The following is a 56,181-nucleotide window of genomic DNA, read 5'->3' as shown; positions in this document are numbered from 1 at the left end:
TGACCGTCGAGGCGGTCAGTCGCGTGGTAACGAAGATCAATTTACGCCCGCGAAAACGCCTGGGCTGGAAGACGCCGTACGAAGTTTATGCAGGGGTGAGCGTTGCACTTATGTGTTGAATTCAGGCGATATACACCCTGACAGACAAGCCACCATGGTTCCATTTCCTTGAGAGGTGACCCATGAATAAACACACCCTACCCCGCTTGGTTGCTCTTTCTGCACTCTTTATCAAAGAGCAACTAAAAGAACCGATTGCGCTATTCTGGGTCATGCTCTCTCCCACGGCGGTATTTTATCTGGTGGCCTATTCCAGGGCCGGCAGCGCGTTTTTCGATACCCCCTACCGTGAAAGCACTTCTTGGTTTTACGCCTACATTGCCTCCAGCGTTTCTCTTTTTGGCTTTGCGCTGTACATCATCGGCAGAAGAGAAAGTGGATTCATGAGGTCATTCATCTATACCCATCGAGCCAAATGCTTGTTTTTATTTGCGCATTTTCTGGCGTACTCCTGCATTGCATTAGTTTACTGTGCAGTATTCTATGCGGGCACATTCTTTTCTTTCGGGGCGTTCAACCTTTATCAATTTTTTGAAATTCTACTGCGTTTTTATATCTGCTTCATAATATTCGGCACCCCGGCTTTATTGCTAACGCTACTACCGATAAATTTCCAGACTGCCAACACGTTATTTTCAATTGCCTCACTGAGCTTATTGGTTCTGGGCATACTAAGCACCCACCAAACTGCCCCACTTATAGAGCGGATCAACCTTGCAAACCCACTAACCCTAAGTAATCGGATAATGCTCAACGGCGTCGATAGCAACCTACTGCTGATAACGGCAGGTATCGTACTATTTTTCTGCACGCTGTTGTTGACCTTGCGTTTCTTACGCATCAATCCCGTCTGGAGTCGCTACTGATGAATGCATTAGAAGCCCACAATATCCACTTCAAGTATGCACACAGGGTCTTGTTTCGCGATGCATCGCTTCAAGTCAAGCCAGGTTCTATTACCGGGCTGCTGGGGCCCAACGGGTCGGGAAAGACCACCTTTTTCGATATCATTTGCAAGCTGAAGAAAATACATGCGGGTTCCCTTACCAACAGTTTTCGCACGCAACTTTACTTATCCCAAACCCTCATGACGCCCCCGGTACTGCGCATGTTTGATATTTTCAAAATGACCACGCTGCTCTGCTCCGTGGCCCCTGTTAACCAACAACATGTATTAACAAAGCTGAATGAGTGGTGCCCCCATATCTTTGATCGCTACCAGCAAATCTGGAAGAAGAAATCCTCCATCTGCAGCTACGGGGAAAAACGCTGGTTCTTCACCCTGTCCCTGCTGGCCCTGGAAGCCGACCTGGTCATTCTCGATGAACCGACGGCCGGGGTAGACCCCGAGTTCAGGCACTACATCTGGCAATGCCTGCACGGCGCGGCATTGGAGGGCCGCGCCATCCTAGTTTCATCCCACAACATCGAAGAGATCGCCCAACACTGCGGCTGTTTTTACATGATTAGCCAACGTGCGTTCACCCCCTTCAGCAACGGTCAGAGTTTTATGAACCAGTACCAGGCAAGCACACTGGACGAGGCCTTCATCCGTGCAGCCGCCGCTCACTGATCCTTCTCCCACAACCGCACCACCCGTGGCATCACGCTGAACACCGCCAGGGCCAGCAAGGTGCTGAGCACGGCGGTGGCTTCACGGCCCAGGCCCGCCGAGACGCCGATGGCGGCGGTCATCCAGAGGCCGGCGGCGGTGGTCAGGCCCTTGACGTGGCCTTCGTCGCCTTCGGTGTTTTTCAGGATGGTGCCCGCGCCGAGAAAGCCGATGCCGGCGATCACGCCTTGCACCACCCGGCTCAGGGCGTCGGCTTCGGCGCCGGCCATTTGCGGCACCAGCACGAACAGCGCCGCGCCCAGGGCCACGAGCATGTGGGTGCGCACGCCCGCGGCCTTGCCTTTTTGCTCGCGCTCAAACCCGAGGATGCCGCCCAGCACGGCGGCAATCAGCAGGCGTACGGTGATTTGGGTCAGTTGTTTGGCGTCGCCGATATCAGCGAATTCAGCTTGCAAGGTCATCCAGACCTCATGCCACCAGGCGTTCATGGTTGTTGTCCTGTTCCGTGGGTGTGCAGCGGTGGACAGCGGCGCACGCTAGAGGTGCACCGCGACCGCCAGTCGGTTGCGCAGAACCCTGGCCCCGGGCGGCTGCCTACCCCTTTACACACCATCACAAAGGGCCACGGCCATGAGCGTACGCATCGAAAACCAAACCTGTTTTTTTGACACCCAAGAGGTGCGTGAACAGCGCCCTGCCGCCGAGGTGACGATCGGCACCGATGAGGAAAAATCCATGTCCTTCGTCGACCTCAACGGCGCTCGCGTGTACATCACCGAAGCAGAAGCCGACGCCTTGACCGTCGCAGGCGCCGTGGACGGGCGCAAGCACTTGAAAGCGGCGGACAGTGATTCGGTGATTTGACTGACCCAGATCACAGACAGCCGCCAGCGCTTGCGTTAGCGCGCGGCGGCTCGCTGTAGCGGCGCGTACCGGGGTACGGCAAGTTGTCGCAGGGGCGCCGCCCCGGGCCATCTGATCCGCTTTTTAATGCAATAGCTGAGTCTGTTATGCAAACAGATGAGTGGTCATAGTGCATCCGCCTGATGGAGGCTGATGAGCGAAAGACCATGAGCGAAAAAATCCCCGTCCGATTAGTAGAAACATTCGAGCCTTCACGCCCAAAGATGAAGGCCAAAACCAGCGACAACCAGATTCACACCCGCAGTTTCACCGGTTTGTTCCGCACCTTGCGCTTGAGCGGTGCCGGTTTTCTGTTCCTGGCCTTTTTCGGCACTGTGTGGCTGAACTGGGGCGGCCGCCAGGCCGTTTTGTGGGACCTGTCGGAAAGTAAGTTCCACATCTTTGGCGCCACGTTCTGGCCCCAGGATTTCATCCTGTTGTCAGCGCTGCTGATTATCTGTGCCTTCGGCCTGTTCGCGATCACCGTGTTCGCCGGCCGCGTGTGGTGCGGCTACACCTGCCCGCAAAGCTCGTTTACCTGGCTGTTCATGTGGTGCGAGAAGGTCACCGAGGGCGAACGCAACCAACGCATCAAGCTGCAAGCGGCGCCCTGGAACCTGAATAAACTGCTGCGCCGCAGCGCCAAGCACACGATGTGGCTGGCCATCAGCCTGCTGACCGGGCTGACCTTCGTCGGTTACTTCACCCCCGTGCGGCCCCTGGCCGAAGAGCTGCTGACCCTGCAAATCGGCGGTGTGAGCCTGTTTTGGGTGCTGTTTTTCACCGGCGCCACCTACATCAACGCCGGTTGGCTGCGCGAGGCGGTGTGCATGCACATGTGCCCCTATGCGCGCTTTCAGAGCGTGATGTTCGACAAAGACACCCTGACCATCTCCTACGATGCCGCCCGTGGCGAAACCCGCGGCCCGCGCAAACGCGGGGTGGCCCCGGCCGAAACCGGGCTGGGGGATTGCATCGACTGCTACCTGTGCGTGCAGGTGTGCCCTACCGGCATCGACATCCGCGATGGCCTGCAAATGGAGTGCATCGGTTGCGCGGCCTGTATCGACGCCTGTGATTCGGTGATGGACAAGATGGGCTACGCCCGCGGCTTGGTCAGCTACACCTCCGAGCACCAGTTGCAGGGCGGCAAGACCCACCTGCTGCGGCCACGCCTGATCGGTTACTGTGCGGTGCTGGTCATCATGATGGGCGCCCTGGTGCTGGCGCTGGTGGAGCGGCCGATGATCTCCCTGGACGTGAGCAAGGACCGTGGCCTGTTCCGCGAGAACAGCCAGGGCCAGATCGAGAACATCTACAGCCTCAAAGTCATCAACAAGACCCAGGAACGCCAGCAATACACCGTGTCGCTGGTCGATGGCGAAGGCTTCGAGCTGCACGGCAAGACCGAGCTGAGCCTGGCGCCGGGGGAGATCGTTGACGTGCCGGTGTCGGTGGCGATGATCGCCGACCGCCCGAGCAGCAGCTCCCAGCAGATCAGCTTCAAGGTCAGCGACAGCGACGAGCCGCACATCCACAGCGTGGCCCATAGCCGCTTCGTGGCGCCGTTGAACCGTTAGACTGCGCCAGCGAACGTGTGTAGGAGCGGGCCTGCCCGCGATGGCGGCAGTACAGACGATAGAGATGTATCGGCTGTACCGGCCCTATCGCGGGCAGGCCCGCTCCCACAGGGATCTGTTCTCATACTGGCTTTTCCCCTCCACCGCCCACCGTCAATGCTGAGTCCCCGATGAAACGCTACGAAAAATTCGCCGACGACATTGCCGAACTGATCCGCTCCGGGGTCCTGGGCCCCGGCCAGCGTGTGCCCTCAGTGCGCTACGCCAGCCAGACCTACGGCGTGAGCCCCTCGACGGTGTTCCAGGCCTACTACCTGCTTGAGCGCCGGGGCCTGATCCGCGCCCGGCCGCGCTCGGGCTATTTCGTCAACACCCATGCGCCGAGCCCGTTCTGCGAGCCGGTCATCAGCAGCCAGGTGAACGAGTCCACCGAGGTGGATGTGAGTGAACTGGTGTTCTCGGTTCTCGATTCCATCAAGGACCCCACCACCGTGCCCTTTGGCTCGGCGTTCCCCAGCCCCACCCTGTTCCCGTTGCCACGCCTGGCCCGCTCCATGGCCAGCGCCAGCCGTGAGATGGACCCGCGCATGGTGGTCACCGACATGTCCCCGGGCAACCCGCAACTGCGCCGCCAGATCGCCCTGCGCTACATGGTCGGCGGGCTGATGTTGCCCATGGAGGAGTTGCTGATTACCAACGGCGCCCTGGAGGCGCTGAACCTGTGCCTGCAAGCCGTCACCGAACCGGGCGACCTGGTGGCCATAGAGGCCCCGGCCTTTTACGCCAGCCTGCAAGTGCTGGAGCGGCTCAAGCTCAAGGCCGTGGAAATCCCCGTGCACCCGCGTGACGGCATCGACCTGGGAGTGCTGGCGCAAACCCTGGAACGCCACCCGATCAAGGCCTGCTGGTGCATGACCAGTTTCCAGAACCCCATGGGCGCAACCATGCCCGAAGCCAAGAAGCAGGAACTGGTGGAGCTGCTGCGGGTGCACCAGGTGCCGTTGATCGAAGACGACGTTTACGCCGAACTGTACTACGGCCAGCAGGCACCCAAGCCCGCCAAGGCGTTCGACACCGAAGGGTTGGTGATGCACTGCGGCTCGTTCGCCAAGAGCCTGGCCCCCGGCTACCGCATCGGCTGGGTCGCCGCTGGGCGCTACGCGCAGAGAATCGAACGGCTGAAGTTGATGACGTCGCTGTGCGCCTCGATGCCGGCCCAAGCCGCCATCGCTGACTACCTGCAACACGGCGGCTACGACCGCCACCTACGCAAGTTGCGCTACGCCCTGGAAGAACAGCAAAGCGCCATGCTCGCCGCCATCGCCCGCTACTTCCCGGCGCAGACCCGGGTCAGCCAACCGGCCGGTGGCTATTTCCTGTGGCTGGAGTTGCCGCAGCAGACCGACTCGCTGAAGTTGTTCCAGATGGCCCTGGCCCAAGGCATCAGCATCGCGCCGGGGCCGATCTTTTCGCCGACCCAGCGCTTTGGCAACTGCATCCGCCTGAACTACGGCAGCCCCTGGGACGAAGCGGCGGAACAGGCCATGGAAACCCTAGGGCGGATCGTGCGTTCGTTCTGAACAGGGGTGGTTGTAGCCAGCGGGCGAGCCCGCTGCTACAAGGCATGGCGCGCAGAGGGGGTCAGCGGCCGCCGCCCAGATCGACGAAGGTACCGGTGGCGTAGGAAGCCTTGTCCGACAACAGCCAGATAATCGCCTCGGCCACTTCTTCGGGGCGCCCGCCGCGCGCCATGGGGATGCCCGATTCCAACTTGCTGACCCGGTCCGGGTCGCCGCTCAGGGCGTGGAAGTCGGTGAAGATGTAGCCCGGGCGCACGCCGTTGACGCGAATGCCCTCGCCCGCCACTTCCTTGGACAACCCGATGGTGAACGTGTCCAGCGCGCCCTTGGAGGCGGCGTAGTCAACGTACTCCCCCGGCGAACCGAGGCGCGCCGCCACCGACGAGACGTTGACGATGCTGCCGCCCTGCCCGCCGTGCTTGGGTGACATGCGCAGCAACGCGTGCTTGGCGCACAAAATCGGCCCCAGCACGTTGGTCTTGAGGGTGCTCAGGATGCGGAACTCGGACATCTGCTCGACCCGCGCTTTGTGCCCCACGGTGCCGGCATTGTTGACCAGGGCGGTGACGCGGCCCAGTTCATGGTCAACGCGCTGGAACAGCGTGATGACCTCATCCTCGATGCTCACATCGGCGCGCACCGTGATGGCCTGGGCACCCAAGGCGCGCACCTGTTCAAGGACGCGGTGGGCGGCCTCGTCGTCGGCCTGGTAGTTGATGCAGATCCGGTAGCCCTGCTGCGCGGCCAGCAGCGCGGTGGCGGCGCCTATACCGCGGCTGGCGCCGGTGATGACGATAACTTTGTCCATGCGGGTCCTCTCCCCTCTAACCTCAAGCGTTGCGCGGCAAGGATACCTGCCGGCGCTGGCTTTTGCATGGCGCCGGGCCAGTATCTCACTGTTCGGCGCGGACAATCTCGGCCATAAAACCCTCGGCCGGCAGCGGACGGCCCAGCAGGTAGCCTTGCAGCGAGTCGCAGCCCAATTGGGTGAGAAAGTCCTGCTGCAGGTTGGTTTCCACCCCTTCGGCGACGATGCGCAGGCCCAGGGCCCGGCCCAGGGCGACAATGGCCGAGACGATGGCGGCATCGTCGCTGTCGTGTTCCAGGTCGCGGACAAAGCCGCGGTCGATCTTCAACTCGTTGGCCGGCAGGCGCTTTAAGTACATCAGGCTCGAATAGCCGGTGCCGAAGTCGTCGATGGACAGGTCCACGCCCATCTGCGACAGCTCGTTGAGCACCGTCATGCTCGCGTCGGCGTCGCTCATGGCGGTGGTTTCGGTGATTTCCAGGGTCAGGCTGTTGGCCGGCAACTGATGGCGAAGCAGCGCACTGGCAACGCTCTTGACCAGCCCGGCGTGGCAGAACTGCAACGCCGAGAGGTTCACCGCGATGCGCCAATCGGTGTAGCCCAGCAGGTACCACTGGCGCATCTGCCGGCAGGCCTCGTTCAGCACCCAGTCGCCGATGGCGATAATCAGGCCGGTTTTTTCCGCCAGTTCGATAAAGGTGTCCGGCGGCATCAGGCCATGTACGGGGTGCTCCCAGCGCAGCAGCGCCTCGGCGCCCACCGGGCGGCCGTTGCTGGCATCGAACTTGGGCTGGTAGTGCAGGCGCAACTGGTTGAGCTCGACGGCGGCGCGCAGGTCTTGGAGCAATTGCAGCTGCTTGCGCGCGTTGGAGTTCATCGACGCGTCGAAAAAGCGGTAGCCGTTCTTGCCGGTGCCCTTGGCGTTGTACATCGCCGCGTCGGCGTTCATCAGCAGTTCCTGGGGCGTCTGGCCGTTGCCGGGGTAGACCGCGATGCCAACACTGGCGGAGATGTGCAGGTCATGCTCGGCCACCCGGAACGCGCGGGAGATCAGCCCCACTTGGCGCGCAGCCAGGCGCAGGGCATCGTCCGGGGCACCGAGGTGCACCAGCAGCACGAACTCATCGCCGCCGATGCGCGCCAGGGTGTCCTGGCTGCGCAGGTCTTCGCGCAGGCGCAGGCCCACCTCGCGCAGCAACTGGTCGCCCATGTGGTGGCCGAAGGCGTCGTTGACCGGTTTGAAGCCATCCAGGTCGATGAACATCAGGGCAAAACAGCCGCCCTGCTCCTGCACCACGTGCATGGCCTGGTCGATGCGGTCGGCCAGCAGCACGCGGTTGGGCAGGCCGGTGAGGGTGTCGTGCAGGGCCAGTTGGATCAGTTCTTCGTTGGCCAGGGTCAGGGAACGGGCCAGGCCCGCGGTGCGTGATTCCAGGCGGGCGTCGAGGACCGAGGTCAGCAGCGCGATACACAGCACCGCCAGGGTGGTGACCAGCACCAGGTTGTCCAGGCCCTTGCCGCTCAAACCGTCCAGCGCCGCGCCGCAAAAACTGCCATCGGCGAAACGGGCGGCGGCCATGCCGGTGTAATGCATGCCAACAATGGCCATGCCCATCACCACCGAGGCCCCACCCCGGGCCAGGCGCACGTAGGGTGTGTTGCGGCGCAGGTGGAAGGCGATCCACAGCGCCGCCGCCGAGGCGCCGACCGCAATCAGCAGCGAGGCGCCGAACAGCGTTGGGTCGTAGTCGATGCCCGGTTGCATGCGCAGGGCCGCCATGCCGGTGTAGTGCATAGCGGCGATCCCGGCGCCCATCACCAACGCGCCGAACCCCCATTGCCAGGCCGGCAGGCGCGGCTGGCTGACCAACCACAGGGCAAAGCCGCTGGAGAGGATGGCGATCAACAGGGACAGCAAGGTGATGCCGATGTCATAGCCCAAATCGATGGGCAGGCGCACGGCCAACATGCCGATAAAGTGCATCGACCAGATGCCCACGCCCATGGCAAAGGCCCCGCCGCCCATCCACAGGTACACGGCGCGGCCACGGGCCGTGGCGATACGGCCGGTGAGGTCGAGGGCGGTGTAGGAAGCCAGGATCGCCACACACAGGGAGATCAGGACCAGCGCGGGGGAATAACTGCCGATGAGCATGGGACTTCTCGTAAACGATGACCCCATCGGCGTCCATGATCCGGGGCAAAGAGCACGATTGTACCGATTGCCTGGGGGAAGGTGCTGACAAATGTTATCAATAGGCCACTATTCAGATGGAAGCCTGGCACTGTATTTGCGATGCCCCCCCTGTGGGGGCCTGGCTGGCCAGCGATGGCGATCTTGCGGCCGCCGTCGCGGGCGGGCCCGCTCTCACAGAGGATGGGCCTGGCGCTGTATTTGCGGTGCCCCACCGCTGTGGGAGCCTGGCTGGCCAGCGATGGCGATCTTGCGGCCGTCATCGCGGGCGGGCCCGCTCTCACAGAGGATCGGCCTGGCGCTGTATTTGCGATGCCCCCCCCTGTGGGGGCCTGGCTGGCCAGCGTGGCGATCTTGCGGCCGCCGTCGCGGGCGGGCCCGCTCTCACCCAGGGAGTGCCCTGTGCTCAATCCGCCTCAGGTGCCTGCAACTGCCCGTCCCAGCCGCCGCCCAGGGCGGCGATCAATTGCACGCTGGCCACCAGCCGGCTTTGCAGCAGGTTGAGCACGCTGCGTTCGTTGCTCAGGGCAGTGGCCTGGACGGAGACGACGTCGAGGTAGGCAATAAGCCCGGCCTTGTACTGGTTCTGGGTCAGGCGCAGGGATTCGCGGGCCGCGTCCAGGGCTTCCTGGCGTACTGCCGCTTCGTCTTCCAGGACCTTGAGCTGCACCAGGTAGTTTTCCACTTCGCGAAAGCCGTCGAGCACGGTTTGCCGGTATTTGGCCACGGTCTGGTCGTAAGCGGCCTCGCTGCGGTCGACTTCAGCCGAGCGCTGGCCGGCGTCGAACAGGGTCATGGCCAGTTTCGGCCCCACCGACCAGAAGCGGTTGGGCAGGCTGATCCAGTCGCTGAAGGTACTGCTGCTGTAGCCGCCGGCCAGGCTCAGGGTCAGGTCCGGGAAATAGGCGGTCTTGGCCACGCCAATGTTGGCGTTGGCGGCGATCACCGCGCGTTCGGCTGAGGCGATGTCGGGACGCCGCTCCAGCAATTGCGACGGCAGGGCCAGGGGAATGGCCGGCAGGCCAGGAATGTCCGGGGTTTCGGCCAGGCTGAACTGAGCCGGGGGCACGCCGGTGAGCACGGCGATGGCGTTTTCCAGTTGCGTCCGTTGCCAGATCAGGTCGATCAGGTCGGCCTGGGTGCTTTTGAGCTGGGTTTGCGCCTGGGCCACGGCGTCCTTGCCGGAAACCCCGGCACGGTACTGGTTCTGGGTCATGGTCAGGGAACGCTGGTACGCCTGGACCGTGGCCTCCAGCAGGCGTTTTTGCTGGTCGATGACCCGCAGTTGCAGGTAGTTCTGCACCAGTTCCGACTGCTGGCTCAGGCGCATCGCGGCGAGGTCGGCGAAGCTCGCCTCGGCGCTCGCCTCGTTAGCCTCCAGCCCCCGGCGCAACTTGCCCCAGATATCGGCCTCCCAACTGACGCCCAACTGCGCGTCGTAGGTGTCGCGGATGCCGCTGCTGGAATTGCTCAGGCTGGAACTGCTGCTGCCGGTGCCCTGGCTGGAACGGGTCTTGCCGGCGCTCAGGTCGAGTTTGGGGAACAGCGAGCCACGGGCGCTGCGCACCAGGGCCTGAGCCTGGCGGTACTGGGCTTCGGACTGGGCCACGGTCTGGTTGGCGCTGTTGAGTTTTTCGATCAGTTCGTTGAGCTGGCGGTCGCCGTACAGCTCCCACCAGGCACCGCGGGCCAGGGAATCGCTGGGGTTGGCCTGGCGCCAGCCCTCGGCCTGTTTGTACTCCAGGGGCGTGTCCAGTGCCGGGCGCTGGTAGTCCGGGCCGATGGCGCAGGCGCCGAGCATCAGCGCGCACAGGCTCAGGCCCAGCAGGCGCGAACCGCGGGCCAGGGGCAGGCGTCGGGCGCCAGGCACGGCGGCGTTGGGCAGCAGGCAATCAGTCATAGCGGAGTTTCCAGAGCGGCATCGGTACGCACCCCGCGCCAGCGGTTGAAACCGTGGCGCAGGCGATCGAGATAGAGGTAGACCACCGGAGTGGTGTAAAGGGTCAGCACTTGGCTGAACACCAGCCCGCCAATGATGGTCAGGCCCAGGGGTTGGCGCATTTCCGCGCCTTCGGCGCTGCTCAGCAGCAACGGCACGGCGCCGAGGATGGCCGCCAGGGTGGTCATCAGGATCGGCCGCAAGCGCAGCAGGCAGGCGCTGCGGATCGATTCCAGCGGGCTCAGGCCCTGGTGGCGCTCCAGTTGCAGCGCCAGGTCGATCATCAAAATGGCGTTCTTCTTCACCACGCCGATGAGCAGGAACAGCCCCAACAGGGAGATCAGGCTGAACTCACCGCCCAACGCGTAGATCGACAGCAGCGCACCCACGCCGGCCGAGGGCAAGGTGGAGAGGATGGTCAGCGGGTGAATGTAGCTTTCATACAGCACCCCCAGCACCAGATACACCGCCAGCAGCGCACCGAGGATCATCAGCGGCTGGCTCTTTTGCGTTTCGGCGAAGGCGTCGGCGTTGCCGGCCATTTTCGCGGTGACGCCTTCGGGCAGGCCGATTTTCGCCACGGCCCGCTCGATAGCCGCCGAACCCTGCTCCAGGGTCACGCCTTCGGCCATGTCGAAGGAGATGTTCTCGGCGGCGAACTGTTCTTCGTGGGTGACACGGTCGTTTTCCAGGCTGCTTTCGTAGTGGGCGAAGGTGGACAGTGGCACGCGGGCGCCGTCGGCGGTAATCACCTGCACCTGGTTGAGGGTGCTGGGGTCTTGGGCGTACTTGGGGTTGACCTCCATCACCACGCGGTACTGGTTGAGGCTGTCATAGATGGTGGAGATCTGCCGCTGGCTGTAGGCGTTGTTGAGCACCGAGGTGACCATGGCCATGTCGATGCCCAGGCGCTTAGCCTGGTCACGGTCGACGATCAGGGTGATCTGCTGCGCGCCGTCGCCGTCGTGGGCATCCACCGCCGTCAGCTCGGGCAGGGCCTTGAGGGCCGCCGACACTTTCGGGTACCACTGGCGCAACGCACTGAGGTCGCCGCTCTGGACGATGTAGGTGTACTGCGAGCTGTTCTGCCCGCCTCCACCGCCACCGCCGAATTGCAAGTCCTGGTCGGCCATGAGGAACAGTTGCCCGCCCGGCACCTTGGGCATGTCCTTGCGCAGGCGCTCGATGACTTTTTGCGCGGAAATGCGCCGCTCTTCGATGGGTTTGAGGCGCACCAGCATAAAGGCGTTGTTGATGCCGTTGCTGCCGCCGATAAAGCCCGCCACGCTCTGCACCGCCGGGTCGCGCAGGACGGCACGGCGGTAGGTTTCCATCTTCGGCTGCATCACGTTGAACGACAGGCCATCGTCGCCGCGCACAAAACCGATCAGTTGCCCGGTGTCCTGCTGGGGCATGAAGGTCTTGGGCACCACCACATACAGGGCGACGTTGACGCCGATGGTCAGCAGCAGGCTCAGCAGGGTCAGGCGCCGATGGCGCAGCACCCAGTCCAGGCTGGTGGCGTAGCGGCTGACCATCCATTCGTTGGCCCGTTGGCTGGCCCGTTGCAGGCGGTTTTCGCGGCCCGGCACATGGGGTTTGAGCCAGCGCGCGCAGAGCATGGGGGTGAGGGTCAAAGACACCAGCAGCGAGACCAGGATCGCCGCCGCCAAGGTGATGGAGAATTCGCGGAACAGGCTTTCAATAATCCCGCCCATGAACAGGATCGACAGGAACACCACCACCAGCGAGACGTTCATCGACAACAGGGTAAAACCCACTTCCTTGGTGCCCAGGTACGCGGCCTTGAGCGGCGCGACGCCTTCGTCGATATGCCGGGAGATGTTCTCCAGCACCACGATGGCGTCGTCCACCACCAGGCCGGTGGCGAGGATCAGCGCCATCAGGCTCAGGTTGTTCAGGGAAAACCCGTACAGGTACATGATCGCGAACGTGCCCACCAGCGACACTGGCACCGCCAGGGTGGGGATCAGCGAGGCGCGGAAATTGCCGAGAAACAGGTACACCACCAGGATCACCAAGGCCACGGCGATCAGCAGGGTCATTTCCGCTTCGTGCAGGGTGGCCTTGATGACGGGCGAGCGGTCCATGGCCACGTTCAGTTGCACGCTGGCCGGCAGCAACGCCTGCAACGCCGGGAGCTGGTCCTTGATCTGCGCCACGGTTTCGATGATGTTGGCGCCGCTCTGGCGGTTGACTACCAGCAGCACCGCCGCGTCGTCGTTGAAAAAACCGCTGTTGTAGCGGTCCTCGACGCCGTCGCGCACGCTGGCCACGTCCCTGAGGCGCAGGGCCGAGCCGTTCTGGTAGCGGATTATCAGCGAGCTGTAGTCCTTGGCCTTTTCCAATTGGTCGTTGGCCTGGATCTGCCACATGCGCTCGGCGTCCGCCACCGAGCCCTTGGGCCGGCGCACGTTGGCGTTGGCGATGGTGTCGCGCACTTCGTCCAGGGCCACGCCGTACTGGTTGAGCAGTTGCGGCTCCAACTCAATGCGCACCGCCGGCAGGGAACTGCCGCCGATCTGCACTTCGCCCACGCCCGGCACCTGGGCCAGGCTCTGGGACAGGATGGTGGACGCCAGGTCGTAGAGCTGGCCCTTTTCCAGCACGTCGGAAGTCAGCGACAGCACCATGATCGGCGCCTGGGACGGGTTGACCTTCTTGTAGGTGGGCATGCTGCGCATGCCGCTGGGCAGCAGGTTGCGCGAGGCGTTGATGGCCGCTTGCACCTCCCGCGCCGCGCCGTTGATGTCGCGGCCCATCTCGAACTCCAGGATGACCCGGGTCGAGCCCTGGCTGGAGCGGCTGCTCATGCTGTTGATGCCGGCGATGGCACCGAAGGAACGCTCCAAAGGCGTGGCCACCGTGGACGCCATCACCTCGGGGCTGGCCCCCGGCAGGCTGGCCTGCACCACGATCACCGGGAAATCCATCTGCGGCAGCGGCGCCACCGGCAGCAGGCCGAAGCTCAAGCCGCCCAGCAGCATGATGGCCAGGCTCAGGAGCATGGTCGCCACGGGGCGCTTGATGAAGGGGCCGGACAGGTTCATGGCTCAACCGGCTCCAGGCGATCCGGCGCGGGGCGCCAGCGGCGGCCCAAACGGTCGAAATACAGGTAGATCACCGGTGTGGTGAACAGGGTCAGCACCTGGCTCACCAGCAGCCCGCCCACCATCACCAGGCCCAGAGGTTGGCGCAGTTCGGCGCCGGAACCGGTGGCGAGCATCAGCGGCACGGCGCCGAACAACGCCGCCAGGGTGGTCATCAGGATGGGCCGGAACCGCAGCAGCGCGGCCTGGTAGATCGCCGTTTGCGGGTCCAGGCCCTGGTGGCGTTCGGCGTCGAGGGCGAAGTCGATCATCATGATCGCGTTCTTCTTGACGATGCCGATCAGCAGGATGATGCCGATGATGGCGATCATCCCCAGGTCATTGCCGCTGAGCAGCAAAGCCAGCAAGGCGCCCACCGCCGCCGAGGGCAAGGTGGAGAGAATGGTGATCGGGTGGATGTAGCTCTCGTAGAGCACGCCGAGCACGATGTACATGGTCACCACCGCCGCCAGGATCAGCAGCAAGGTACTCGACAGCGACGCCTCGAACGCCTGGGCCGCGCCCTGGAACTGGGTTTGCACACCCAGGGGCATGCCGATGTCGCGCTGCACCTGGTTAATCAGCTCCACGGCTTGGCCCAGCGCCACGCCGGGGGCCAGGTTGAACGACATCATCACCGCCGGGAACTGGCCGATGTGAGTAATGGCCAGTTGCGCCTGGCGTTCTTCGACGCGGGCCAGGCTGGAGAGGCGCACCTGGGCGCCGTCGGTGGTTTTGACGTGAACCTGGTCCAGGGCCTGGGGCCCGATTTTTTCCCCGGCCTGGGCCTGGAGCACCACACGGTACTGGCTGGCTTGGGTGTAGATGGTGGAAATCTGCCGCTGGCCGAAGGCGTCGTACAACGCGTCGGTGATGTTGGCCACCGACACCCCCACGCGCGAGGCGGCATCGCGGTCGATCACCAGGTACACCTGCAAGCCTTTGTCCTGCAGGTCGCTGGCCACATCGGTGAGTTCCGGGCGGTCCACCAGGGCCTGCACCAGCCGTGCGCTCCACAGGCTAAGCAGGTCGGCGTCCGGCGACGACATGCTGAACTGGTACTGGGTGCGGCTGACCCGGTCTTCGATGGTCAAGTCCTGCACCGGTTGCATGAACAAGCGAATGCCCACCAATTGGTTGACCTTGGGTTGCAACCGCGCGATCACCTCGGCGGCGCTCAGGTCGCGCTCGCCGTGGGGCTTGAGGTTAATCAGCAGGCGCCCGCTGTTGAGGGTGGCGTTGTCGCCGTCCACACCGATGTAGGACGACAGGCTCTGCACCGCCGGGTCTTGCAGGACAATGGCGGCCAACGCTTGCTGGCGCTGGCTCATGGCGGTGAAGGACACCGATTGCGGCGCCTCGGAAATGCCCTGGATCACCCCAGTGTCCTGCACCGGGAAAAAGCCCTTGGGCACCATCAGGTACAGCACCACGGTCAGCCCCAGGGTGGCGACGGCCACCAGCAGGGTCAGCGGTTGATGCTTGAGCACCCACTGCAATTTGCGCCCGTAGGCGGCCACCATCCACTCCAGGCAAGCCCCGCTGGCGCGGTAGAAGCGGCCCTGCTCCTCGGCCTTGGGCTCGCGCTTGAGCAGGCGCGCGCACATCATCGGCGTGAGGGTCAGGGACACCACCAGGGAAATCAGGATCGCCACCGCCAGGGTGATGGCGAACTCGCGAAACAGCCGCCCCACCACGTCGGCCATGAACAGCAGCGGGATCAGCACCGCGATCAGCGACAGGGTCAGCGACACCAAGGTGAAACCGATCTGCTTGGCCCCCTTGAGCGCGGCCTGCATCGGGCTTTCGCCCTCCTCGATGTAGCGCGAGATGTTCTCCAGCATGACGATGGCGTCGTCCACCACAAACCCGGTGGCGATGGTCAGGGCCATCAGCGTCAGGTTGTTGATGGAGAACCCGGCCAGGTACATCACGCCGAAGGTGCCGATCAGCGACAACGGCACGGCGATCGAAGGAATCAGGGTGGCGCTGGCGCGGCGCAGGAACAGGAACGTGACCATCACCACCAGGGCAATGGCGATCAGCAATTCATGCTGCACATCGGTGACCGAGGCGCGGATGGTCTGGGTGCGGTCGGTGAGCACTGCCACCTCGAGGCCGGCGGGCAGGTTGTCGGTGATGCCCGGCAGCATGGCCTTGATCCGGTCCACCACCTCGATCACGTTGGCCCCGGGTTGGCGCTGGATATTGAGCAACACCGCTTGGTTCTGGTTGGCCCAGGCCGCCAGGCGTTCGTTCTCGGCGCCATCGACGATCTCGGCAACATCCTTCAAGCGCAGGGGCGCGCCGTCCTTGTAGGCGAGGATCAGTTCGGCGTAGTCCTTGGGCGAGGTCAACTGGTCGTTGGCATCGAGCATCGACACCCGGGTCGGGCCGTCGAAGTTGCCCTTGGGCTGGTTGACGTTGGAGGCGCCGATGAGGCTGCGCACATCCGCCAGGTTCAGGCCATTGGCGGCCAGGGCCTGGGGGTTGACCTTGATCCGCACAGCCTGGCGCTGGCCACCGGCGATGCTGACCATGCCCACGCCGCTGATCTGCGCAATGCGCTGGGCCATGCGGGTGTCGACCAGGTCATTGAGCTTGGGCAGCGGCAGGGTCTTGGACGTGATGGCCAGGGTCAGCACCGGGGTGTCCGCCGGGTTGACCTTGTTGTACACCGGCGGCGCCGGCAGGTCATTGGGCAGCAGGTTGCTGGCGGCGTTGATCGCGGCCTGCACCTCTTGCTCGGCCACGTCCATATTGATGTCGAGGTTAAAGCGCAGGGTCAGCACCGAAGCGCCGCCGCTGCTGGTGGAGGCCATCTGGGTCAGGCCCGGCATCTGCCCGAACTGGCGTTCCAGCGGCGCGGTGACCGCGCTGGTCATCACGTCCGGGCTGGCGCCGGGGTACAGGGTCATGACGCGGATGGTCGGGTAATCCACCTGGGGCAAGGCCGAAACCGGCAGCATGCGGTAGGCGATCAAGCCGGCCAGGACAATGGCCAGCATGCTCAGCGTGGTGGCGACCGGGCGAAGGATAAACAGCCGCGAGAGGTTCATGCGCCGCCCTTTTGCGCCTTGGCCGGATCAACCACCGCACTGCCCGGCGCGCCCTTGAGCTGCTCGCTGGGGCCGGCCGGCACCTGCTGTGGGTCGTTGACCACTTCCACCAGGGTGTCGGCCTTGAGGCGGTCGGTGCCTTCGAGCACCACCCGCTCGCCCGGCGCCAGGCCTTCGCTGACCACGGTGTGCTCGCCGTCGCTGATACCGACCTTGAGCACCCGTACCTGAACCTTGTTCTCGGCACCGACCACATAGACAAAAGTGCCGTCGTTGCCGAATTGAATCGCCGCCGCCGGGGCCAGCACCACCTCTTTAAGGGTGTCGGCCAGCAGGCGCACATTGACGAACTGGTTGGGGAACAGCGCGCTGTCGCGGTTCTCGTAGCGGGCCTTGAATTTCAGGGTGCCGGTGGCGACGTCGATCTGGTTGTCCAGGCTTTGCAGCACGCCGCTGGCCTGCAACTTGAGGTCGCCGCGGTCCCACGCCTCCACTGGCAACTTGGCGCCGGCGCGATAACGCTCCAGCACGGTGCTCAAGCTGTTTTCCGGCAGGGTGAAGGCGACATTGATCGGCTGGGTCTGGGTGATGACCACCAGCGCCGTGGTGTCGTTGGCCGCCACCAGGTTACCCACGTCCAGTTGGCGCAGGCCCAGGCGCCCGGCGATCGGGGCGCGGATGCGGGTGAAGTCCAGGTTCAACTGGGCGTCATTGACCGCTGCCTGGTTGGTTTTGACCGTGCCCTGGTACTGGCCCACCAGCGCGGCGGCGGTGTCCAGGGTCTGCTTGGCGATGCTGTCTTCGGCATACAGGCCGCGATAGCGCTCCAGGTCCACTTGGGCGTTCTTCAATTGCGCCTGGTTTTGCAGCAACGTGCCCTGGGCCTGGAGCAAGGCGTTCTGGTACGGGCGTGGGTCGATCTCGGCCAACAGGTCACCGGCCTTGACCATCTGCCCCTCCTGGAAGTGGATCTTCACCAGCTCCCCCGCCACGCGGCTGCGCACATTAATCGTGTTCAACGCCGTGACCGTGCCCAAGGCCTTGTAGTACAGCGGGAAATCCCCACGGGTGGCGGGCGCCACGCGCACCGGCACCGCCGCCGTGGAACCACCGAAACCGGGGCGCATCATGCCGGACTTGCCCATTTTCCCGGCCGGTTTCTGCCCGGCGCTGTCGCCCTGCTCGGCACCGGCCGGCCAGAACTTCCAGCACAACAGCGCGACAACCAACATGATGAGCAGGCCAAACAGCCAGCGGCGGGAATTACGGGAAGCAAAGGATTGCATGGAGAGATCAACCATTGGGCGCGTAGGCATCTTTACGGGAGGCTGAAAGATAAGCACTGGCGGGGAATTAGCAAAGCGCCTTTACCGGCAATTTACCTTGGGCGCTCGTTTACGGTGTTTGCTAAACCATTGAGCACAAATGAAAACGGCCTGGACAGAGCCAGGCCGCGCAAAAGTTTAATGCCTGTTACTTCAATACGGCCAGGGCCGCGTCGTAATTAGGCTCCTCGGCGATTTCACCCACCAGTTCGCTGTGCAGCACACGGTCGTTTTCATCCAGCACCACCACCGCACGGGCAGTCAGGCCGGCCAACGGGCCGTCGGCGATGGCTACGCCGTAGTTTTCGATGAACTCGCGGCCGCGCAGGGTCGACAGGTTCTGCACGTTTTCCAGGCCTTCGGCGCCGCAGAAACGGGCTTGGGCGAACGGCAGGTCAGCCGAGATGCACAGCACCACGGTGTTTTCCAGTTGGCTTGCCTGTTCGTTGAACTTACGCACAGAGGTGGCGCAGGTTGGCGTATCGACGCTTGGGAAAATGTTCAGCACTTTGCGCTTGCCGGCGAAGCTGGCCAGGGGGGTGTCGGCCAGGTTGCCCGCCACCAGGGAAAACGCAGGTGCCTGGGTGCCGACTTGTGGCAACTGGCCGTTGACCTGGACAGGGTTGCCTTTGAGGGTGACTTGAGCCATGCACGCATTCCTTATATGGATGATTTTGGGTGTGTCAGGGAGGCCGAAGTTAACCACGAAACCCTCTGCTCGGCCTATCCCAACCTGTCGACAGACATTTCTTCAATTGCCTGAGGCAAGTGCCTTAAGCCATGGAGGAGCTTTGCCCTGATGCCGCGATGGAAAACTCGTGGCGATCCCTCAGCATCACGTACAACGTCGCCACACCTGAATCGGCAGGAAAAACCACCACGTAATCATCAAACGCCACCTGCGCCTCACCGCCCAGGGCTTCCAATAACGGTACCGAGGGCGTTTCGACGAAGCCCAACCTACGCTCGGTGCGCGGCGCCTGCCCGGTGGCGTCCCCCTGTGTTGTCGCCTCTGCCCAACTGAGGGTGTCGCCGCCTACACCATCGGCGGTGAAACGCAATGGGTTGCGCGGCGCGTCCCAATGGGCCGCCCGCACCCCGACCCTGCCGGGGGTTGCAGCAATGGCCACCTGCAACAACTCCAGCACCGGGCTCAAACCCCGCGACGGCGTGCCGTGGGCCACCGCGTAGCGGCCACTGAACAGCCTCAGGGGCAGTTCAACCTCACCCTGAGCCGTGGCCAACGCGTGCCAGTCGGCTCCCTCGACGGGCATCAGTTCAGCCAGCGGTAGGCTGACGCCATACATCTGGGTTTCAGCACGGCTGCGATAGCCAAAACGCAACACCACGGCCCACTGCCCGCCTCCTCGCTGGAGGCGACCTGCCAGGTGAGTTCCGCTACCGCCGAACGCAGGGGCGCGCCGGGACATCCCTCACAGCCGTCGACAGTTGGCAAGGCGCCTGGCCCGGCCAGCTGCCCTGCTGTATGCGTTGCGCCACCAGTTGCCGTTGCGCGCGCTCAAGCACTTGCGATAGCTGAGCCCCCCACTGCTGACGCTGGAGGTTGATCGCCGCCAACTGCGCCCGGTAGCGCTCCTCGGTGCTGCTGGCCTGCTGCACGATGCTCTGCCATTGAGCCTGGTCGGCACGGGCGTAGTGCCCTGCAAGAGGTGGGCGTGGGCTCCACTGCGGCGCTGCTGGCCACGTGGGTCACCGACCGTGCCGGCCTGGAGCGCTTCACCGCCGGGGCCCTGGCGGTGACCGATGACCAGCCGCGCATCGAGTACGCGCCCTGGGTGCGCAGCCAGGAGATCACCCGGGTGCTGCCGGCGCTGCTCGACCTGCGTCAGGCGCCGGTATTGCACAATGCCGACGCCGCGTTCGGCGCGCGCATGGACCGCCACCAGCGGCGCCTGATGCAGTTCTACCGCGCCAGCCTGCACGCCTACGCCGGTGATCGCGCAGCCTGGGCGCGGGACATCCGCGAAGTGATGGCCGGCGACAGCGCCAACCCCTATTACCGTTGGTTTATCGGGCAATGAAACGGCCGTTCAAAGAATGTGCGCCACCAGGCCGACCGGGCCGTTGACCACGTTAAAGCGCACCCAGTCGCCCTCCTTCACCTTCCTGGCGGGGCTGTATAACGGCAGCAAGGTGCCGTCGGGCTGACGCACCACCAAAAAACCCCTGACCTTGCACACCTCGCCTTCGAACACGGTTTTGCTCCTGACACTCGGGTGCGGCATCAGACACCATCGCCAGTCGATTGGCTACAACGCACCGACAGCAGCCCCAACACGGCATTGCGCCGGGCACCGTTTACGGCCGCTGCGCAGCCGAGCGCGGGTAAACCCGCTTGCTACAAAAAAGGTGGCGCGCGCCACTGGGCGCTCACCCCGCCCCCGCAGGCGCCTGGCTTGCCAGCGCCCACAGGGATGGGCGTAGCAAGGGTGGGGGGGGAAGTTACTGGGCCTTGAGCTTGAGGTAGGACTGGTGCAGATCCGCCGCCCAGCCGTCGATGACGTTTTTCACGTCAGTGGCTTTCATCACTTGGGAATCGTTTTCCAGCGGCTTGCCGGTGCCTTTGCGCACCACTTGGGCCAGTACTTTGTGGGTGCCGCCGTCGAGGAACACCGCTTCGGTGGCCAGGTCGGTTTCCTGGTCGCGGATGCCACTGGCGGTGCTTACGGCTGCGGCCACCAGGGCAATCGGGATCACTTCATAGGCCTTGAGGCCTTCGGTCTTGCTGCTGACGGCGGTGATGGCCGCGCGCACCACGATCACACCCGGGCCTGGGGCATTGGCCAGGGGCAGGGATTTACTGATTTCCCGCTTGAGGGCCTGGTCGTAGTAGCTGGTGATGCCTGACAGGGTGCTTTGAGGGATTTTCACCGTGGGCTGGGGTTGCGGGTAGAGCTGGGTCGGTTCGACGTAGACACTGGTGTACTGGCCCACCTTCAGGCTGGGGTCGACCCAGCGCATCACGTCCACGCCCGAGGGCGACTTGGCTTCCTTGAGGCGGCTGTAGTCCTTGAGGAACCCGGAGTAGTCCTCAGGCTGGGTCACCTTGCTGGAACAGCCCACCACTGCGACGCAAGCGACGCATAGCGCGCTAACCATTAGTCCAAGCTTCATGCTGTAGCTCCTGTCAGATGACCGGCAACGGTACGGGAATAAAGGAACCTTAGGTATAGCCAAGCTTCAGACTTTTAGTGAGGCGCACAGCGAATATTCATTTAGCGCTGTGGGGTATTTCACACCCCTCATTTGACAGACCGCCGCTGGGCGTCAAAGCTGCACCCAGCCTCGCCCGCCCCGACAGGTCGAAGCCTCTGGACTACGGAAGTCGCAATGCCCAAACCTAAAAATAATGCTGCTGCGCCACGTCCTGATTCGCCCGCCCCCGCCACTAACCGCTACCTGTTCCCCGTCACTGCCCCGTGCGGGTGCTGCTGATCGCGGCCATGGGCGGGTTTCTGCTCGCCAGCCAACCCGCGCCGGCAAAGCATGTCGATGAAACCCAATGCCAAACCTGCCACAGCACGCAGGCACAGGCCTGGCAAGGCTCCCACCATCGATGGCGATGCAGGTGGCCGACGCGCAAACGGTGCTGGGCAAGGTGGCTAGCGTGACGTTCAAGGGCGAAAACGAAACCACCCGGTTCTTTCGCCAGGGCCAAGCGTTGTGGGTCATGGCTATCGCGGGCGGGCCCGCTCCCACAGAGAAGGCCAGGAACGGCCCATCCATCATGGGTGACCCGCCACACAGTTGAACTGCGGTGTGGGTGGGATTTTCATTTTCCTCTGTGGGAGCGAGCCTGCTCGCGATGGCAGCACTGTGTAGCGGTGACGAAGGCTAGGGGTAAGACAGTTGCTCCCCACAATGGCCGGCCTCCCACCCCATACAGGCCATGCACGGTGCTCTTGGAGGTCAGCGCCGGCGAAACAGCGGGCGCGGTTCGATGGCGCTGCGGCCGTAGTGCACGCTCATGCCGGCCAGGCCTTTGAGGGCGTCTTCGGCGCATTTGTCTTCACGCACGGCGAAGGCGTCGAAACCGCATTGGCGCATGTGGCTGAGCTGGTCGCGCAGCACATCGCCAATGGCGCGCAGTTGCCCTTGCCAGCCCAGGCGCGTGCGCAGCAGGTAGGCCTGGCTGTAGGCGCGGCCGTCGCGAAAACTGGGGAAGTCCAGGGCAATCAGCGGCAGTTGCGCCAGCCACGGCGCCAGGCTTTGTACCTCATCGTCCGGCCCCAGCCACACGCCGTCTTCGCCGCGGTGATAGAGCAGCCACAGCGCCAGCGGCAGGATCGCCAGCCCGGCGGGCAGTGGCGCTTGGGGGTCGCGCAGCAAGGTCCAGGGGTCGTCGCCGACGATCCGCGCCTCGGCGCCATACAGGCGCAGCAGGTTGTTCATGCCGACACCTCCAGGGCCGCGCCGTACACCCGCTCCTTGAACGGCTCCAGGCCAATGCGTTGCACGGTGTCGATGAACAGTTCCTCGCTTTCGCGGTAGCGCACGAAGGTGGCGATGATGTGTTCGATCACGCTTGGCACTTCCTCGGCACTGAAGGACGGGCCGATGACTTTGCCCAGCGCACTGTTGTTGCCCTGGGCGCCGCCGAGGGTGATCTGGAACCACTCGCTGCCGTTTTTATCCACCCCCAGGATGCCGATGTTGCCGATGTGGTGGTGGCCGCAGGCGTTTATGCAGCCAGAGATGTTCAGGCTGATGTCCCCCAGGTCGTGGAGAAAATCCAACTGCTGGAAACGGCCCTGGATCGACTGGGCAATGGGGATCGAGCGGGCATTGGCCAGGGCGCAGAAATCGCCGCCCGGGCAGGCGATGATGTCGGTCAGCAGGCCGACGTTGGCGCTGCCCAAACCGTGCGCACATGCCTGCTGCCACAGGGCATGTAGGGCCGCCTTAGGCACGTCCGGGAGGATGATGTTCTGTTCGTGGGCGATGCGGATTTCGCCAAAACCAAACTGCTCGGACCAATCGGCGACGGCGTCCATCTGCGCGGCGGTGACGTCGCCCGGTGGCGCGCCCGGGCCCGGCTTGGTCGATAGCACCACGCTGGTGTAGCCCGCCACTTTGTGCGGCTGCACGTTGCGCGCCACCCAGCGGGCGAAGGCCGGGCTGTCGCTCAGGTGCGTGCCAAAGTTCAGGTCGGTGTCGGCCAGGCTCTGATAGCACGGCCTGACGAAGGCGTCGGCCACCCGCTGGTATTCGGCCTCGGTGAGTTGCGCCGGGCCGTCCTTGAGGTGCTGCCATTCCTCTTCGACTTCCCGGGCGAAGGCCTCGATGCCCAGGGCCTTGACCAGGATCTTGATGCGCGCCTTGTACTTGTTGTCGCGCCGCCCGTGGCGGTTGTACACCCGCAGCACCGCCTCGACGTACGACAGCAGGTGCTGCCACTCCAGGCCTTCGCGGATCGGCTGGCTGAGGATCGGCGTGCGCCCCAGCCCCCCGCCGACCATCACCCGCAGGCGCATTTGCGCGGCGCCGTCGCGGTAAAGGTAGAGGCCGATGTCGTGCATCATGATCGCCGCGCGGTCCTGTTCGGCCGAGCAGATGGCGATCTTGAATTTGCGCGGCAGGAACAGGAATTCCGGGTTGATGGTGGACCATTGGCGCAGGATCTCGGCCAGCGGCCGCGGGTCGATCAACTCGTCGGCGGCCACCCCGGCGAAAGCCTCGGTGGTGATGTTGCGCACGCAGTTGCCGGAGGTCTGGATGGCGTGCATGTCGACGGCGGCCAAGCGTTCGAGGATGTCCGGCACCTGGGCCAGTTCGATCCAGTTGAACTGCATGTTCTGGCGCGTGGTGAAGTGGCCGTAGCCACGGTCGAAATCCCGGGCGATGCCGGCCAGGGTACGCAACTGCGCCGCGCCCAGGGTGCCGTAGGGGATCGCCACGCGCAGCATGTAGGCGTGCTTTTGCAGGTACAGGCCGTTTTGCAGGCGCAGGGGCAGAAACTCTTCTTCGCTCAACTCGCCGGCCGCAAAACGCCGGACCTGGTCGCGAAACTGCGCCACCCGCTCCAGCACCAGGGCCCGGTCGTAATCGTCGTACTGGTACATGTGGCCACCTCATCAATCAGCACTGGCCGCGCTCTGTCGGCGGGCTTCACGGGGTTGCCACTATGGCCCAGCAGCTCAGTCGCTTAAAGATTCAGGTACAGCCATAAAAACCATATCAGCGATGCAAAACCCTTAACCAGCTTGCTCTAAATCTGATCCGTATTAATGCAGTTTTTCTGAGTCTGTTTTGTTTCGCCCACGGTTTCTACAGTAAGTCCCCCTGCCAGACCGGGTGGCCTGGCAAGACTTTGTTTGCAACCGTGGAAGAATTGACCATGAGCACAGCAGCAATCGGGCAAGCCTATAACTACAAGGTTGTCCGCCAATTTGTCGTGGCGACCGTGGTATGGGGCGTCATCGGAATGGCCATGGGCGTGTGGATCGCCTCGCAACTGGTGTGGCCGGACATGAACCTGGACCTGCCCTGGACCACGTTCGGGCGCCTGCGCCCTTTGCACACCAGCCTGGTGATTTTCGGCTTCGCTGGCAGCGCCCAGTTCGCCGCCAGTTACTACGCGGTGCAGCGCACCTGCCAGGTGCGGCTGTACTCCGACACCCTGGCGGCGTTCACCTTCTGGGGCTGGCAAGCGGTGATCGTCATCATGTTGGTGAGCCTGCCGCTGGGCTACACCACCACCAAGGAATACGCCGAGATCGAGTTCACCGGCGCGGTGTGGATGGCGGTGGTGTGGGTGGCCTATGCCGTGGTGTTCTTCACCACCGTGGTACGTCGCCAGACCAAGCACATCTACGTGGGCAACTGGTTTTTCGGCGCGTTCATCCTGGTGATCGCCATGTTGCACGTGGTCAACCACTTGGCGATCCCGGTGGACTGGTTCAAGTCCTACCCGGTGTATTCCGGCGCCACCGACGCCATGGTGCAGTGGTGGTACGGGCATAACGCGGTGGGCTTTTTCCTCACCACGGGGTTCCTGGGGATGATGTATTACTTCGTGCCCAAGCAGGTCGGGCGGCCGGTGTATTCCTATCGCCTGTCCATCGTGCACTTCTGGGCGCTGATTACCCTGTACATCTGGGCCGGCCCCCACCATTTGCACTACACCGCACTGCCGGACTGGGCGCAGTCGCTGGGCATGGCGATGTCGCTGATCCTCCTGGCGCCGAGCTGGGGCGGGATGATTAACGGCATGATGACCCTCTCCGGCGCCTGGCATAAGTTACGCACCGACCCGATCCTGCGCTTTCTGGTGCTGTCGCTGGCGTTCTACGGGATGTCGACGTTCGAGGGGCCGATGATGGCGATCAAGACGGTCAACGCCCTGTCCCACTACACCGACTGGACCATCGGCCACGTCCATGCCGGCGCGTTGGGTTGGGTGGCGATGATTACCTTCGGCTCGCTGTACCACATGATTCCCAAGGTGTTCGGCCGCGAGCAGATGTACAGCACGCCGCTTATCAACCTGCACTTCTGGCTGGCGACCATCGGCACCGTGCTGTACATCGCCTCGATGTGGGTCAACGGCATCACCCAGGGCCTGATGTGGCGCGCGATCAACGACGACGGCACCCTCACCTACTCGTTCGTCGAGGCCTTGCAGGCCAGCCACCCGGGGTTTGTGGTGCGCTTCGTCGGTGGCGCGTTCTTCCTCGCCGGCATGCTGCTGATGGCCTACAACACCTGGCGCACAGTGCGTGTGGCGGACCTCAAGGTCGCCGAAGCCGACGCCCGGATCGCCTGACCTGCGGCGCACGCCTTCGCGGCGTGCGCCTCATTTTTTTTCCAAGGAGCTGCGTGATGATCGAGCTAGCACTGAACGTGGGCGCGGTGGCGTGCCTGTACCTGGCGGTCGAGTATTGCTTGCGCAACCAGTCGGCCAAAAGCCTGGACGACGCCAGCCTGATCCCCTTCGCCGACGACCCCGAAGTCGCCCGGCGCGTGGAACTGGCCACCGGCAAGCGCATCGATGCCGTGGCGCCACCGGAAGCGAAAAAGGGTTGGGGCAACATCGAGATCTGACTTGAGAGAGCGGGTTCGCCCGCTCCCACAGGTTTTACCGGGTGGGCTACCCCCGCTCGCGCGGGATCAGCCCCTGTAATTGTTGGGCCAGGAAATTGGCATCGAAGGCGAAGGTGTCGGGGTCTTTGAGGCCGTTGGTCTTGCACCATTGCCACTCGCCGGCCGGTGGCTGGCAGACCAGGGAAATGCTGCCGTAGCGCGCGGCGGTCAGGCCCGCCACCGCCAGGGCAATGGCCCCACCGGCGCCCATCACCTGGGGCACGAACTCCACCGGTTTGCCGGCGATCAGGATGGTCAGTTTCTCGGTCTTGAACGGCGAACTTTCTACCGGCACCGCAGGCCCCGAGGCCACATAGGCTTCGCGGCTGACGCGCAGCAACTCCGGCACCTGTACCGGTGCCAGCCATTGCTCGATCTGGTCGAACAACTGGCCGATCCGCACCGCCCACTGCGCCGACTGGGTTTCAAACACCTGCTTTTTGTGCGCTTCGCTCTGTGCGTAGTGGCGCAGCATCTCGCCCAATTGCTGTACGTCATTCATCGCGGTGTTCCCTGGGTCAGCCGTGGCTGCAAAGCCTGGATCATGGCAGATGCGCGACGCCGGCGTATGACTAATACCGCCGGCGCCACCGGGCTCAGCGCGTGCGCCGCAAGCGCGCCATGCTCAGCACATCCACCAGGGCGCCATCACGCACCGCGTAATCGCACAACCGGCCTTCCTCGACAAAACCGAACTTGCGGTACAGGCCGATGGCCGCCTCGTTGTCGGCGAACACCGTGAGTTCCACTCGTTGCAGGTTCATCCAGTTGTCTGCCACCTCCAACGCCGTGGCCAGCAACAGCGAACCGATGCCCTTGCCCTGCCACGCCACCGAGACACCCATGCCAATGGCGCCGCAATGGCTGCGCCGCACCCGAGAGAACTGCTCCAGGCCACAATTGCCCACCACCGCGCCCTGATACAGCGCCACCAGGCGCAGGTGCCGCTCATCCGCCGTGGCCAGGCGCGTGCGCCACAGTTCGGGGGATTGAAACGGCATTTGCAGCACTTGGCGGGTCACCGCCGGCTCGTTGTAAAGCGCAGTGATGCCGTCGATGTGGGCGGTGGTCAGGCGTTCGATGACAACGGGGGTATCGGGCATTGCATTCTTCCTTGGCAATAGAGGGGATCGGTGGTCAAACGCCCTGAGTGTGCCACGCGATAGCCAAGGGTGAGCACACTGATAGCAATTTCCCATTGAACCCCGGGGCCGGCCTCTAGTAAGCTCGGCCCACTTCATCGGAGAAACACCATGCAACACACCCTCCCACAGCCTCGTCACACCGCCAGCGCCTCGCGCCCGGTTGCCGCTGCCTGGGTGAATACTCCGGTCAACTTTTATTTTGGGTATTGGTTTAGCCACTGGCGCGCCTGATACCCACTTCCGGCGCCCACTTTCACGGGTCGCCCACTTGAGTTTTCTCAACCCCCGGTCGGCTTCCCGACCGGGGGTTTTGTTTTTTCAAGCTGTCCATTTTTGCCTCACGCCCCATTCAATTTAAGGAAATACACATGAACCGCACCGCTTATTACCGTCACGACAATGCTTGCGCCTGGCGATTTACCAACCTCCGTTCGGGCCAGCCTGCCGCCTCCGACCGGTCACCCACAGGTGGCATCGCCGAACCCACTGCCAACCCGGCCCATTGTCGAACACCCCACTAGGGCCGACGCGCGGGCACGAACCCGCCGCCAGCCCAGGAAGCCCGAATATGAACTCGTCCATTTGCGCTGTACCACTGTTGAATTGCGCCAACCAGGCCTTGACCCAACGCCTGCCCAGCGCGCTGCAACTCAAGCAGCAACTGCCTCTGGCCGCCGCCTTGAGCCGCCAGGTCGCCGACCACCGCCAAGCGGTGCGTGCCATCCTCAATGGCCAGGACTCGCGCCTGCTGGTCGTCGTGGGGCCCTGCTCGATCCACGACCCACAATCGGCCCTCGAATACGCCGACAAACTCGCCCACCTTGCCCATCAACTCAGCGACGACCTGCTGCTGGTGATGCGCGCCTACGTCGAAAAACCCCGCACCACCGTGGGCTGGAAAGGCCTGGCGTATGACCCGCACCTCGATGGCAGCGACGACATGGCCGCCGGCCTGGAGCTGTCGCGCCACCTGATGCGCGAAATGCTCGGCATGGGCCTGCCAATCGCCACCGAGCTGCTGCAACCCATGGCCGCCGGTTACTTCGATGACCTGCTCAGCTGGGTTGCCATCGGCGCGCGCACCACTGAATCGCAGATCCACCGGGAAATGGCCAGCGGCCTGGGCCTGCCCGTGGGCTTCAAGAACGGCACTGATGGCGGCGTGGCCATTGCCTGCGACGCGATGCGCTCGGCCAGCCACCCGCACCGCCATTTCGGCGTCGACAGCCAGGGCCACCCGGCCATCATCCAGACCCCGGGCAACCCCGACACCCACCTGGTGTTGCGCGGCGGCCATCAAGGCCCCAACTACAGCCGCGAACACGTCGCCCAGGTGCAGCGCAACCTGGAACAACTGGCCATCACCCCAAGGCTGATGGTCGATTGCAGCCATGCCAACAGCGGCAAAGACCCGTTGCGCCAACCCCAGGTGTTCGCCCAAGTGCTAGAGCAACGCCTGCACGGCAACCATCAGTTGATGGGAGTGATGCTCGAAAGCCATCTGTTCGAGGGTTGCCAGCCCCTGACCGGGAACCTGCGCTACGGTGTTTCGATCACCGATGGTTGCCTCGGCTGGGCCGCCACCGAAGCGTTGCTGAGCGACGCCGCCCGCCAGTTGCGCGATGCCCGCCGCCCGCACCCGGCGATCGTGTAAAACCACTCAGGAGCCTGCACCCGCCAGGCTCCGGGTTACCTATCAGATATTTACCTTCTTCCACGAAGGTAAAACCACGAGCCCTATGAGAGCCCAAGCAGGCCATGGCCTGTAGGGCGATGCGCCATGACAGTGCATCCCAATAGGTTTAAAAAAACCACAGTTTTTTGTCCAACTTCGACGCCATACAGAGGCTCTTTCCTACACATTCCCACCCGGCGCCTGCACTAGAGTGGGGAAAACCTCGACTGCTTCCCTCACCGCAAAAAGGAAAGACCATGCAACGGAATGCAACCACCCAGCACCCCATCCTCTTGGTTCATGGGCTGTTCGGTTTCGAGAGTATCGACAACGTTCCCCTCTTCCAGGCCGTCAAACACGCCTTGCGCCAGGCCGGTGCACGGGTGTTCATCCCTTACCTGTCCGCCACCCATTGCAACGAAGCCCGTGGCGAACAATTGCTGCTGCAAATCCAACGGGTGCTGGCCGGCACCCAGGCCAGCAAAGTCAACCTCATTGGCCACAGCCAAGGGGCTCTGGCGGCGCGCTATGTGGCTGCCACCCACCCGGCGCTGGTGGCCTCGATCACCTCGGTCAGCGGCCCCAACCATGGCTCCGAACTGGCCGACTACCTACACAAGGCCCTGATTCCCGGGCGCCTACCCGAACCAGTGGCGGCAGCCGTTACCCACCTGTTCGCCGACTTCATCACCCTGCTCAGCGGCCACTCCCAACTGCCCACCGCCACCATCGCGGCACTCAATGCGCTGTCCACCGAAGGCGTCGGCGCGTTCAACGACAAATACCCCCAGGGCCTGCCCGCCACCTGGGGCGGCGCGGGCCAGGAACTAATCAACGGTGTGCGCTACTTTTCCTGGAGCGGCACCCTGCGCCCCGGTGTGCGTGGCAACGAGCCTCTGCGCCAAGTGTGCCAGGCGTTTTGCGACTACTTCACCACCGAAGCCGACCAGAACGACGGCGTGGTCGGGCGCTACAGCTCCCACCTGGGCACGGTGATCCGTTCCGACTACGCCCTGGACCACCTGCAAAGCCTCGCCCCGACGGCGAGCGGCGAACAGGACGCTATTGAGCTGTATGTCGAGCATGCGCAGCGATTGCAGGCCCTGGGCCTGTAAGCCCAACGCTCCACCCGGCACTTTGACGAGAAATCCGTCGCGCAATCCGGTAGGCTCGGCGTTTTATTGACAGTTGAACGGAGTACCTCCCCATGGCCAAAGCCACTGCCCGCCACATCCTCGTTGCCACCGAAGACAAGTGCAACGAACTCAAGACACAAATCGAAGGCGGCGCCGATTTCGCTGAAATCGCCAAAGCTAACTCCTCCTGCCCATCGAGCCGCGACGGCGGCAACCTCGGTTCCTTCGGCCCAGGCCAGATGGTCAAGGAATTCGACACCGTGGTCTTCAGCGCCCCGGTCAACGTGGTCCAGGGCCCGGTGAAAACCCAGTTCGGCTACCACCTGCTGGAAGTGACCAGCCGCCAGGACTGATCCGGCACATACGCTCCCCACAACGGCCCGCCTTTCGCGGGCCGTTGTGTTTGGGCGCGGCACCGGGGCTGGCGAGCCATGGGCCGCTCGCGTAAAAAGGCTGTTTCGACCCCAAGGCTGTAAGGCTGACCATGCGACTGGCTCTTCCCTCATTGTTGTTCGCCGCCCTGGCGATAGTGCTCGGTGCCACTGCCGCCCAGGCCACCCCCAGCCACGCCATGACGGTTTACGGTGAACCGGCCAAGTACCGCGCCGGCTTCAGCCACTTCGCCTACGCCAACCCCCAGGCCCCCAAGGGCGGCAGCATGCGCCGCTCGGCCCTGGAAATCGGCCGCTTCGACCATGTGCTGCCCTATGGCGACAAAGGCATCGGCGTGTCGCAGATCGACGGCCTGATCTACTCGCCCCTGGCCCAGCGCTCCCTCGACGAGCCCTACACCGTGTACGGCCTGGTGGCCCAGCAAATGGAGCGCGCCGACGATGGCCTGTGGCTGCGCTTCTACCTCAACCCCAAGGCCCGCTTTGCCGATGGCACGCCGATCACCGCCGAGGACGTGCGCTACAGCTACGACCTGCTGATGACCCAGGGCAGCCTGCGTTTTCGCACCCAGTTCGCCGACGTTCAAGGCGTGGCGGTGGAATCGGCGCGGGTGATCCGCTTCGACTTCAAGAGCAACGAAAACCGCACCCTGCCCCTGGACCTGGCGACCCTGCCGGTGTTTCCCCAGCACTGGTGGAAAACCCGCGACTTCGCCAACGGCGGCGGCTACGAGGCGCCGCTGGGCAGCGGCCCATACCGGGTGAGCAGCATCGATTCGGGGCGCAGCATCACCTTCGCCCGCAACCCCGACTGGTGGGGCAAGGACCTGCCCGTGAGCCGTGGCTTGTACAACTTCGACCGGTTCAGCATCGAATACTTCGGCGACACCGACGTCGCCCGCCAGGTGCTGCGCGGCGGCGCCTACGACTACAACCGCGAATTCCTCGCCTCCGCCTTCGCCGTGGGCTACAACGGCCCGGCCCTGGACGATGGGCGCCTGCAAAAGGCCCACCTGGCCAAGGACATGCCGCAACCGGCCCAGGGCTACGTGTTCAACCTGCAAAAACCGCTGTTCAAGGACCGCCGCGTGCGCCAGGCCCTGGCGCTGCTGTGGGATTTCGAGTGGAGCAACCGGCAGATGATGCGCAACCAGTACATCCGCCAGCAAAGCGTGTTTTCCAACACCGCCCTGGCGGCCCGGGCCCTGCCCGATGCCGAAGAACTGGCGATCCTCGAACCCTTGCGCGGGCAGATCCCCGACGAGGTGTTCACCCAGGTCTTCGAGGCGCCGAAAACCGATGGCAGCGGGGTGATCCGCGACAAGCAACTGCAAGCCCTGGCCCTGCTCGAAGCGGCAGGCTGGAAACCCGACGGCGATCGCCTGGTCAATGCCGCCGGCGAGCCGTTGAGCTTCACCTTCCTCAACACCCAGGGCGGCATCGAACGCCTGCTGCTGCCCTACAAGCGCACCCTGGCGCAGATCGGCATCACCCTGAACATACGGCGCATCGACGCTTCCCAGTACCTGAACCGGATCATGGCCCGGGACTACGACATGATCGTCACCGGCTACCCCGCCAGCCCTTCGCCGGGGCTGGAGCTGTACAACTACTTCGGTTCGGCGGCCGCCCTGGACCCCGGTTCCAGCAACACCATGGCCCTGCAAGACCCCGCCGTCGACAGCCTGATAACCGGCCTGGTCAAGGCCACCAGCCAAGCGCAGATGTTGCGTTACGCCCATGCCCTGGACCGGGTGCTGCAATGGAACTACTACTGGATTCCCAACTATTACCCGCCCGGCACTTCCACCGTGTGGTGGAACCGCTTCGGCATGCCCGCCACCCCCGCCAGCAATGAAGAAGCCATCGAAACCTGGTGGGAGGTGAGCCGCGTGCCCCTGACCAACCAACAGATGGCCGCCGAGCGCATCCGCCGTGGCCAGCCCGGGGGGCCACGCTGATGCTCGCCTACGTCGTGCGGCGCCTGCTGCTGATAATCCCCACGCTGCTGCTGATCCTGTTGGTCAATTTCGTCATCGTCCAAGCCGCCCCCGGCGGGCCGGTGGAACAGGCCATCGCCCACCTGCAAGGCATCGGCGGCGGCGCGGGGGCCTCCGGCGATGGCGTCAGCAGCAGTTCGCGGGCCAGCCGTGGCCTGGACCCCAAGCTGATCCAGGACATCGAAAAGCAATACGGCTTCGATAAACCGGCCCACGAACGCCTGTGGCTGATGCTCAGCCACTACGCCCGCTTCGACCTGGGCAACAGCTTCTTTCGCGGCGCCAGCGTCACCGACCTGATCCTGGAAAAAATGCCCGTGACCCTTTCCCTGGGCCTGTGGGCCACCCTCATCACCTACCTGGTGTCGATCCCCCTGGGCATCCGCAAAGCCGTGCGCCATGGCAGCGCGTTCGATATCTGGAGCAGCACCGCGATCATCCTCGGCTACGCCATGCCCGCGTTCCTCTTCGCCATGCTGCTGATCGTGCTGTTTGCCGGCGGCACGTCGTGGAACTGGTTCCCGGTGCGCGGCCTGGTGTCGGAGAACTTCGAGCAACTGAGCACCTTGGGCAAAATCGCCGATTACTTCTGGCACCTGGTGCTGCCGGTCACGGCCCTGGTGATCGGCGGGTTCGCCAGCCTGACCATCCTCACCAAAAACGCCTTCCTCAACGAAATCACCCGCCAGTACGTGGTCACCGCCCGCGCCAAGGGCCTGAGCGAACGCCGCGTGCTCTACGGCCACGTGCTGCGCAACGCGATGCTGCTGGTGGTGGCGGGCATTCCCCAGGCGTTTATCAGCGTGTTTTTTGCCGGCTCCCTGTTGATCGAAGTGATTTTCTCCCTCGATGGCCTGGGGCGCATGAGCTATGAAGCGGCCGTGTCCCGGGACTACCCGGTGGTATTCGGCTCGTTGTTCATCTTCACCCTGTTCGGCCTGCTGATAAAACTCATCGGCGACCTGTGCTACACCCTGCTCGACCCACGCATCGACTTCGCCGGGAGGAACGCCTGATGTTCAGCCTCTCTCCCGTGGGCCGCCGACGCCTGGAGCGGTTCAAGCAAAACCGCCGCGGCTGGTGGTCACTATGGCTGTTTATCGGCCTGTTCGCCCTGACCCTGGGGGGCGAGTTGATCGCCAACGACAAACCCCTGGTGGTCAGCTACCAGGGTGCCTTGCACTTCCCCGTGTTCAAGCGCTACACCGAGCAGGATTTCGGCGGCCAACTGCCGTTCCAGGCCGATTACCGCAGCAGCTACGTGCAGCACCTGATCCGCGACGGCGGCGGCTGGCTGCTGTTCCCGCCCATCCCATTCAGCCACGACACGCCCAACTACGACCTCACCCAACCGGCGCCGAGCCCGCCCAGCGCGCAAAACTGGCTGGGCACCGACGACCAAGCCCGGGACGTGCTGGCGCGGGTGATTTTCGGCGCCCGGGTGTCGATCCTCTTCGCCTTGGCGCTGACCGCCCTGAGCGCCCTGATCGGCATCGCCGCCGGCGCCTTGCAAGGCTACTACGGCGGCTGGGTCGACCTGCTGGGCCAGCGTTTGCTGGAGGTCTGGTCCGGGCTGCCGGTGTTGTACCTGCTCATCATCCTGTCGGGGTTCGTGGAGCCCAATTTCTGGTGGCTGCTGGGCATCATGGCGCTGTTTTCCTGGCTGGCCCTGGTGGACGTGGTGCGCGCCGAGTTTTTGCGCGGGCGTAACCTGGAGTACGTCAAGGCCGCCCGTGCCCTGGGCCTGAGCGACCGCAAGGTGATCGTGCGGCACATCCTGCCCAACGCCATGAACGCCACCCTGAGCTACCTGCCGTTCATCCTCACCGGGGCGATTTCCACCCTCACCGCCCTGGATTTTCTCGGCTTCGGCATGCCCGCCGGCAGCGCCTCCCTGGGCGAGTTGATTGCCCAGGGCAAACAAAACCTGCAAGCGCCGTGGCTGGGGCTGACAGCGTTTTTCACCCTGGCGCTGATCCTTTCCCTATTGGTGTTCATTGGCGAGGCCTTGCGCGATGCCTTTGACCCGCGATCCTGAGCGCAACCCATGACTGACAACCTGATTGAAATCCGCGACCTGAGCGTCGCCTTCAGCGGCCAGTGCGTGGTGCGCCACCTGAGCCTGGACATCCGCCCCGGCGAGTGCCTGGCGCTGGTGGGCGAGTCCGGCTCGGGCAAGTCGGTGACCGCCCATTCGATCCTGCAACTGCTGCCCCAAGCCGGCACCCAGACCACGGGCAGCACCCGCTACCAGGGCCAGGAACTGCTGGGCGTCGGCGCCAGCGTGCTGCGCCAAGTGCGCGGCAACCGCATCGCGATGATCTTCCAGGAGCCCATGACGTCCCTGAACCCGCTGCACAGCGTGGAAAAGCAGATCGGCGAAACCCTGCTGCTGCACAAGGGCCTGGGCGGCAAGGCCGCGCAACGGCGCACCGTGGAACTGCTGGAGCTGGTGGGCATCCGCCACCCCGAGCAGCGCCTCAAGAGCTACCCGCACCAACTCTCCGGCGGCCAGCGGCAACGGGTGATGATCGCCATGGCCCTGGCCTGCGAGCCGCAATTGCTGATCGCCGACGAACCCACCACCGCCCTGGACGTGACCGTGCAGCGCAAGATCCTGGCCCTGCTCAAGTCCCTGCAACAGCGCTTGGGCATGGCCCTGCTGCTTATCAGCCATGACCTCAACCTGGTGCGCAGCATCGCCCAACGGGTGTGCGTGATGCGCGCCGGGGAGATCGTCGAACAGGCCGACTGCGAGCAACTGTTCAGCCAGCCGCGCCACCCCTACAGCCGCGAATTGCTCAACGCCGAACCCGACGGCCAGGCCCTGCCCCGGGACGAACGCGAGGCGGTGTTGCAGGTGGATGACTTGCGCGTGGTATTCAGCAGCGGCGGCGGCTTGCTGCGGCCCAAGCAGCACCTGCACGCCGTGGACGGCATCAGCCTGAGCGTGCAGCGGGGCAAGACCTTGGGCATCGTCGGCGAATCGGGCTCGGGCAAGTCCACCCTGGGCCAGGCGATTTTGCGCCTGATCGACTCCAGCGGCGCCATCCGCTTCCAGGGCCAGGCCCTGGACCGCCTCAACCACAAACAGATGCGACCCTGGCGCAAGCAGATGCAAGTGGTCTTCCAAGACCCCTTCGGCAGCCTCAGCCCACGCATGTCGGTGGCGCAGATCATCAGCGAAGGCCTGGAGGTACATAGCCCGTGCAGCGCGGGCGAATGCGAGCGGCAAGTGATCCGCGTGCTCGAAGAGGTCGGCCTGGACCCCGCCAGCCGCCACCGCTACCCCCACGAATTTTCCGGCGGCCAGCGCCAACGCATCGCCATCGCCCGCGCCCTGGTGCTCAAACCGGCGCTGATCCTGCTGGACGAACCCACCTCGGCCCTGGACCGCACCGTGCAAAAGCAAGTGGTGGCCCTGCTGCGCGACCTCCAGGAAAAACACGGCCTCACCTATTTGTTCATCAGCCACGACCTGGCGGTGATCCGCGCCCTGGCCCACGACATGCTGGTCATCAAGAACGGCAAAGTGGTGGAAAGCGGCCCCAGCGAAACCCTGTTCACCGCGCCCCAACACCCCTACACCCAGGAATTACTGGCCGCCAGCCTGCTGCCGCGACCGGAGCGGGGGTAAACGCTGTAACCTTGGCGCCTTGAGCTGGCTTGTGTGCAAGCACACCTCTGTGGGACCCGCTTCACAGACAGGCCAGCCCCCACTCAGCTAACCGACTTTTACCTGCGGAATCCCCATGACCCCCAACGCCGAACGCTACAACCCCTCCACCGACTACGCCGACAAGCTCATCAGCCGCATCGGCCAGACGCCCAGCTGGATCGCCAAGCGCATCGGCGTGACCGACAAGCGCATCCGCTACATCCTCGACGGCTCGCGCACGGTCAAGGGTGAAACCACCGAGATCCAGATGACCTACCCCGAACAATTTGCCCTCGAATGCCTGGCGGCCGAGGCCAGCGCCAAGAAAAAAGCCTGAGCGGACCCGCACCATGCCCCACAACGAAAGCCTCAAGGATTACCAACGCGTACGCCTGCTGGCGATCCGCTCGCTGTTCGAGATCATCGAGCAGTCCAGTGAGGGCACGGTGATCGTCGACCGCGATGCCAACATCGTCTGGATGAACGAGCGCTACGCCCGCCGCTTCGGCCTGGAGTCCGCCGCCCAGGCCCTGGGCCGCGCCTGCGAGAGCGTGATCCCCGGCAGCCTGCTGCGCGAAGTGGTGCGCAGCGGGCGGCCGATCCTGCTGGACATGCAGGACACCCCCAAGGAACCGCTGGTGGTGATGCGCCTGCCGATCCACGACGACGCCGGGGCGGTGATCGGCGCCATCGGCTTTGCCCTGTTCGACGAGTTGCGCAGCCTCTCGCCCATGCTCAAGCGCTACATGAGCATGCAGGAAGAGCTGGCCTCCACCCGCTCGCTGCTGCGCGCGCGCCAGGCCAAGTACACCTTTGCCCACTTCATCGGCACCAGCGCCGCCAGCCTTGAGGTCAAGCGCCGCGCCCGGCGCGGCGCCAGCGCCGACTCGCCGGTGTTGCTGCTGGGGGAAACCGGCACCGGCAAAGAGCTGCTGGCCCAGGCCATCCACGACGCCTCGCCGCGGGCGCACAAGGCCTTCGTCAGCATCAACAGCGCGGCGATCCCGGAAAACCTGCTGGAAGCGGAATTCTTCGGCACCGCCCCCGGCGCCTTTACCGGCGCCGACCGCAAGGGCCGCACCGGCAAATTGCAGATCGCCCAGGGCGGCACGCTGTTTCTCGATGAAATCGGCGACATGCCCCTGCCCCTGCAAAGCAAGCTGCTGCGGGTGTTGCAGGAAAAGGAATTCGAGCCGCTGGGCTCCAATGAGGTGATCCACAGCGACGTGCGGGTGATCGCCGCCACTTCCACCGACCTGCAAGCGGCGATTGGCCGCGGCGAGTTTCGCGCCGACCTGTACTACCGCCTCAACGTCCTGCCGATCCAGGTGCCGCCGCTGCGCGAACGCCTGGACGACCTGCCGGCCCTGAGCGAAGCCATCCTCGAAGAGCTGCGCAGCCAGCACGAACTGGACCGCGACGCCCTGGCCCTGCTGGGCCGCCACGCCTGGCCGGGCAACATCCGCGAACTGCGCAACGTGCTGGAACGGGCGGCGCTGCTCAGCGACGACCTGCTTCTCGGCGCCCCGGCCATCGCTGCTGCCATTGGCACCCTGAGCCCCCTGCAACCCTCCCCGGCACCCGCCACCACGGTGCTGGAGGGCGAAACCTTCAGCGCCGCCCGCCAGCGCTTCGAGCGCCAATTGATCGAGGCCACCCTGGCCCAGTGCGGCGGCAAAGTCAGCGAAGCCGCCCAGCGCCTGGGGCTGGGGCGCTCGACGCTGTACAAGAAAATGCTGGCATTGGGGATCGCCGAGTCTCACTAAAGAGACTCAAATCTCCCAAAAGAGACGAAGCCGCGCTGTACGCTCCTTCGTGGGCACGCCCGCGCCCACAGCGTGTTTCACAGGCTGCGGTGGTGGCAGCGGGCCTGCCCGCGATAGCGCCCTACGTCCCACAACAGAGACAAATACCTGCCCTTCGCCACCAGACCAATAAAATATTCATATATTTCAACAACTTAAAACCTGGCATAGATCTCGCTAAGGATTTTTCCTACACCCGTTGCACCCCACAAAAATAACAATCCGATGGAGACACACCATGAGTGTGATTATTGCCCTGGCCGCGCTCGCGCTGCTGATGCTGGCGGCCTACCGTGGCTACAGCGTCATCCTCTTCGCCCCCATTGCCGCCCTCGGTGCCGTGTTGCTCACGGACCCTTCCGCCGTCGCGCCCGCGTTCACCGGGGTGTTCATGGAAAAAATGGTCGGTTTCATCAAGCTGTACTTCCCGGTGTTCCTGCTGGGCGCGGTGTTCGGCAAGCTGATTGAGCTGTCCGGGTTCTCGCGCTCCATCGTCGCCGCCGCGATCCGCCTGCTGGGCACCCGCCAGGCCATGCTGGTGATCGTGCTGGTCTGCGCCTTGCTGACCTACGGCGGCGTGTCGCTGTTCGTGGTGGTGTTCGCGGTGTACCCGTTCGCCGCAGAGATGTTCCGCCAGAGCAACATCCCCAAGCGGCTGATCCCGGCCACCATCGCCCTGGGCGCGTTTTCCTTCACCATGGACGCCCTGCCCGGCACGCCACAGATCCAGAACATCATCCCCAGCACCTTCTTCAACACCACGGCCTGGGCCGCGCCTTGGCTGGGGCTGATCGGCACGATCTTCGTGTTCTGCGCCGGCATGCTCTACCTGGCGCGCCAGCGCAACAAAGCGCAACGGGCCGGCGAAGGCTACGGCACCGAGCTGCGCAACGAGCCGGAAACCGCCGAAGACATCAAGCTGCCCAACCCCTGGGTTGCGCTGTCGCCGCTGCTGCTGGTGGGGGTGATGAACCTGCTGTTCACCCACTGGATCCCGCAGTGGTACGGCAAGACCCACAGCCTCAGCCTGCCGGGCATGAGCGTGCCGGTGCAGACCGAAATCGCCAAGCTCACCGCGATCTGGGCAGTCCAGGCCGCGTTGCTGGTGGGCATCATCATGGTCCTGGTGTTCGGCTTCAGTGCCATCCGCAGCAAACTGGCCGAGGGCAGCAAAAGCGCGGTCAGCGGCGCGCTGCTGGCGGCGATGAACACCGCGTCCGAGTACGGCTTCGGTGCGGTGATCGCCTCGTTGCCGGGGTTCCTAGTGCTGGCCGATTGGCTCAAGGGCATCCCCAACCCGCTGGTCAACGAAGCCATTACCGTGACCTTGCTGGCCGGCATCACCGGCTCGGCTTCCGGCGGCATGAGCATTGCCCTGGCGGCCATGTCCGAGAGCTTCATCGCGGCGGCCAACGCGGCCAACATCCCCTTGGAAGTGCTGCACCGCGTCGCCTCCATGGCCAGCGGCGGCATGGACACCCTGCCCCACAACGGCGCGGTGATTACCCTGCTGGCCGTGACCGGGCTGACCCACCGCGAGGCCTACAAGGACATTTTCGGCATCACGCTCATCAAGACCCTTGCGGTGTTCGTGGTGATCGCTACTTTCTATGCCACCGGCATTGTGTGAGGCACCCATGAAAACATTGAACGGCAAAACCGCCCTGGTCACCGGCTCCACCAGCGGCATCGGCCTGGGCATTGCCCTGAGCCTGGCCAAGGCCGGCGCCAACCTGATCCTCAACGGCTTCGGCGACGCCTCGGCGGTAATCGCCCAGGTCGAGCACTATGGCGGGCGGGTCGGCCACCACGGCGCCGACGTCAGCGACCCGGCGCAGATCGCCGACATGCTCGCCTATGCCGAGCGCGAGTTCGGCGGTGTCGACATCCTGGTCAACAACGCCGGCATCCAGCACGTGGCGGCGGTGGAGGCGTTCCCCGCCGAACGCTGGGACGCGATCATCGCCATCAACCTGTCCGCGGTATTCCACAGCACCCGCTTGAGCTTGCCGGGGATGAAAGCCAAGGGCTGGGGGCGGATCATCAACATCGCCTCGGTGCATGGCCAAGTCGGCTCGGTGGGCAAGGCCGCTTACGTGGCGGCCAAGCACGGGGTCATCGGCCTGACCAAAGTGGTGGGCCTGGAAACCGCCACCAGCAACGTCACCTGCAACGCCATCTGCCCCGGCTGGGTGCTCACGCCCCTGGTGCAAAAACAGATCGATGAGCGCATTGCCAGCGGCATCGACCCGCAACAGGCCCAGCACGACCTGCTGGCCGAGAAACAACCGTCCCTGGCGTTCGTCACGCCCTCGCAACTGGGGGAGCTGGTACTGTTTTTATGCAGCGACGCCGGCAGCCAAGTGCGCGGCGCGGCGTGGAACATCGATGGCGGGTGGTTGGCCCAGTAAGGCCCGTCGCTGCCGTCGTAGCCAGCGGGCTGGCCCGCTGGCTGCACACAACAATAAGAGGCCTCTATGTCCGACATCCTTTGGCAACCCAGCGCCGAGCGCATCCGCGCCTCCCGCCTGCACGCCTTTGCGCGCCTGCTCCATGACCGCCACGGCATCGCCCTGCGCGACTACCCCAGCCTGCACCAGTGGAGCATCGACCAGCGCGCCGAGTTCTGGCAGGCCATCGTCGATTTCTTCGACGTCCAGTGGCACGCCGCGCCCCACGCCGTGCTGCGCGAAGGCCCGCAGATGCCCGACGCCCAGTGGTTCCCCGGGGCCACCCTGAACTTTGCCGAACACCTGCTGCGCCGCCGCGACACCCACACGGCGGTGGTTGCCCTCGGCGAAGACGGCCAGCGCGAAACCCTGAGCTACCGCGAACTCGCCGAGCAGGTCGCCGGCCTGCAAAAAAGCCTGCGCGCAGCGGGCGTGGGCCTGGGCGACCGGGTGGCGGCGTGCATGCCCAACACCTGGCAAACCCTGGTGGCCATGCTCGCCACCACCAGCCTGGGGGCGATCTGGTCCTGCTCATCGCCCGACTTCGGCACCCAAGACGTGATCGACCGCTTCGGCCAGATCGAACCCAAGGTGCTTATCACCTGCGCCGGCTACCGCTACGCCGGTAAAAACCTCGACCAAAGCGCCAAGATCAACGAAATCCTGCAACGCCTGCCGTCCCTCGAACAGTTGCTGATCGTGCCTTACGCCCGCCCCGAGGCGCGGGTCGAGGATTACCGCACCCAGGCCCGCGTGGCGCTGTGGGCGGACTTCTACCACAGCGGCGGCGAGCCTGAGTTCGTCGCGGTGCCGTTCGCCCACCCGCTGTACATTTTGTATTCGAGCGGCACCACCGGCGTGCCCAAATGCATCATCCACAGCACCGGCGGCGTGCTGTTGCAGCACCTCAAGGAACACGGCCTGCACACCGACCTGGGCCGCGACGACGGCCTGTTCTACTACACCACCTGCGGCTGGATGATGTGGAACTGGCTGGTCTCGGCCCTGGCGGTGGGCAGCCGCGTGGTGCTGTACGACGGCTCGCCGTTCCACCCCCAGCCCGAGCGCCTGCTGGACCTGATCGATGCCGAGGCCATCAGCGTGTTCGGCACCAGCCCCAAGTACCTGGCGAGCCTGCAGGCCGAAGGCCTGCAACCGCGCCACAGCCACAACCTGGGCAGCCTGAGGACGCTCCTGTGTACCGGCTCGGCCCTGTCGCCGCACAGCTACGACTACGTTTACGAGCAGATCAAGGCCGACCTGTGCCTGGCGTCGATGTCCGGCGGCACCGATATCGTCTCCTGCTTTGTCGCCGGCAACCCCTGGCAAGCAGTGCGCCGTGGCGAGATCCAGGGCAAGAGCCTGGGCATGGCGGTGCAGGTGTGGAACGCGGCCGGGCAACCGGTGGTCGGCGAAAAGGGCGAACTGGTGTGCACCCGCCACTTCCCGGCCATGCCCATTGGCCTGTGGCACGACCCCAGCGGCGAGCAGTTGCGCGCCGCCTACTTCAGCCAGTTCCCCGGGGTCTGGGCCCAGGGCGACTACGCCGAGGAACTGGCCCACGGCGGCATGCTGATCCATGGCCGCAGCGACGCGGTACTCAACCCCGGCGGCGTGCGCATCGGCACCGCGGAAATCTACCGCCAGGTGGATAAAGTCCCCCAGGTGCTGGAAAGCATCGCCATCGGCCAGCAGTGGCAAGGCGACGTGCGGGTGGTGCTGTTTGTGCGCCTGCACGCGGGCGTGGCGCTGGACGCGGCGCTGGAGCAACACATCCGCCAGGTCATCCGCGCCAACACCACACCGCGCCACGTGCCGGCGAAAATCCTCGCGGTCAACGACATCCCCCGCACCCTCAGCGGAAAAATGGTCGAACTGGCGGTGCGCAACGCGGTCCATGGCTTGCCCGTGAAAAACACCGACGCCCTGGCCAACCCGCAAGCCCTGGACGAGTTCCGCGACCGCCCGCAGTTACGCGAGTAGCCCGGCCGGGGCTGCTGGGCGGCCCTTAGGCACCTGTGGGGGACGAGTGTGTGGGAGCGAGCCTGCTCGCGATGGCGGTCTTGGCTGTACCGGTCGCATCGCGAGCAGGCTCGCTCCCACAGGGGCCATTGCCCCGCCACCTGGTTGCCCCACCACCGCCAGGCGTTGTGCCCCACGCCCGGGCGCCGCACAATCGCGCCTCAGCCTCAGGACCTTGCCGATGACCACCGCCGCCACCAACGAAGCCCAAGCCCTGATCTCACGCCTGGACTGGGCCGCCAGCCCCCTGGGCGCCGCAGCGGCGTGGCCGCAGAGCCTGCGCACGGCGGTGGATATCGTGATCCACTCGCCCATGCCCATGCTGCTGCTCTGGGGCCCGCAACTGACCCAGCTCTACAACGACGGCTTCGCCCTGCTGGCCGGCAACAAGCACCCCCACGCCTTCGGCCAGCCCACCCACCAGGTGTGGCCCGCGATCAAGGACTTCACCGCGCCCATCTACGACGCCGTGCTGCAAGGCCAGGTACGCACTTACAGCGAGCAATACTTCAACCTGCAACACGACGACGGCCAAAGCGACCTGTGGCTGGACCTCACCTACAGCCCGATCCGCGACGAACGCGGGCACGTGGCGGGTATCCTCGTCACCGCCATCGAAACCAACGAACGCCGGCGCGTGGCCCTGGAGCTGAAAAAACGCTCCGAGGCCAACCTACAGGCCCGCCAGGAATCGGAAGAGCGCCTGCGCCTGGCCCTGGCCGCCACCGACGCCGTGGGCACCTGGGACTGGGACATCCGCGAAGACCGCTTCATCGCCGACAGCCATTTCGCCACCCTGCACGGCGTGGACCCGACCCAGGCCGGCGAGTTGCCCATCAGCGCCTACCTGAGCGGCGTGCACCCCGAAGACCGCGGCATGATTGCCCGCAGCATCAAGCACTGCATCACCCACAGCACCGAGTACGCCGAGGAATACCGCTTGCTGCTGGCCGACGGCAGCCTGCGCTGGGTGTTTGCCCGCGGGCGCTGCTACAAGGACCACCACGGTCGGCCGCTGCGTTTTCTCGGCGCGGCCCTGGACCTCACCGACCGCAAGCAGATCGAACAGGCCCTGCGCCAGAGCCAGACCGAGTTGCAGCTGATTATCAACGCCATGCCGGTGTTGATCGGCTACGTCGACCAGCAAGAGTGCTTTCGCCTGAACAACAGCGCCTACTTGGACTGGTTCGGCCTCACACCTCAAGAGTTGTACGGCAAGAGCATCCGCGAGGTGATGGGCGATGCCGACTACCAGGAACGCCACGCCCACATCGCCCAGGCCCTGGCGGGCAAGCCGTGCAGCTTCGAGGCCACCTCCCGGCACCGCGACGGGCGCCTGCGCCACGCGTTGATGAAGTACTTGCCGCGCCTGGGCGCGGACGGGGCGGTCAACGGCTTCTACATCTTTGTGATCGACGACACCGAGCGCAAACAGACCGAAGCGGCCCTGCGCAACCTCAACGAAACCCTGGAAGAACGGGTCGCCGAGCGCACCCGCGAACTGGCCGACGCCAACCAGCGCCTGCAAAACGAGATGTTCGAGCGCGAGCGCGTCGAGGATGCCCTGCGCCATGCGCAAAAAATGGAAGCGGTGGGCCAACTCACCGGCGGCATCGCCCATGACTTCAACAACATGCTCACCGGCATCATCGGCAGCCTGGACCTGATGCAGCGCTACATCGCCGACGGGCGCGCCGATGAGATCGACCGTTTCACCGAAGCCGCCGTGACCTCGGCCAAGCGCGCGGCGGCCCTGACCCATCGCCTGCTGGCGTTCTCCCGTCGCCAGTCGCTGAACCGCCAACCCCTGGACCCCAACACCCTGGTGCGCTCGCTCGAAGAGCTGTTTTTGCGCACCAAGGGCGAACACATCCGCTTCAAGGTGCAACTGAGCGACAACGTCTGGCCGGTAAACACCGACGCCGGGCAACTGGAAAACGCACTGCTCAACTTGGTCATCAACGCCCGCGACGCCATGCCCGACGGCGGCGAACTGCTGATCGAAACCGCCAACAGCTACCTCGACGGCACCGACATCAGCACCCTGGAACCGGTCAAGGCCGGGGATTACGTGATGCTCGCCGTCAGCGACAACGGCGCCGGCATGAGCCCACGGGTGCTGGCCAAGGCCTTCGACCCGTTCTTCACCACCAAACCCATCGGCCAGGGCACGGGGCTGGGGTTGTCGATGATCTACGGCTTCGCCCAGCAGTCGGGTGGCCACGTCACCCTGAGCAGCCAACCGGGCCTGGGCACCTGCGTGCGCCTGTACCTGCCGCGCCTGCACAATGCCGCGCCGCTGGAAGAAGCCCTGATGGGCAGCGCCCAGGCGCCCTGCGCCCGCGCCGGCGAGTCGGTGGTAGTGGTGGAGGACGACCCTGCGGTGCGCATGCTGGTGCTCGATGTGTTGAGCGAATTGGGCTACAGCGCCCATGAAGCGGTGGACGCCCCCGGCGCCTTGGCGCTGCTGGAGTCCGAGTTGCGGGTGGATTTGCTGGTGACCGACGTGGGCCTGCCGGGTATGAACGGCCGGCAACTGGCGGAAATCGCCCGCCAGCACCGGCCCGGGCTCAAGGTGCTATTCATGACCGGTTACGCCGAGAAAGCCGCCGAACGCCAGGGCTTTCTCGACGAAGGCATGGACCTGGTGACCAAGCCGTTTTCCATCGACCTGCTGGCCATCAAAATTCGCCGCATGATCGGCCAGCCCCAGTGATTTGCGGCATAATCGCGCCCCGCTGCCATTCCCGCGTCAAGGTCACTGCCCGATGAAAGCCCAAGCCCGCCATATCCTGGTCAAAACCGCCGAAGAAGCCGAACAACTCAAACAGCGCATCGCCAAGGGCGAAGCCTTTGACGTGCTGGCCAAAAAGTATTCCACCTGCCCCTCCGGCAAACGCGGCGGCGACCTGGGCGAAGTGCGCCCAGGGCAAATGGTCGGCGCCATCGACCAAGTGATCTTCAAAAAGCCCCTGCGCACCGTGCATGGGCCGATCAAGAGCAAATTCGGCTATCACCTGGTGCAGGTGTTCTACCGCGACTGAACCCACCGCGGGCAGGCTTATGGGGGAGCTGGCCTGTGTGGGAGCGAGCCTGCCCGCGATAGCGCCATTGCAAGCGCTAGAGGGCCATCGGCTGTACCGGCCTCATCGCGGGCAGGGCCCGCTCCCACCGTTGAGCGGTGGTGTGGGTGGGATGTGCGTTCCCTCTGTGGGAGCCCTACTCGCGATGGCAATTTCAAGACCGCCATCGCGAGCAGGCTCGCTCCCACAGTGGAAAAATGAAAATCCCACCCGCCCCGCAGTTCAACTGTGGGAGCCTGCTCGCGATGGCGGTGACGAACGAAGACCGTTGCTCCCACAAAAAGCACCCTGCACAACCGCCGAGTCGCGCGCTGAGAGTTGCCGCGAGCTAGAAACACGTCTCCAGGCACTCCACCACCCGCCACTGCTCGTCCACCAGCAACCCTACCCGCCATTTGTCGAAGCTCAGGCACGGGTGCGAGGTGCCGAAGGCGATGATGTCGCCGATGCGCAACTCAAGGCCTGGGGCCAGCGTCATGAAGGCATGCTGCTCCATCACCGCCGTAACCCGGCAACCCGCCACATCCCCCGCCACCGTTGCCCCGGCGCGATAGCCGCGCAACGGCACCGGCAGCCCGGCGTCGTAGGCCACGTCGCGCTTGCCCAGGGCCACCACGGCCAGGCCCGGCTCGGGCAGCGACTGCACATGGGCCCAGACCTCCAGGGCCGGGCGCAGGCCTTCGTGCAGGTCGGCGCGGCGCTCCAGCACCCCGCACTGGGCGTCCTTGTAGATGCCGTGGTCATGGGCCACGTAACTGCCGGGGCGTAGCACGCTGAGAAAGCGCCCGCTGGCATTGCGGCTGGCGAAGGCCTCGGCGACCAAGTCGTACCAAGCCGAACCGGACGCGGTGACGATCGGCCGGGCCAGGGCAAAGGCGCCCTCAGCCTGCAAATCCACCGCCAGGCGCACCAGGGACGCGGCGAACTCACGGATACCGCTGCTGGCATGCTCGCCGTGGATCACCCCTTCGTAGCCCTCGATGCCGGTCAAGGCCAGCGCCGGCCGGGCCCCGATGGCGCGGGCCAGGTCGAGCACCTCTTGCTCACTGCGACAGCCACAGCGCCCACCGACCACGCCGTACTCGATCATCACATTCAGGCGCAGCCCCCGCTCCCCGAAGAACGCCGCCAGATCGGCGACGTTGTCCGGGTGATCCACCAGGCAGTGGAACTCGAAGGTCGGGTCGGCGAGCAACTGGGCAATCAACGCCATATTGGCCGCGCCCACCAACTGGTTGGCCATCAACACCCGACGCACGCCATGGGCGTAGGCGGCGCGGGTCTGCACCGCGGTGGCCAGGGTGATGCCCCAGGCGCCGGCGGCCAGTTGCCGGGCAAACAGCGCCGGCATCATGGTGGTTTTGCCGTGGGGCGCCAACTCGGCGCCGCTGGCACGGGCAAAGGCTTGCATCCAGTGCAGGTTGTGCGCCAGCGCGGCGCCGTTGAGCACCAGCGCGGGCAGGCTGACATCGTGCAACAGGCTGGCACCGCACGGGGCGGCGCCTTTTTCTACGGCGGGCAGGTTCAAAGGGACGGGCATGGTCCGGCTCCAGGGGTCGAGGTGATCGGCGGCACTGAGGGTTCAGGCTTTTTTCTTGTAGGCCACGCAGTCGATCTCCACCTTGCAGTCGACCATCATGCTCGCCTGCACGCAGGCCCGGGCCGGCGCGTGCTCGCTGCTGAAATATTCGGCGAAGACTTTGTTGAAGCTCCAGAAGTCCCGCGGGTCGTCCAGCCACACGCCGGTGCGCACCACGTCTTCGAGGCCATAACCGGCCTCGTGGAGAATGGCGATCAGGTTGCGCATGGCCTGGTGGGTTTGCTCGACGATCCCGCCGTTGATGATCTCGCCATCAAGGGCCGGCACCTGGCCCGACACATACAACCAGCCATCGGCCTCCACCGCCCGGGCAAAAGGCCGGGGCTGGCCACCACCGGCGGTGCTGCCGGTGCCGTAACGGGTAATGCTCATATCGGTTGCTCCTTGGCTTAGCGGGAAAACAGCGCCAAGCCTAGCACTCGGCGCCGCCACAATAGAGGCACCCGTGCTGGCCAACCTGTGGGGCCGGGGCAGACCGGCAGCCGGAATGCCGCCATCGCGAGCAGGCTCGCTCCCACAGAGGGAACACACCCACACCACCGCTCAACGGTGGGAGCAGGCCCTGCCCTCGAAGGCGCGCGCACTCAAGCGCTACCCGGTTGCACCCTGGCCGGCGCTACGCACCTGTTCGATATAGCGCACCACCGCCGGAGCCTTTTCAAAGCGCCGGTGGATCAGCGACAGCCAGGAACTGGCCGGGCTGTCCGCGATGGGCCGGTAGACCACGTTGGGCAGGCTGACATGGCCCACCGCCGAGGCCGGCACCACGGCCACGCCCTGGCCCAATGACACCAGGGCGATCACCGCCACCAGCCCACCCGGTTGCGGCCCCAGGCGCGGGGCGAAACCGCCCTGGGCGGCGACCTGCAAGGTGCCGCTGACCTGTTCGGGAAGGATGAAGGTCTGCGCCTGCAAATGCTCGGCGTTGATCTGCGCCAGGCGGCACAGCCAGGAATCGGCGCTCAGGGCCAGGACAAAGCCTTCGCTGTCCAGCCGCACAGCCTCCAGACCTTCGGGCAGGGTCATGGGCGAACGGATGTAGCCAATATCGAAACGCCCCTCGGCCACCCGCCCCGGCAACGCCGCCATGGCGCTTTCGCGCACGCTGAGGCTGACGTCCGGGCAGGCGTGGCTGAAGGCCTGCACCTGTTTTTGCAACAGCCCCGAGTACACCGCCGACGCCACGTAGCCCAACTCGATGTGGCCGATTTCACCGCGCCCGGCACGCTGGGCGTTGCGCTGGGCCAGCTCGAACTGGCGCACCGTGGCCTCGGCCTCGATCAGCAGCGTCGCCCCGGCCTCGGTCAGGCTGACTTGGCGCTGCTGGCGCAGGAACAGGCGCGTGCCCAGGGCGTGCTCCATGTCCTGGATCTGCCGGGTCAGGGTCGGCGGCGCGATGCCCAGTTGCTCGGCGGCGCGGGTGAAATTGCGCTGGCGGGCGACAGCGAGGAAATAGCGGAAGTGGCGGATTTCCATGGGGCATTAGCTCAAAGGTAATGAAAGGCTCGCGGCCAGCTAACGAAGTGCCAGTAGCACCGCGTTAAGCTGGCCCGACCGCCACCATAGAGATCACAGGCCATGGCCGTCAAACCCGAGCAACCCGCCCCAGAGGGCATTGCCCAGCAGGCAATCAAAAAACCCGTGAGCCCGCGCCTGACCCTGCTCACCGCGTCCGGGGTGTGTTCGTTGATCGTGCTCGACACCAATATCGTTGCGGTGACATTGCCGAGTATTGCCCGGGACTTGGGGGCGAACTTCGCCGATATCGAATGGGTGGTGAGTGCCTACATGCTCGCCTTCGCCGCGCTGCTGCTGCCCGCCGGGAGCATCGCCGACCGCTTTGGCCGGCAGAAAACCCTGCTCTGGGGCCTGAGTATTTTCATCCTCGCCTCCATGGGCTGCGGCGCGGCGCCCAGCGCGCTGTTCCTAGACATCGCCCGCGCCATCAAGGGCGTTGGCGCGGCGCTGCTGCTGACCTCGGCCCTGGCCTCCATTGGCCATACCTTCCACGACGAGGTCGAGCGGGCCAAGGCCTGGGCCTTCTGGGGCGCGTGCATGGGCGTGGCGATGACCGCCGCGCCCACGGTGGGCGGGCTGGTCACCGAGTTCCTCGGCTGGCGCTGGATCTTCTACCTCAACCTGCCCGTGGGCCTGCTGCTGATGGCGATGGTCTGGCGCGCCGTGCCGGAGTCCCGCGATTCCCAGGCCGCACGCCTGGACCCCTGGGGCAGCCTGGCCTTCAGCGCCAGTTTGCTGTGTTTGATCTGGGGCCTGATCGAAGCCAACCGCATCGGCTGGGACAGCCCCTTGACCTATGCGCGCCTGCTCGGCGGCGTGGCGTTGCTGGGGCTGTTCGTGGTGATCGAACGCCTGCAACGGCGGCCCATGGTGGATTTGCAGCTGTTCAAGCACCCGCGCTTTATCGGCGCCCTGCTCGGGATGTTTGCCTACGCCGGTTGCGCCCAGGTGATGATGACCCTGCTGCCGTTTTACCTACAAAACGGCTTGGGCTTCAGCGCCATCGCTTCAGGGCTGGGCATGCTGCCGTTCGCCCTGACCATGCTGATCTGCCCGCGCATCGGCGTGCGCCTGGCCAGCCGCTACGCCCCGGCCACCCTGATGGCGGCGGGCCTGACCCTGGTGGGCCTGGGCAACTTGCTGAGCGCTTGGGCGACCCAGGCCGGCGGCTACCTGGGTTTCGCCCTGGCGATCGCGGTGACCGGCGCCGGCGCGGGGCTGCTCAATGGCGACACACAGAAAAACATCATGGCCTGCGTGCCCCGCGACCGCGCCGGCATGGCCTCAGGCATGAGCACCACCATGCGCTTTAGCGCCATCATGCTGGCCATCGGCGTGTTCGGCGCCCTGCTCGCCAGCCACACCGAGCAGTTGCTCCACGCCAGCCTCAGCGCACAGGCCGGGCAATGGCTGGGCCAGGTGCAGGAGATCGCCTCGCGGGTGGTGGCCGGCGACATGAACGCCGCCCTCAGCACCCTGCCCGACACCGCCCGCGCCAGCGTCGAGCCCCTGGCGCGTCAGGCCTTTGTCGGCGGCTTCAGCCGCGTGCTCACCGTCGCCGGCCTCCTCGCCCTGCTGGGCGCCTGGGTGGTGGGCACCTTGATGCGCCATCCCATTCCCCAGCAGCAAACCAATTGCCGCAGTGGGTGCGAGCCTGCTCGCGATGAGGCCGGCACCTTCCACAAAGGTTCTGCCTGAACCAGCGCTATCGCCGGCCAGCCGTTTTCCTACAAAGGATGCGCAATACCGTTGCAACGGCGCCACACCCTGGCGGCTGGCTACAGTTCGTGCTACCAAGTCAGGGCCGGCCGCGTATTTCCCGCGCCACAAAGGAGCGCCCATGGTTGCACCCACCGATCGTCATGCCTTGGCCTTGCAGCGTTTTCTCGCCGAGCGCCCGGCCCTGGGCCTGGAGTTGGCCCAGCTCAACCCCTTGGCGGCCCAGGCGCGCCGGGAAAGCCTGGAGCAGTTTCGCCAGGAGCACCTGCACGCTGCATTCGAGGCCGAAGCCCAGGCCCAGGGCCTGTTTGCCTGGGAATTGACCCTCAAGCTCACCGCCGCCAGCCCCGCGCAGTACCTTGCGCAACGCCTGGAGGTGCACCGCGAGTCGGCGCAGATGGCCGGCATTGAGTGGGATCAGTACCGGCGCTTGTACGGTCTGGAACAATGAGCCTTTCTGCCCTTTCGAGCGCGTGCTAATGCTGCCTTCACCCACCCCACTACGCACCCACCCCGGCCTGCTGCGCCTGCAAAAGCTGCGCGGGCGCATTGGCCTGAGCCTGGTGGCGGCCCTGAGCGTGTTGGCGGGCATGACCGATGCCATTGGTTTCATGGCCACCGGCGATTTCGTGTCGTTCATGAGCGGCAACACCACGCGCCTGGCGGTGGCCATCAGCGAAGGCGACCTGGGCCTGACCCTGCGCCTAATGATCGTGGTCGCGGCCTTCGTCGCCGGCAATGCCCTGGGCATCGTGGTCGGCCGGCTCGGCGGGCGCCGGGCGCTGCCGTTGCTGTTGTGCATCGCCACCTTGCTGTGTGGCGCGGCGGCTTGGCCGTTTGCCACGCAATTGCCAGCGTTGCTGGCGGCGATCATCGCCATGGGCATGCTCAATGCCGCCGTGGAGCAGGTCAACGGCCTGCCGGTAGGCCTGACCTACGTTACCGGCGCCCTGTCGCGCTTTGGCCGTGGCCTGGGGCGCTGGATGCTGGGCGAGCAGCGCAACGGCTGGCGCGTGCAGTTGATCCCGTGGGCCGGGATGTTTGTCGGTGCGGTGCTGGGCGCGATGCTGGAGCATCGCCTGGGGTTCCAGGCCCTGTATGTCAGCGGCTTGCTGGCCGCGGCGCTGGGGCTGGTGTGCCTGAAAATTCCGCGGCGCTGGCAACTGGGCTATATGCCGCGCTGAACGCGCTTTCGCGAGGCCGTCGAGAAAGCATTATCATGGCCGCAGTTTTGCCATCGAGTCCGTCATGAAATTCGCCATTGCTGTGTTTAGCGCCGCCCACGCGCCTTCTTCGCGCCGCGCCCTGCTGTTTGCCCGGGCCGTGATCGAGGGCGGGCACCAGATCACCCGCCTGTTTTTCTACCAGGACGGCGTGTACAACGCCGCCAGCAGCCTGGTCACGCCCCAGGACGAACCGGACCTGGCGCGGCAATGGCGCGAGTTGGTCGAAGAACACCAACTCGACGCCGTGGTGTGCATCGCCGCCGCCCTGCGCCGTGGTGCGCTCAATGCAGAAGAAGCCCTGCGCTACAACCGCACGGCCACGGTGGAGGCGCCCTGGGTGCTGTCGGGCCTGGGCCAGTTGCATGACGCGGCGCAGAGCGCCGATCGCCTGATCTGTTTTGGAGGCGCCTGAACCGTGGCCAAATCCCTGTTGATTGTCAGCCGCCAGGCGCCGTGGTCCGGCCCCGGTGCCCGTGAAGCCCTGGATATCGTCCTTGCCGGTGGCGCCTTTGGCCTGCCCATCGGCCTGCTGTTTCTCGATGACGGCGTGTTCCAGGTCGCCACCGGGCAAGAGGCCCGCGCCCTCGAACAAAAAGACCTCAGCGCCAACCTGCAAGCCCTGGAGCTGTTCGGCGTGGAAGAGGTTTACCTGTGCCGCACCAGCGCCGCCGAACGCGGCCTGCACAACTGGAGCCTGGAAGGCCTGCAAGCGCTGAACGCCGAGCAGATCCGCGGCCTCTTCGATTCCTACGACCAGGTGATAACCCTCTGATGTCGACTTTGCATGTGTTGTCTCATTCGCCCTTTACCGATGGCCGCTTCAGCAGTTGCCTGCGCCTGCTGGGCGCCGCCGATGGCGTGCTGCTGTGCGGTGACGCGGTGCACGCCCTGCAACCGGGCACCGCGCCGTGCAACGCCTTGCAGGCGCTGAACAGCCCGCGCTTCGTTCTGCTTGAAGACGCTCAGGCCCGCGCCGTGGAGTTGCCGGCGTGGATCACTGGCGTGGATTACCCAGGGTTCGTGCAGTTGTCGATCGCCCACGACAAGGTCAACACTTGGCTATGACTGACCTGATTGTCGACGCCCGCCCCATCGCCCTGGACAAGGACGGCTACCTCGCCGACCGCAACGACTGGTCGCCATCAGTGGCCAGCGCCCTGGCCACCGCCGAGGGCATCGAGCTGACGGCTGAGCATTGGGAAATCCTCGACCTGCTGCGCGATTTCTATAGCCAGTTCCAGCTCTCGCCCGCTACCCGCCCGCTCATCAAGTACGCGGCCCTGAAACTGGGCCCGGCCAAGGGCAATAGCCTGCACCTCAACCGCCTGTTCAATGGCACTCCCGCCAAACTCGCCGCCAAGCTGGCGGGCCTGCCCAAGCCGACCAATTGCCTATGAACGATTTCCCCGCCCTGACCCTTGAAACCCCGGCCGAGCATCCCTTCGCCGAATTCGTACGTATCCTGGGCAAAGGCAAGCGCGGTGCGCGCAACCTCACCCGCGAGGAGGCCCGCGAGGCCATGGGCCTGCTGCTCGACGGCAAGGTCGAGGACACCCAACTCGGCGCCTTCCTGATGCTGTTGCGCCACAAGGAAGAAAGCCCCGAGGAGCTGGCCGGTTTCACCGAAGCCCTGCGCGCACGCCTCAACGCCCCGGCGCTGAGCGTGGACCTGGACTGGCCGACCTACGCCGGCAAAAAGCGCCACCTGCCCTGGTATTTGCTGGCGGCCAAGTGCCTGGCGCAAAACGGCGTGCGCATCCTGATGCACGGCGGCGGCGCCCACACCGCCGGGCGCCTGTACAGCGAGCAATTGCTCGACTTCCTACACATCCCCCTGTGCCGCGACTGGCAGCAAGTGGGCGCAGCCCTGGAGCACGGCAACCTGGCGTTCTTCCCCCTGGTGGACTGGGCGCCGCAGTTGCAACGGATGATCGACTTGCGCAACACCCTGGGCTTGCGTTCGCCGATCCATTCCCTGGCGCGCATCCTTAACCCCCTCGGCGCGCGCTGCGGCCTGCAAAGCATCTTCCACCCCGGCTACCAAGGCGTGCACCGCGACGCCAGCGGTTTGCTGGGGGACACCAGCCTGGTCATCAAGGGCGACGGCGGCGAGATCGAGATCAACCCCGACGCCGACAGCCATTTGTACGGCACCTGTGGCGGCGTGAGCTGGGATGAGCAATGGCCACAGCTGTCGGCCCAGCGCCACGTCAAACCGGCGTCCCTCGACCCGCAGCACCTCAAGGCGTTATGGCGCGGCGACGTCGAGGACAGCTACCCGCAACTGGCGCTGATCGCCACCATGGCCCTGGCCTTGCGTGGCCTGGGCCAGGATCGCGAGCAGGCGTTCAGCACCGCGCAGCAGTATTGGGACGCACGGGATCGATCCATTTAATCGATCATTACCGCCCACCCTTTGCGCTTTTTGTTCGAAACCATCGGCATAGACTGGGCCCACTCTATTTAGGCCGAGGACAGTGCAATGGGCTTGTTGATCGAAGGGCAATGGCGCGACCAGTGGTACAAAAGCGGCCAGGACGGCGCCTTCCAGCGCGAACAGGCACAGCGCCGCCACTGGCTGACCGCCGATGGCCGGCCCGGCCCCAGCGGTGAAGGCGGCTTTGCCGCCGAAGCCGGGCGCTATCACCTGTATGTGTCCCTGGCCTGCCCCTGGGCCCACCGCACGCTGATCCTGCGCAAGCTCAAGGGCCTGGAAAGCCTGATCGAGGTGTCCGTGGTCAGTTGGCTGATGCTAGAAAACGGCTGGACCTTCGACAAAACCCTGGGCAGCACCGGCGACGCACTCGACGGCTTCGACTTCCTGCACCAGCGCTACACCGCCGATACCGCCGACTACAGCGGCCGGGTCACGGTGCCGGTGCTGTGGGACACCCGCCAGGGGCGCATCGTCAACAACGAATCGGCAGACATCATCCGCATGTTCAACAGTGCCTTCGATGGCATCACCGGCAATACCCTGGACTTCTACCCCGCGCCGCTGCGCAACAGCATCGACGCCCTCAACGAGCGCATCTACCCGGCGATCAACAACGGCGTGTACCGCGCCGGGTTCGCCACATCACAGCAGGCCTATGAACAGGCCTTCGACGAGGTGTTCGCCGAGCTTGGACATCTGGAGCAGTTACTGGGGGAAAAACGCTACTTGGCGGGGCACTACCTGACGGAAGCGGACATTCGCCTGTTCACCACGCTGATCCGTTTCGACGCGGTGTACCACGGCCACTTCAAGTGCAACCTGCGGCGCCTGGCCGACTATCCGAACCTATCGAACTGGCTACGGGAGTTGTACCAATGGCCGGGGATTGGCGAGACGGTGCATTTGGACCACATCAAGCGCCATTACTACGCCAGCCACCGCACCATCAACCCCACGGGCATCGTGCCCAAGGGCCCGGCCCTGGGGCTTGATGCGGCCCATGATCGGCAGCGGCTGGAGGGCAAAGGGGTTTGGCAGGCGTAGCAAGCCCGCGGGCTACAGCACCTGCGCCTGTGCCCCTTCGAACCACGCCAGTTTCTCGCGCAGTTGCACCACTTCGCCGACGATCACCAAGGTCGGCGCATGCACTTCATGCTCCGCCACTAGTTCCGGCAAATTGCCCAAGGTGCCGGTGAACACACGCTGATTGACCGTGGTGCCCTGCTGGATCAACGCCGCCGGGGTGTCGGCCGAGCGGCCGTGGCCAATCAGTTGTTCGCAGATGATCGGCAAGCCCACCAGGCCCATGTAGAACACCAGGGTTTGCCCCGGCGCCACGAGGTCGCCCCAGGGCAGGTCGGTGCTGCCGTCCTTGAGGTGGCCGGTAACGAAACGCACCGACTGTGCGTAGTCGCGGTGGGTCAGGGGAATGCCGGCATAGGCCGCGCAACCGCTGGCCGCCGTGATCCCCGGCACCACTTGGAAGGGAATGCCGTGGGCCGCCAGCTCTTCGATCTCTTCGCCGCCACGGCCGAAGATGAACGGGTCGCCGCCCTTGAGCCGCACCACGCGTTTGCCTTGCAGGGCCAGGTCCACCAGTTGCTGGTTGATCTGCTCCTGGGGCACCGCGTGTTCGGCGCGGCGCTTGCCGACGTAGACCCGTTCCGCGTCGCGGCGGCACAGGTCAAGGATCGCCGGGGCGACGAGGCGGTCGTAAAGCACCACATCGGCCTGTTGCATCAGGCGCAAGGCACGAAAGGTCAGCAGGTCCGGATCGCCCGGCCCTGCGCCCACCAGATAGACTTCGCCACCGGCACGCGGCGCCTCACCGTTGATTTTTGCCAACAGCAGGCGTTCGGCCTCGGCCCCCTGCCCGGCCAGTTGGCGGTCGGCAATCGGGCCCTGGAACACGTCTTCCCAGAAGGCCCGGCGTTGCTGCACGTCGGGGAACAAGCCTTTGACCTGGTGGCGAAAACGCGCCGCCAGCCCCGCCAAGTGGCCGTAGGTGGAAGGAATCCAGGTTTCCAGCTTGGCCCGGATCAACCGCGCCAGCACTGGAGCATCGCCGCCACTGGAGACGG

General features: G+C 64.8%; 49 protein-coding genes and 2 pseudogenes (1 of these 51 cut by a window edge). 32 read left to right on the top strand and 19 right to left on the bottom strand.

The window, feature by feature from the left end:
• The 3 genes and pseudogenes from AC19YR_RS13900 to AC19YR_RS13890 all read left to right on the top strand — a co-directional run.
• A pseudogene (locus tag AC19YR_RS13900) lies at window positions 1–119 on the top strand (IS30 family transposase); the annotation flags it as partial.
• A 63-nt stretch (window positions 120–182) separates the two neighbouring features.
• Window positions 183–926, top strand: coding sequence for an ABC transporter permease (locus tag AC19YR_RS13895; protein WP_500598881.1), 744 nt, complete (start codon window positions 183–185; stop codon window positions 924–926).
• Complete coding sequence (locus AC19YR_RS13890; RefSeq protein WP_500598879.1) at window positions 926–1,633, top strand: ATP-binding cassette domain-containing protein; 708 nt, start codon at window positions 926–928, stop codon at window positions 1,631–1,633. The genes AC19YR_RS13895 and AC19YR_RS13890 overlap by 1 nt, the downstream gene beginning before the upstream one ends.
• Here the strand turns inward: AC19YR_RS13890 and AC19YR_RS13885 are convergent.
• Window positions 1,627–2,121 carry an MgtC/SapB family protein gene (locus AC19YR_RS13885; protein ID WP_500598877.1) on the bottom strand — a complete coding sequence of 165 codons (495 nt, stop codon included), beginning with the start codon at window positions 2,119–2,121 and terminating at the stop codon, window positions 1,627–1,629. The two genes, AC19YR_RS13890 and AC19YR_RS13885, sit on opposite strands and share 7 nt — an antisense overlap.
• Before the next feature lie 142 nt (window positions 2,122–2,263).
• On the opposite strand from AC19YR_RS13885, the gene AC19YR_RS13880 reads away from it, so the two are divergent.
• From AC19YR_RS13880 to mapR, 3 genes are all read left to right on the top strand, one after another.
• On the top strand, window positions 2,264–2,497 hold the full coding sequence (locus AC19YR_RS13880) for a DUF3203 family protein (RefSeq protein ID WP_500598875.1): 234 nt from the start codon (window positions 2,264–2,266) through the stop codon (window positions 2,495–2,497).
• Window positions 2,498–2,703: 206 nt separating this feature from the next.
• Complete coding sequence (gene ccoG, locus AC19YR_RS13875; RefSeq protein WP_500598873.1) at window positions 2,704–4,116, top strand: cytochrome c oxidase accessory protein CcoG; 1,413 nt, start codon at window positions 2,704–2,706, stop codon at window positions 4,114–4,116.
• 170 nt (window positions 4,117–4,286) lie between these two features.
• On the top strand, window positions 4,287–5,696 hold the full coding sequence (mapR, locus tag AC19YR_RS13870; RefSeq protein ID WP_500598872.1) for a GntR family transcriptional regulator MpaR: 1,410 nt from the start codon (window positions 4,287–4,289) through the stop codon (window positions 5,694–5,696).
• 61 nt (window positions 5,697–5,757) lie between these two features.
• Here mapR and AC19YR_RS13865 read toward each other — a convergent pair whose 3' ends face one another.
• The 8 genes from AC19YR_RS13865 to AC19YR_RS13830 form a co-directional block, all read right to left on the bottom strand.
• On the bottom strand, window positions 5,758–6,504 hold the full coding sequence (locus AC19YR_RS13865; protein WP_095109888.1) for an SDR family oxidoreductase: 747 nt from the start codon (window positions 6,502–6,504) through the stop codon (window positions 5,758–5,760).
• Window positions 6,505–6,589: 85 nt separating this feature from the next.
• On the bottom strand, window positions 6,590–8,659 hold the full coding sequence (locus AC19YR_RS13860; protein WP_095109889.1) for a putative bifunctional diguanylate cyclase/phosphodiesterase: 2,070 nt from the start codon (window positions 8,657–8,659) through the stop codon (window positions 6,590–6,592).
• A 445-nt stretch (window positions 8,660–9,104) separates the two neighbouring features.
• Window positions 9,105–10,598, bottom strand: coding sequence for an efflux transporter outer membrane subunit (locus tag AC19YR_RS13855; protein ID WP_500598871.1), 1,494 nt, complete (start codon window positions 10,596–10,598; stop codon window positions 9,105–9,107).
• Window positions 10,595–13,708, bottom strand: coding sequence for an efflux RND transporter permease subunit (locus tag AC19YR_RS13850; RefSeq protein WP_095109892.1), 3,114 nt, complete (start codon window positions 13,706–13,708; stop codon window positions 10,595–10,597). Before AC19YR_RS13850 ends, AC19YR_RS13855 begins: the two co-directional genes overlap by 4 nt.
• Window positions 13,705–16,806: an MdtB/MuxB family multidrug efflux RND transporter permease subunit gene (locus AC19YR_RS13845; RefSeq protein WP_500598869.1), complete on the bottom strand. Its 3,102-nt coding sequence runs from the start codon at window positions 16,804–16,806 to the stop codon at window positions 13,705–13,707. Before AC19YR_RS13845 ends, AC19YR_RS13850 begins: the two co-directional genes overlap by 4 nt.
• A complete protein-coding gene (locus AC19YR_RS13840; protein ID WP_500598868.1) occupies window positions 16,803–18,107 on the bottom strand; it encodes an MdtA/MuxA family multidrug efflux RND transporter periplasmic adaptor subunit in 1,305 nt (434 codons plus the stop codon). The genes AC19YR_RS13845 and AC19YR_RS13840 overlap by 4 nt, the downstream gene beginning before the upstream one ends.
• A 172-nt stretch (window positions 18,108–18,279) precedes the next feature.
• The gene (gene tpx / locus AC19YR_RS13835) at window positions 18,280–18,780 is read right to left on the bottom strand and encodes a thiol peroxidase (RefSeq protein WP_095109895.1); all 501 of its coding nucleotides are present in this window, start codon (window positions 18,778–18,780) and stop codon (window positions 18,280–18,282) included.
• Between the two features lie 124 nt (window positions 18,781–18,904).
• Entirely contained in the window at window positions 18,905–19,480 is a 576-nt protein-coding gene (locus AC19YR_RS13830) for an S-type pyocin domain-containing protein (RefSeq protein WP_500598866.1), read from the bottom strand.
• A gap of 303 nt (window positions 19,481–19,783) precedes the next feature.
• Between AC19YR_RS13830 and AC19YR_RS13825 the strand changes: the two are divergent.
• Window positions 19,784–20,173, top strand: a pseudogene (locus tag AC19YR_RS13825) (spermidine synthase); the annotation flags it as partial.
• A 9-nt stretch (window positions 20,174–20,182) separates the two neighbouring features.
• Here the strand turns inward: AC19YR_RS13825 and AC19YR_RS13820 are convergent.
• From AC19YR_RS13820 to nirA, 4 genes are all read right to left on the bottom strand, one after another.
• Entirely contained in the window at window positions 20,183–20,347 is a 165-nt protein-coding gene (locus AC19YR_RS13820) for a hypothetical protein (RefSeq protein WP_176465136.1), read from the bottom strand.
• A 247-nt stretch (window positions 20,348–20,594) separates the two neighbouring features.
• Window positions 20,595–21,266, bottom strand: coding sequence for a DUF3313 domain-containing protein (locus tag AC19YR_RS13815; protein WP_095109898.1), 672 nt, complete (start codon window positions 21,264–21,266; stop codon window positions 20,595–20,597).
• Between the two features lie 795 nt (window positions 21,267–22,061).
• The gene (locus tag AC19YR_RS13810; RefSeq protein WP_500598863.1) at window positions 22,062–22,544 is read right to left on the bottom strand and encodes a DUF934 domain-containing protein; all 483 of its coding nucleotides are present in this window, start codon (window positions 22,542–22,544) and stop codon (window positions 22,062–22,064) included.
• Window positions 22,541–24,214, bottom strand: coding sequence for a nitrite reductase NirA (gene nirA, locus AC19YR_RS13805; RefSeq protein ID WP_500598861.1), 1,674 nt, complete (start codon window positions 24,212–24,214; stop codon window positions 22,541–22,543). Before nirA ends, AC19YR_RS13810 begins: the two co-directional genes overlap by 4 nt.
• Before the next feature lie 275 nt (window positions 24,215–24,489).
• Here nirA and ccoN point away from each other — a divergent pair, with 275 nt between their 5' ends.
• Together ccoN and AC19YR_RS13795 are read left to right on the top strand one after the other, a co-directional pair.
• Window positions 24,490–25,917 carry a cytochrome-c oxidase, cbb3-type subunit I gene (ccoN, locus tag AC19YR_RS13800; RefSeq protein WP_095109902.1) on the top strand — a complete coding sequence of 476 codons (1,428 nt, stop codon included), beginning with the start codon at window positions 24,490–24,492 and terminating at the stop codon, window positions 25,915–25,917.
• 56 nt (window positions 25,918–25,973) lie between these two features.
• Entirely contained in the window at window positions 25,974–26,195 is a 222-nt protein-coding gene (locus AC19YR_RS13795) for a CcoQ/FixQ family Cbb3-type cytochrome c oxidase assembly chaperone (RefSeq protein ID WP_095109903.1), read from the top strand.
• Window positions 26,196–26,241: 46 nt separating this feature from the next.
• On the opposite strand, the gene AC19YR_RS13790 is transcribed toward AC19YR_RS13795, so the two are convergent.
• Both AC19YR_RS13790 and AC19YR_RS13785 read right to left on the bottom strand, forming a co-directional pair.
• Window positions 26,242–26,736, bottom strand: a complete 495-nt coding sequence (locus AC19YR_RS13790) for a hypothetical protein (RefSeq protein WP_095109904.1) — start codon at window positions 26,734–26,736, stop codon at window positions 26,242–26,244.
• A 94-nt stretch (window positions 26,737–26,830) separates the two neighbouring features.
• A complete protein-coding gene (locus tag AC19YR_RS13785; RefSeq protein ID WP_500598858.1) occupies window positions 26,831–27,337 on the bottom strand; it encodes a GNAT family N-acetyltransferase in 507 nt (168 codons plus the stop codon).
• Between the two features lie 610 nt (window positions 27,338–27,947).
• On the opposite strand from AC19YR_RS13785, the gene AC19YR_RS13780 reads away from it, so the two are divergent.
• From AC19YR_RS13780 to AC19YR_RS13715, 14 genes are all read left to right on the top strand, one after another.
• Window positions 27,948–29,033 (top strand): 3-deoxy-7-phosphoheptulonate synthase, encoded by a 1,086-nt coding sequence (locus AC19YR_RS13780; protein ID WP_500598856.1) that lies wholly within the window; start codon window positions 27,948–27,950, stop codon window positions 29,031–29,033.
• A gap of 278 nt (window positions 29,034–29,311) precedes the next feature.
• Entirely contained in the window at window positions 29,312–30,169 is an 858-nt protein-coding gene (locus tag AC19YR_RS13775; protein ID WP_095109907.1) for an esterase/lipase family protein, read from the top strand.
• Window positions 30,170–30,261: 92 nt separating this feature from the next.
• Window positions 30,262–30,543 (top strand): peptidylprolyl isomerase, encoded by a 282-nt coding sequence (locus tag AC19YR_RS13770; protein ID WP_095109908.1) that lies wholly within the window; start codon window positions 30,262–30,264, stop codon window positions 30,541–30,543.
• Between the two features lie 131 nt (window positions 30,544–30,674).
• On the top strand, window positions 30,675–32,543 hold the full coding sequence (locus AC19YR_RS13765) for an extracellular solute-binding protein (RefSeq protein WP_500598855.1): 1,869 nt from the start codon (window positions 30,675–30,677) through the stop codon (window positions 32,541–32,543).
• On the top strand, window positions 32,543–33,598 hold the full coding sequence (locus tag AC19YR_RS13760; RefSeq protein ID WP_500598853.1) for a microcin C ABC transporter permease YejB: 1,056 nt from the start codon (window positions 32,543–32,545) through the stop codon (window positions 33,596–33,598). Before AC19YR_RS13765 ends, AC19YR_RS13760 begins: the two co-directional genes overlap by 1 nt.
• Window positions 33,598–34,620 carry an ABC transporter permease gene (locus AC19YR_RS13755; protein WP_176465137.1) on the top strand — a complete coding sequence of 341 codons (1,023 nt, stop codon included), beginning with the start codon at window positions 33,598–33,600 and terminating at the stop codon, window positions 34,618–34,620. The genes AC19YR_RS13760 and AC19YR_RS13755 overlap by 1 nt, the downstream gene beginning before the upstream one ends.
• Window positions 34,621–34,629: 9 nt before the next feature.
• Window positions 34,630–36,219: an ABC transporter ATP-binding protein gene (locus AC19YR_RS13750; protein ID WP_500598851.1), complete on the top strand. Its 1,590-nt coding sequence runs from the start codon at window positions 34,630–34,632 to the stop codon at window positions 36,217–36,219.
• Between the two features lie 115 nt (window positions 36,220–36,334).
• The gene (locus tag AC19YR_RS13745; protein WP_095109912.1) at window positions 36,335–36,577 is read left to right on the top strand and encodes a hypothetical protein; all 243 of its coding nucleotides are present in this window, start codon (window positions 36,335–36,337) and stop codon (window positions 36,575–36,577) included.
• 13 nt (window positions 36,578–36,590) lie between these two features.
• Window positions 36,591–38,006, top strand: a complete 1,416-nt coding sequence (locus tag AC19YR_RS13740; protein WP_500598849.1) for a sigma-54 interaction domain-containing protein — start codon at window positions 36,591–36,593, stop codon at window positions 38,004–38,006.
• A 277-nt stretch (window positions 38,007–38,283) separates the two neighbouring features.
• On the top strand, window positions 38,284–39,675 hold the full coding sequence (locus AC19YR_RS13735; protein WP_095109914.1) for a GntP family permease: 1,392 nt from the start codon (window positions 38,284–38,286) through the stop codon (window positions 39,673–39,675).
• A 7-nt stretch (window positions 39,676–39,682) separates the two neighbouring features.
• Window positions 39,683–40,456 (top strand): 3-hydroxybutyrate dehydrogenase, encoded by a 774-nt coding sequence (locus AC19YR_RS13730; RefSeq protein WP_095109915.1) that lies wholly within the window; start codon window positions 39,683–39,685, stop codon window positions 40,454–40,456.
• A 66-nt stretch (window positions 40,457–40,522) separates the two neighbouring features.
• Complete coding sequence (locus AC19YR_RS13725; protein ID WP_500598846.1) at window positions 40,523–42,478, top strand: acetoacetate--CoA ligase; 1,956 nt, start codon at window positions 40,523–40,525, stop codon at window positions 42,476–42,478.
• Window positions 42,479–42,698: 220 nt separating this feature from the next.
• Window positions 42,699–45,233, top strand: coding sequence for a PAS domain-containing hybrid sensor histidine kinase/response regulator family protein (locus AC19YR_RS13720; RefSeq protein ID WP_500598844.1), 2,535 nt, complete (start codon window positions 42,699–42,701; stop codon window positions 45,231–45,233).
• 52 nt (window positions 45,234–45,285) lie between these two features.
• A complete protein-coding gene (locus AC19YR_RS13715) occupies window positions 45,286–45,561 on the top strand; it encodes a peptidylprolyl isomerase (protein ID WP_007932676.1) in 276 nt (91 codons plus the stop codon).
• 367 nt (window positions 45,562–45,928) lie between these two features.
• Here AC19YR_RS13715 and AC19YR_RS13710 read toward each other — a convergent pair whose 3' ends face one another.
• From AC19YR_RS13710 to AC19YR_RS13700, 3 genes are all read right to left on the bottom strand, one after another.
• The gene (locus AC19YR_RS13710; protein ID WP_500598840.1) at window positions 45,929–47,140 is read right to left on the bottom strand and encodes an amino acid deaminase; all 1,212 of its coding nucleotides are present in this window, start codon (window positions 47,138–47,140) and stop codon (window positions 45,929–45,931) included.
• 42 nt (window positions 47,141–47,182) lie between these two features.
• Window positions 47,183–47,572, bottom strand: coding sequence for a RidA family protein (locus AC19YR_RS13705; protein WP_095109919.1), 390 nt, complete (start codon window positions 47,570–47,572; stop codon window positions 47,183–47,185).
• 219 nt (window positions 47,573–47,791) lie between these two features.
• Window positions 47,792–48,676, bottom strand: coding sequence for a LysR family transcriptional regulator (locus AC19YR_RS13700; RefSeq protein ID WP_500598838.1), 885 nt, complete (start codon window positions 48,674–48,676; stop codon window positions 47,792–47,794).
• A gap of 102 nt (window positions 48,677–48,778) precedes the next feature.
• Here AC19YR_RS13700 and AC19YR_RS13695 point away from each other — a divergent pair, with 102 nt between their 5' ends.
• The 9 genes from AC19YR_RS13695 to AC19YR_RS13655 all read left to right on the top strand — a co-directional run bounded on the left by AC19YR_RS13695 (window position 48,779) and on the right by AC19YR_RS13655 (window position 55,144).
• Window positions 48,779–50,416, top strand: a complete 1,638-nt coding sequence (locus tag AC19YR_RS13695) for an MFS transporter (RefSeq protein WP_500598836.1) — start codon at window positions 48,779–48,781, stop codon at window positions 50,414–50,416.
• Between the two features lie 142 nt (window positions 50,417–50,558).
• Window positions 50,559–50,888, top strand: a complete 330-nt coding sequence (locus AC19YR_RS13690) for a DUF6388 family protein (protein WP_095109922.1) — start codon at window positions 50,559–50,561, stop codon at window positions 50,886–50,888.
• 28 nt (window positions 50,889–50,916) lie between these two features.
• Window positions 50,917–51,621, top strand: a complete 705-nt coding sequence (locus tag AC19YR_RS13685) for a YoaK family protein (RefSeq protein ID WP_095109923.1) — start codon at window positions 50,917–50,919, stop codon at window positions 51,619–51,621.
• Window positions 51,622–51,685: 64 nt separating this feature from the next.
• On the top strand, window positions 51,686–52,075 hold the full coding sequence (gene tusD / locus AC19YR_RS13680; protein WP_095109924.1) for a sulfurtransferase complex subunit TusD: 390 nt from the start codon (window positions 51,686–51,688) through the stop codon (window positions 52,073–52,075).
• Window positions 52,076–52,078: 3 nt separating this feature from the next.
• Complete coding sequence (gene tusC, locus AC19YR_RS13675) at window positions 52,079–52,435, top strand: sulfurtransferase complex subunit TusC (RefSeq protein WP_500598833.1); 357 nt, start codon at window positions 52,079–52,081, stop codon at window positions 52,433–52,435.
• The gene (tusB, locus tag AC19YR_RS13670) at window positions 52,435–52,728 is read left to right on the top strand and encodes a sulfurtransferase complex subunit TusB (protein WP_500598832.1); all 294 of its coding nucleotides are present in this window, start codon (window positions 52,435–52,437) and stop codon (window positions 52,726–52,728) included. Before tusC ends, tusB begins: the two co-directional genes overlap by 1 nt.
• On the top strand, window positions 52,725–53,060 hold the full coding sequence (locus AC19YR_RS13665) for a TusE/DsrC/DsvC family sulfur relay protein (RefSeq protein ID WP_095109927.1): 336 nt from the start codon (window positions 52,725–52,727) through the stop codon (window positions 53,058–53,060). The genes tusB and AC19YR_RS13665 overlap by 4 nt, the downstream gene beginning before the upstream one ends.
• The gene (locus AC19YR_RS13660) at window positions 53,057–54,058 is read left to right on the top strand and encodes a glycosyl transferase family protein (RefSeq protein WP_500598830.1); all 1,002 of its coding nucleotides are present in this window, start codon (window positions 53,057–53,059) and stop codon (window positions 54,056–54,058) included. The genes AC19YR_RS13665 and AC19YR_RS13660 overlap by 4 nt, the downstream gene beginning before the upstream one ends.
• An 87-nt stretch (window positions 54,059–54,145) precedes the next feature.
• Entirely contained in the window at window positions 54,146–55,144 is a 999-nt protein-coding gene (locus tag AC19YR_RS13655; protein ID WP_500598828.1) for a glutathione S-transferase family protein, read from the top strand.
• Between the two features lie 12 nt (window positions 55,145–55,156).
• On the opposite strand, the gene cysG is transcribed toward AC19YR_RS13655, so the two are convergent.
• On the bottom strand, window positions 55,157–56,181 hold the 3' portion of the coding sequence (gene cysG, locus AC19YR_RS13650; protein WP_095109930.1) for a siroheme synthase CysG. Its footprint extends 373 nt past the window's final position; only the last 1,025 of its 1,398 coding nucleotides appear in the window; its start codon lies beyond the right edge, outside the window; the stop codon is at window positions 55,157–55,159.

The sequence above is a fragment of the Pseudomonas sp. MF08817 genome (assembly GCF_059862705.1).
Note: the sequence above shows the minus strand (reverse complement) of the source record. Positions and strands in the feature narration are given on the sequence as shown.

Excerpts from the sequence above, each read along its gene's own strand:
- AC19YR_RS13860 (WP_095109889.1), bottom strand. The coding sequence starts at position 8,659 with ATGCTCATCGGCAGTTATTCCCCCGCGCTGGTCCTGATCTCCCTGTGT.
- AC19YR_RS13855 (WP_500598871.1), bottom strand. The coding sequence starts at position 10,598 with ATGACTGATTGCCTGCTGCCCAACGCCGCCGTGCCTGGCGCCCGACGC.
- AC19YR_RS13785 (WP_500598858.1), bottom strand. The coding sequence starts at position 27,337 with ATGCCCGATACCCCCGTTGTCATCGAACGCCTGACCACCGCCCACATC.
- AC19YR_RS13890 (WP_500598879.1), top strand. The coding sequence starts at position 926 with ATGAATGCATTAGAAGCCCACAATATCCACTTCAAGTATGCACACAGG.
- AC19YR_RS13880 (WP_500598875.1), top strand. The coding sequence starts at position 2,264 with ATGAGCGTACGCATCGAAAACCAAACCTGTTTTTTTGACACCCAAGAG.
- AC19YR_RS13735 (WP_095109914.1), top strand. The coding sequence starts at position 38,284 with ATGAGTGTGATTATTGCCCTGGCCGCGCTCGCGCTGCTGATGCTGGCG.
- AC19YR_RS13695 (WP_500598836.1), top strand. The coding sequence starts at position 48,779 with ATGGCCGTCAAACCCGAGCAACCCGCCCCAGAGGGCATTGCCCAGCAG.
- AC19YR_RS13760 (WP_500598853.1), top strand. The coding sequence starts at position 32,543 with ATGCTCGCCTACGTCGTGCGGCGCCTGCTGCTGATAATCCCCACGCTG.
- AC19YR_RS13705 (WP_095109919.1), bottom strand. The coding sequence starts at position 47,572 with ATGAGCATTACCCGTTACGGCACCGGCAGCACCGCCGGTGGTGGCCAG.
- AC19YR_RS13845 (WP_500598869.1), bottom strand. The coding sequence starts at position 16,806 with ATGAACCTCTCGCGGCTGTTTATCCTTCGCCCGGTCGCCACCACGCTG.
- tpx (WP_095109895.1), bottom strand. The coding sequence starts at position 18,780 with ATGGCTCAAGTCACCCTCAAAGGCAACCCTGTCCAGGTCAACGGCCAG.
- AC19YR_RS13690 (WP_095109922.1), top strand. The coding sequence starts at position 50,559 with ATGGTTGCACCCACCGATCGTCATGCCTTGGCCTTGCAGCGTTTTCTC.
- AC19YR_RS13730 (WP_095109915.1), top strand. The coding sequence starts at position 39,683 with ATGAAAACATTGAACGGCAAAACCGCCCTGGTCACCGGCTCCACCAGC.
- AC19YR_RS13865 (WP_095109888.1), bottom strand. The coding sequence starts at position 6,504 with ATGGACAAAGTTATCGTCATCACCGGCGCCAGCCGCGGTATAGGCGCC.
- AC19YR_RS13780 (WP_500598856.1), top strand. The coding sequence starts at position 27,948 with ATGAACTCGTCCATTTGCGCTGTACCACTGTTGAATTGCGCCAACCAG.
- AC19YR_RS13685 (WP_095109923.1), top strand. The coding sequence starts at position 50,917 with ATGCTGCCTTCACCCACCCCACTACGCACCCACCCCGGCCTGCTGCGC.
- AC19YR_RS13720 (WP_500598844.1), top strand. The coding sequence starts at position 42,699 with ATGACCACCGCCGCCACCAACGAAGCCCAAGCCCTGATCTCACGCCTG.
- AC19YR_RS13745 (WP_095109912.1), top strand. The coding sequence starts at position 36,335 with ATGACCCCCAACGCCGAACGCTACAACCCCTCCACCGACTACGCCGAC.
- AC19YR_RS13795 (WP_095109903.1), top strand. The coding sequence starts at position 25,974 with ATGATCGAGCTAGCACTGAACGTGGGCGCGGTGGCGTGCCTGTACCTG.
- AC19YR_RS13755 (WP_176465137.1), top strand. The coding sequence starts at position 33,598 with ATGTTCAGCCTCTCTCCCGTGGGCCGCCGACGCCTGGAGCGGTTCAAG.
- AC19YR_RS13810 (WP_500598863.1), bottom strand. The coding sequence starts at position 22,544 with ATGAACAACCTGCTGCGCCTGTATGGCGCCGAGGCGCGGATCGTCGGC.
- AC19YR_RS13815 (WP_095109898.1), bottom strand. The coding sequence starts at position 21,266 with ATGAAGCTTGGACTAATGGTTAGCGCGCTATGCGTCGCTTGCGTCGCA.
- AC19YR_RS13725 (WP_500598846.1), top strand. The coding sequence starts at position 40,523 with ATGTCCGACATCCTTTGGCAACCCAGCGCCGAGCGCATCCGCGCCTCC.
- AC19YR_RS13770 (WP_095109908.1), top strand. The coding sequence starts at position 30,262 with ATGGCCAAAGCCACTGCCCGCCACATCCTCGTTGCCACCGAAGACAAG.
- AC19YR_RS13790 (WP_095109904.1), bottom strand. The coding sequence starts at position 26,736 with ATGAATGACGTACAGCAATTGGGCGAGATGCTGCGCCACTACGCACAG.
- AC19YR_RS13715 (WP_007932676.1), top strand. The coding sequence starts at position 45,286 with ATGAAAGCCCAAGCCCGCCATATCCTGGTCAAAACCGCCGAAGAAGCC.
- AC19YR_RS13710 (WP_500598840.1), bottom strand. The coding sequence starts at position 47,140 with ATGCCCGTCCCTTTGAACCTGCCCGCCGTAGAAAAAGGCGCCGCCCCG.
- nirA (WP_500598861.1), bottom strand. The coding sequence starts at position 24,214 with ATGTACCAGTACGACGATTACGACCGGGCCCTGGTGCTGGAGCGGGTG.
- AC19YR_RS13840 (WP_500598868.1), bottom strand. The coding sequence starts at position 18,107 with ATGGTTGATCTCTCCATGCAATCCTTTGCTTCCCGTAATTCCCGCCGC.
- AC19YR_RS13750 (WP_500598851.1), top strand. The coding sequence starts at position 34,630 with ATGACTGACAACCTGATTGAAATCCGCGACCTGAGCGTCGCCTTCAGC.
- ccoN (WP_095109902.1), top strand. The coding sequence starts at position 24,490 with ATGAGCACAGCAGCAATCGGGCAAGCCTATAACTACAAGGTTGTCCGC.
- mapR (WP_500598872.1), top strand. The coding sequence starts at position 4,287 with ATGAAACGCTACGAAAAATTCGCCGACGACATTGCCGAACTGATCCGC.
- AC19YR_RS13850 (WP_095109892.1), bottom strand. The coding sequence starts at position 13,708 with ATGAACCTGTCCGGCCCCTTCATCAAGCGCCCCGTGGCGACCATGCTC.
- AC19YR_RS13765 (WP_500598855.1), top strand. The coding sequence starts at position 30,675 with ATGCGACTGGCTCTTCCCTCATTGTTGTTCGCCGCCCTGGCGATAGTG.
- AC19YR_RS13700 (WP_500598838.1), bottom strand. The coding sequence starts at position 48,676 with ATGGAAATCCGCCACTTCCGCTATTTCCTCGCTGTCGCCCGCCAGCGC.
- AC19YR_RS13665 (WP_095109927.1), top strand. The coding sequence starts at position 52,725 with ATGACTGACCTGATTGTCGACGCCCGCCCCATCGCCCTGGACAAGGAC.
- AC19YR_RS13895 (WP_500598881.1), top strand. The coding sequence starts at position 183 with ATGAATAAACACACCCTACCCCGCTTGGTTGCTCTTTCTGCACTCTTT.
- AC19YR_RS13885 (WP_500598877.1), bottom strand. The coding sequence starts at position 2,121 with ATGAACGCCTGGTGGCATGAGGTCTGGATGACCTTGCAAGCTGAATTC.
- AC19YR_RS13660 (WP_500598830.1), top strand. The coding sequence starts at position 53,057 with ATGAACGATTTCCCCGCCCTGACCCTTGAAACCCCGGCCGAGCATCCC.
- tusB (WP_500598832.1), top strand. The coding sequence starts at position 52,435 with ATGTCGACTTTGCATGTGTTGTCTCATTCGCCCTTTACCGATGGCCGC.
- tusD (WP_095109924.1), top strand. The coding sequence starts at position 51,686 with ATGAAATTCGCCATTGCTGTGTTTAGCGCCGCCCACGCGCCTTCTTCG.
- AC19YR_RS13655 (WP_500598828.1), top strand. The coding sequence starts at position 54,146 with ATGGGCTTGTTGATCGAAGGGCAATGGCGCGACCAGTGGTACAAAAGC.
- ccoG (WP_500598873.1), top strand. The coding sequence starts at position 2,704 with ATGAGCGAAAAAATCCCCGTCCGATTAGTAGAAACATTCGAGCCTTCA.
- AC19YR_RS13775 (WP_095109907.1), top strand. The coding sequence starts at position 29,312 with ATGCAACGGAATGCAACCACCCAGCACCCCATCCTCTTGGTTCATGGG.
- AC19YR_RS13740 (WP_500598849.1), top strand. The coding sequence starts at position 36,591 with ATGCCCCACAACGAAAGCCTCAAGGATTACCAACGCGTACGCCTGCTG.